The sequence below is a fragment of the Limnobacter sp. genome (genome assembly GCF_036405155.1).
Taxonomy (GTDB): domain Bacteria; phylum Pseudomonadota; class Gammaproteobacteria; order Burkholderiales; family Burkholderiaceae_B; genus Limnobacter.
Genome location: NZ_DASWYD010000003.1, coordinates 115,344 through 169,732, shown reverse-complemented (window position 1 = coordinate 169,732; position 54,389 = coordinate 115,344). Strand labels below are relative to the sequence as shown.

Genomic DNA, 54,389 nt, shown 5'->3' with positions numbered 1-54,389 from the left:
TCGTCTTTCAGGGCTGCAATCAATTCGTCGGTGGCTTGCACCATGCGCATCTTCCCCAAGGTAGCAGCGGCTTCTTCACGCACCATCCAGACCGAGTCACCCAAGGCACGCACCAGTGACGGCACTGCACTCACCTCGGTGCTGTAGGCCAAGGCCCCCACCGCAATCCGCCGCACCTCACCATCGGGGTCGTGCGCAGCCACCTCGGCCAAATGGCCAATCGCATCGGTGCGCTTCAAGTAGCCCAGCACACCCACCGCTTCGCGGCGCACAGCAGGGTCTGGGTCTTTCAACTGGCCCAGTGCGGGTGCATACGCCTCATCCACCCGCAAGGCCCGCACGGCTTTTAGGGCAGCTGCCCGAACACCCGGCTCTGCATGGGTCAAGAAGGGAATCAGTGGCGCGGCCGATGCCGATTCTTTCAATTCAGCCAGCACGGTGGACGTGGCTTCGCGAACCTCTGCATCTGTGTCCAGCAGGCATTGGGCCAGCGCGCTCACCGTGTCCAGGTCTTCAAACCCCTCCAGGGCTTTCACAGCCTCCATGCGCACCGATGCATCCGGGTCTTTCAACAGGGGCTGAAGCAGTTGTTCAATGTCATCTTCATCGCTGTAGGGCAGGTCAATCACCGCCAGCCTGCGCACCGCAGCGTCTGGGCTCATCAAGCGAGCCTGCATATCCAACATGTCTGTGCTCATGGTGGGCCTCAACGCAACAGGAATGGAATATCAACATGGATGGCGCCCGTGGGGCAGTCCGTCTCACACGGCAGGCAATACCAGCATTCATCAAATTTCATGAATGCCTTGCCCGTCACATGGTCAATCGCCAATACATCCAGTGGGCATACGTCCACGCACACCGTGCAGCCTTTCTCGGCAATGCACTTGTCGTTTGCTACTTTGACCGGTACTTGGGTCAGGGTTGTTGCCAATGTCATGGTTCACCTCATCGGTTCAATCGGTTGTACGGCTTGTCGTTCATTCACCAGCGACGCATCAAGCCGCCTCACCCACCACCCGCAAGCGCTGGTAGGCATTCTTTTCCGCTTCATCAATCGGCACGATGTAGGGCTCAATGTCTTTTTTCTTCATCGACATATCGCCTTGCGCATTTTTGTACAGCAGGGTGTGACAGAACCAGTTGGCATCGTCGCGCTCCGGATGGTCCACATTGAAGTGGTACAGGCCCCAACGGCTTTCGGTTCGGTACAGCGACGACACTGCAGCCATTTCCGCGCAATCCAGAATGGAGGTGGCTTCCATGGCCCGCATCAGCTCGTGCGGGTTGGTGGCCACCATCGCTTTCAGGTCTTCGCGTACTTCTTGCAAACGGCGCAGGCCAATTTGGTACTTACGCGTTACCTTGGGCGGCTGCAGGTAGTCATTCACCAAGCGACGTGTCTTGAACTCAATCTGGTAAGGCGTCAGGCCCGAGGTGCGCAACAACGGGGCTTCAATGCGGTCATGCTCGGCCTGAATCTGGCTTTCATCCAGCGGTGTAAAGTCAGTGGCTGCACAATAGTCGGCCGCATTCTGGCCACAAATTTTTCCGTATACAAAGGCACCCAGCATGTAGTTGTGCGGCACACTGGCGCAATCACCGGCCGCATACAAGCCGGGAATGGAGGCTTCGCCACGCGCGTTGATCCAAATGCCCGAGGCACTGTGCCCACTGCAAAAACCAATCTCGGAAATGTGCATTTCAATCATTTCCTTGCGGTAATCGTTGCCCCGCCCTTCATGGAACCGGCCCCGGCTGGGGCGTTCATTGGTGTGCAAAATGGTTTCAATCTCACCAATGGTTTCTTCGGCCAAATGGTCCAGCTTCAGGAACACGGGCCCATTGCCACTCTGCAACTCGCGGTAAAACTCCAGCATCATCTGGCCGCTCCAGTAGTCGCATTCAATGAAGCGCTCGCCAGCCGCGTTGGCCGTGTACCCACCAAAGGGACCTGTCACGTACGCACAGGCTGGGCCGTTGTAGTCCTTAATGAGCGGGTTGATCTGGAAGCATTCCAGGTTGGCCAGCGCTGCACCGGCGTGGTATGCCATGGCATGACCATCGCCGCAGTTGGTGGGGTTTTCATAGGTGCCCATCAGGTAACCAGATGCTGGCAAGCCAATGCGCCCGGCAGCGCCTGTGGATATCACGGCTGCTTTGCAACGGATGACATAAAAGTCGGCTGTGCGGCAGTCAAAGCCCATCACACCCGTTACCTCACCATTTGCCCCGGTAATCAGGCGGGTCACCACCACCCGGTTGGTCACTTCAACCCGGGTTCGCTTCAACTGTCGGTACAACACACGCTTCATGTGGTGACCTTCCGGCATGGGCAACACGTAGCTGCCCAAGTGGTGAACTTTGCGCACCGAGTAGTCCCCGGTTTCGTCCTTTTCGAACTTCACGCCCCACTTGTCGAGCTCCTGAATCATATCGAAGCTGTTGGCGGCATAGGCCATCACCGCTTCCTGGTCTACAACGCCGTCGTTGGCAATCGTGATTTCCTTCACGTACTGCTCGGCTGTGGCGTGCCCCGGAATCACGGCGTTGTTCAAACCATCCATGCCCATGGAAATGGCCCCGCTGCGCTTCACGTTGGCCTTGTCAATCAACAGCACCCTCAGCTTCGGGTTTTTCTCCTTGGCCTTCACAGCGGCCATGGGGCCGCCGGTTCCACCACCAATCACCACCAAGTCGTATTCCAGATCAATCCGCTTCATGTTTCACCTCGCTCAGGACCGGTTGATTCGCAGGCGATACTGGAATGCATCGCCCCTCAGGTACAGGTATTCAAAATCGAGGGGCACATCACCGGCATGGGTCAAACGCTCCATGCGCAGCAAGGCACTGCCCTCATTCACTCGCAATTGATGTGCCAGCGTTTCGTCGGCCGTGATGGCCTCAATCTGCAGGTCAGCATGGGTCAGGTTGTGGCCCAAATCGTTTTCCAGAATGGCAAAAACGTCCCGCACAGCCAGATCTTCCTGAACCAGTCGCTCACCCACCGCTTGCGGGAAATAACTCACATCCAGCGACAAAGGCTCGCGGTTGAGAAACCGCAAACGCTGAATTTCAAAAACGGGCTCACCTGGCTTCAAGTGCAGGCGACTTGCGACGTGCACCGTGGCTGGCACCACTTTGGCGCTCAGCACCCGTGCATGGGTTTCGTAACCCGACTGGCCCATGGCCTCGTTGAAGCCCTGCAATTTGGACAGGCTTTGAAACGCCTTGGGTTTGGACACAAAGCTGCCCTTGCCCATCACCTTGAAAATCAGCCCTTCTTTTTGAAGGTCACCCAAGGCCTGCCGCACAGTGATGCGGCTCACGCCGAACTGCCGAATCATTTGCGCTTCAGACGGCATTTGTGAATGGGGCGGGTAGGTGCCATCCAGAATTTGTTCCCGCAGAGCCTCACGCACCTGCGTGTACAGGGGCATGCTGACCACGGAATCTGTCAGTGAAACCACCTGTGAAGACGCTGTTGAATTCTTCATAACCACCCCGCTGCACCACACTTGTTATGACAGGTTATGACATGCAAATGCCATGCCAATCATGTTGCACTGCACTGGTGCGCCAGCACCAAGCCAAACACCCACAACTGCGCACACAACGCAGCACCCAACACCCACACTTTCCAACCGGCCAATTTCAAATCATCCCACCGCGTCGATAGCCCCAATGCCGCCAAACCCAAAGCCAATGCACACTGCGCAAGCTGATTCAACCAAGGCAAAACCCACGCTGGTACCCATGCCATTGAATTCAGTAGCACCGCCAGCACAAAGCCCCACAAGAAGGCAGGAACACGAACCGGTGCATGTTTTTGACCCTCAAATGGTGCGGCGCGCAACACCAGCACCAAGGTCGGTGCCAACAAAAAAACCCGCATCATTTTGTCCAGCACCGCCACCGGTGCACTGTGCCCGCCCACAAACAGTGCAGCAGCCACCACATGCCCCATTTCGTGAATGGACAAGCCAATCCATGCGCCCGCTTGCGCATCGCTCAAGTGCAGGTTCACAGCCAACCAAGGCAAGGCCACCATGCTGAGCATTCCAAATACCAGGGCGGTGGCCAAGGCGGCGGCGGTCTCGTCACTGCGCCCCTTCCAGCCGGACTCGGTGGCGGCAATGGCTGCTGCACCACAAATGGCACTGCCCATGCCGACCAACAACCGTTGCCGGGGCGACAGGCCCAACCAGCGACCCAGCACCTGTGCGGTGGCCAAGGTGCTCAGCACCATCAACATGGCCGAGGCCATGCCCCACACACCCTGCCCCAGCACCTCTGACAGGCTGATCTGAAACCCAAACAAGGCCAGGCCTGTGCGCAATGCAATGGTTTTGCACCAGCGCAGACCCTGTTCATTCGACGCAGGTACCGGCAAACCGGTGTTGGCCCACACCACCCCCAAGGCCATTACCAAGGGCAACAGGCCCAAACCCAGCGCCTGCGCTTTGAAAGGCACCGCCAATACCCAGGCCACAGCGGTCAGTGCAGCGCACAACAAGGCCCCCATCCACCCCCGCAGGGTGTACCGGTTGTGCAAAGGCTGGGAAATAACGCGCATGGCTGCTGGCTCTTGAAGTGATGCTTAAGCCACATCATGGTGATTTTTTAATCATTCTTATAGATAATGGTTTTTACTGATTCATAACTTTTACTCATGTATGAACCTACACCTGCTGAAATTGTTTGTGATCGCCGTGCGTGAGCAAGGCTTTACCCGAGCTGCCGATGTGCTGCAGCTCACCCAACCCGCCGTGTCCAAAGGGGTGCGTGAACTGGAAGAACAACTGGGAACCACCCTGCTGGAGCGACAGGGCAAGCGCTTTCGCCCCACCGAGGCAGGCCAGGTGCTGTATGACTACGGCCGGGCGTTGATGGCCATTGAACGGGAAGCGTCCGAAGTGTTGCGGGGCTTTCGTAACCTGCAACACGGCACACTGGTGATTGGTGCCAGCACCACAGTGGCCGATTACTGGCTACCGGCCATCATCGGTCAGTTTTTAAACCAACATCCCACCATTGAATTGAAATTGCGCAGTGCCAACACCGACACGGTGCGCAATTGGCTGGTGGATTGTTCAGTGGATGTGGCCCTGGTGGAAGGCGCCATTCACGACCCTGCCGTGGAAAGCCGCCCTTGGCGTACTGAAGACATGGTCTTGATTGCACCAGCACAGTCAGCGCAAACCAGCAAGCGACTGAACCTGGAAGACAGCCTGTGGATGGTTCGCGAGCCCGGTTCTGGAAGTCGCGAGGCTGCTGAACAGGCGCTGCGTGAGTTGGGTATTGAACGCCCCAATCTGGTGGAATTGAACAGCAATGAAGCCATTTTGCACACCGTGGCTGCAGGTTGTGGTGTGGGCGTGGTTCCCAAAATCATGGCCAGAGATGCGTTGGCTTTGAAGCGGGTTCGCCGCCTGCACCCGACCGGCGTGCAATTGAAGCGAACCCTGTACCGCCTGAGATTACCCAACAGGCCACAAAGCAATGCGGCCTTGGCTTTTGAAGCCTTGCTGGGTGAGCCAAGTCGACCTCAAAAAATGTCCTGAACCGCATCCACCACAATGGATGTGCCCACTGCAATCAACAGGAGGTCAGCCCCCAACTGCACATACTTGTGCCCCGCTGGTGGGGCTGGCAGGCGAATGCGCAACTCATTGGGAACGTCGTAATAGCGCAGGTCGCGGGGCAGGGCCTGGCCTTTGTGCCACTTGCGGGCCTGGCCGGGTGGCTGGCAGCCATTGCCTTTTTTGGCCAAGCCGGGTGGGCAGTGGCCTTTGGCAGCCTGGCCACCGTAATAATCGCGAACGGTGCGAATGTCCGCCCCGCCAAAACTGAAGTTAATCGACGCGTTGATGCCACCCGAATCACGGCGCTCGCGGTCACGGTAGCGGTCGCCGTCATCACCGCGTGATTCATATTGATCACCACGGTCCTTGTGCTTACCCGAGTTGCCGCGGCCGTTGCCATGGCCATTGTCACGATCGGGTTTGTCGGCATAGGCAGTGCCTGTCATCAAGCCGAGGCCCAAGATGGCTGCGGCTAGCATTCGCAATGGGCGAGTTGTCATTTGTCATGCTCCTGAAGGTTGTTGTTCTGTGCAAAACCATGATTACGCTGCCTGCTCATTGTATGCCAGCCACTGAAATGAATGCGCCTATAATGTGGTCATCAGCATCGCCTCGATGCAGCATCGCACCCATTTCATGAATGACACAGCTGGCTTGCTGACCTTGTTAAGGTCAAGCCGTGACAACACGTTGGCCCTGATCAACAGCCTCAGCGCTGCGCAACTGCAGGTGCCCTATCACCCCGGCATCAACCCGCCGGTGTGGGAAATGGGCCATGCGGCATTTTTCTTTGAGCGTTTTCTGTTCCAGATTCTGGACAAGGCGCCCTCAGTCAACCCAGCGCTGGACGATATTTGGGACTCCTTTGAGCTGCCCCACGAGGACCGCTGGAATCCGGGTTTGTTTCCCAACAAGGACGACACCGAGGCCTATTTCCGTCTCATCCTGAACCGGGTCGAGGAGCGCATCCAGTCCAAAGCACTGACCCCCGAGGACTTGTACCTTTACAAGTACGCCATTTTCCACCTCAACATGCACATCGAGTCATTGATGTGGTGTCGGCAAACGCTTGCTTACCCACCACCGCCCAGCGCAAAGCCCCCACGAATCGAACCTTCCGCCATACCGGCCGCGTTGGGCGACGCGCAGATTCCATCTGGCCTGTATCGCATTGGCATGCCTGCGCAGGCTGCTGACTATGCGGGTGCAGACTTCTGTTTCGACAACGAGAAGCCTGGCTTTTCCAAACAGGTGGATGGATTTGAGATCTCAAAAACATTGGTGAGCAATGCCGAGTTTTTGGCTTTTGTTGAAGACGGTGGCTATCAACGCGAAGACCTCTGGGGCTTGGGTGGCCGACGCTGGCTTCGTCACCAAGGCCAGCAACACCCGGTGTACTGGAAAAAAGACAACAGTGCATGGCTGGAACGCCATTTCGACCGGTGGCTGCCTTTGCAAACCGATGCACCCGTCAAGCATGTGAGCTATTGGGAAGCACAGGCCTATTGCAACTGGGCAGGTCGCCGCCTGCCCACTGAAGCAGAATGGGAAGTGGCGGCCTTGGGCAATGCCGAAGGTCAACCATTCAACACCTTGCCTTGGGGCAAACACATGGACACCCGAAGAGTGGACATGGATGGCGCCCATTTTGCACGCTTGCCGGTCACCGCCCTGCCCGAAGGCGACAGCCCGTTTGGCTGTCGTCAGATGATCGGCACCGTGTGGGAATGGACATCCGAGCAATTCATGCCCTACGACGGCTTTTCCGTGGACATGTATCCATTCATGTCCACACTGCAGTTTGGTGACCACAAGGTGGTGCGGGGTGGCTCGTGCGCCACCTCATCCATGCTGATTCGTGGCACCTATCGCCAGGCCTACCTGCCCGAACGCAACGACGTTTTTGTGGGGTTCAGAACCTGCGCCCTTCACCCCTCTTTTTAATCCGTGGTCTTTCCGTCAGGACAACCTTATGAAAACCCGCATCACCGAGCTGCTGAAGATTGAACACCCCATTGTGTGCCCCGGCATGACGTATGTGGCCAACTCCACCCTGGTGGCGGCCACCAGCAATGCAGGCGGTTTGGGCATTTTGGCGATTGGTCACCTGACACCCGACGAAACCCGCGAAGAAATTCGGCGGGTGAAAAGCCTGACGACCAAACCCTTTGGCATCGGCTGCGCGCTGATGATGCCCGGTGCCTGGGACAATCTCGAAATTGCGCTGCAAGAGCAGGTGCCGGTGATCAACTTCTCGCTGGGCAATGGTTCGGAGGTGTGCAAACGCGTGCATGCCTACGGCGGCAAGGTGATTGCGACTGTGGTGAACGCCAAACACGCCTTGGGCGCGGAAAAAGCGGGCGTGGACGCCTTGCTGGTGACGGGTCATGAAGCCGCTGCACACGGTGGCTCCGTCACGTCCTTGGTGCTGGTGCCAGCCATTCGCCAAATCACGCAATTGCCGATTATTGCTGCCGGGGGTTTCAGCAGCGGCAGTGCATTGGTCGCAGCCTTGTCACTGGGTGCTGACGCCGTGGCCATGGGCACCCGCTGGGCTGCCACACAGGAAAGCCCGGTGCACGACAACACCAAGCAGGCGATTGTGGCCAAAGATGTGTTTTCGACCATCTACTCCGCCAACTTCGACACCCTGCCCTGCCGTGTCATGGACACCCCCCATGCACGGGCAGTCACCAAAAAACGCCTGTCGTTGGGTCGTGCCTTGGTAAGGGCCCTGAAAGCGGCGCGTGACAACGGCAAGTCGCTGGTCAGCATCGTGCGCATGGCCTTTCAACAGGGCTTGAAGGACACGCTGACCCTCACGTTCTTTGGTGCTGCCGTGGGCTCTATCCGCAGGGCCACCATCGACGGCAACTTGAACAATGGTGTTCAGTTGATTGGTCAGGCTCAGGGCTTGGTGCACGACATTCCCACCGTGCAGGCCCTCACCGACCGCATCATGGAAGAAGCACGGGCCAGCTGCATGAGCCTGGCCCGCTTTGCCGATTGAATATCCAACCGGGATCAGGCCATGCGCGCCTCCTCCCGTGTCTTCCAGAGTGAGAACAACACACCGGCCAATATCAGACCGAGGGTGACCGACAGCGAGAAGGCCGCTGGAATTTTTCCGATGATGTTGACCAGGAAAATCTTGGAACCAATGAACACCAACACCAGGGCCAAGGCGTACTTCAGGTACTTGAAGCGGTGAATCATTTCGGCCAGCGCAAAGTACAAGGCGCGCAGGCCCAAAATCGCGAAGATGTTGCTGGTGTAGACAATGAACGGGTCGGTGGTGATTGCAAAAATGGCCGGCACCGAGTCCACCGCAAACACCAGGTCCACCAATTCAATCAACACCAGGGCCAGCAGCAAGGGCGTCACCCACCGCACGGTTTTTCCGGTGGCCGGGTCGGGCAGCTTTACAAAAAAGGCATTGCCATGCAGCTTGTCGGTCACCTTCAGGTGCTTACGCAAAAACTTCAAGATTGGGTTCTTCGAAATGTCCGGATCATGGTCAGCCATGAACCACATCTTGAAACCGGTGATCACCAGGAATGCACCAAACAGGTAAAGGATCCAGCTGAATTCCTTCACCAAGGTAGAGCCCAAACCGATCATGATGGCGCGCAGCACAATCACGCCCATCACCCCCCAGAACAACACCCGGTGCTGGTACTGGCGCGGTATGGCAAAGAAGCCAAAAATCAGCGCAATCACAAACACATTGTCCATCGAGAGCGATTTCTCGATCATGAAACCGGTCAGGTATTCCATGCCGCTTTGTGGCCCCAGGTACCACCACACCCAGGCACCAAACAACAGGCCAGCGGTGATGTAACCGGCTGACAACAGCAGGCTTTCCTTCACACCAATTTCATGGCTGTCTTTGTGCAACACCCCCAGGTCGAGCGCCAGCAGGGTGAACACCACCCCCATGAACATCAACCACAACCAAACAGCCTGTCCCATGAAGTCTTGGGACAGCACACTCACCACGCTTTCCATGACAACGCTCCCGGTTAAAGAATTCCATGGGCGAAGGTTACGGAGAGCGATGCTTCGAAACCAGCCGCTTTTGCAGAACCATTGCTTCGGTTTTATCGAACAACGGGACGGACAGCCTGCACAACTGCCGCTAAGATAGAGAAAACACAAAACACCCACGAGGACGACATGAGCATTCCGGCACGCCAACCCATTCCACGCCTGGACGACAATTATTCGGAGGAAGCGGCCAGCACCCGCCGCGCATTCCTGAGCGCCCAGACCGGGGCCAGCCTGCTGCACACCGCCCACTATTCGCTGCCGCCCGACAGCCTGCGCAACAACACCGAGAACTTCATCGGGGTGGTGCAAATGCCCGTGGGTGTGGCCGGGCCGGTGCTCATCAACGGTGAACATGCCCAAGGCTGGTTTTATGTGCCCATGGCCACCACGGAAGGCACACTGGTGGCCAGCTACAGCCGGGGCATGCGGATTGTGTCCGAGTCCGGCGGTGTGAAAACAACCGTGGTGGAAGAATTCATGCAGCGGGCACCCTTGTTTGAATTTGAAGACGCCCGTGCAGCCAAGCGCTTTCTGGCTTGGGTGGATGCGCATGAGGCCGACATACGCCAGGCCGCCGAGCGCACCACCCAACACGGCAAGCTGATGCACATCCAGCGCTGGCAAATTGCCCGCATGGTGTACACACGGTTCAACTACACCACAGGCGATGCAGCCGGGCAAAACATGTGCGGCAAGGCGACCCACGCCGCAGCGCAGTGGATGCTCAAAAACAGCCCCGAGACCATCACCCACTTTGCGCTCAGCGGCGCCACGGAAACCGACAAAAAGCATTCGCACATGAACCTGATGCACAGCCGAGGCAAACGCGTGATTGCAGAAGCTGTGATTCAGCGCGAGGTACTTCAACGCCTGGCGCGCACCACACCCGAAATTATTTTCAAACAACGGCAACGCAGCGCGATTGGCAACCAACTGGCGGGCTCGGCTTACAGCGGCCCGCATTCCGCCAATGGGATTGCCGCCCTGTTCATTGCCACCGGGCAAGACGAGGCCAATGTGGTGGAAAGCCATGCCGGGTTTGTGTTCATGGACTTGACTGCAGATGGCAACCTGTATTTTTCGGTCACCCTGCCCTCGGTGATTTGTGCCACGCGGGGTGGTGGAACAGGGTTGTCCACACAGGCCGAATGCCTCGCGCTGCTGGGTTGCCAAGGCGAAGGCAAGGCCAAAAAACTGGCGGAAATTGTGGGGGCTACCGTGCTGGCCGGCGACCTCTCCCTGCTTTCGGCCATCATGGCCGACGAATGGGTGTCCTCACACGACGCCTATGGGCGCAACCGCTGAGCCTGAACCAAAACGGTCAGATGGTGGGTTTACCAATCCTGCGCCAAAAAACCACTGACACTGGCGAGCACAGCGGGGGCTGACAAAATTCGCCGGTGACCCAGGTCGGGAAACGCCATCAAGCTGGAATTTTGCCAAGCCGCGTGACCGAGGTGTGACCAACGGATATCGCACACCCGGTCATTCTCGGCGTGTATGAACAGACCCGCATGCTCAAACGCCTGCACCTGCCGAGGCAGGTTTAACGCGCGCGCGTCTACCCCCCGTTCCACCAGAATTTCGACAATGCGCTCCAAGTCCTCTCCAGCAAAACCGAACTGGGCTGCAATGTGCTCAACAAAATCCAGGTAACGGCCGGGTGGTGAAATCAACACAGAGCGGTCACACCGCAGGCCATCCGACAAGGCCTGCACAGTCACCGCGCTGCCCACCGAATGGGACACCGTGGCATGAATGGGGCCAATGTGATCGACCAAGGCTTGGAGTGCCTGCGCACTGTGCGGGATGCTGGTCCAGGCACCGCTGGAATCACCGTGCGCGGGAAGGTCCCAGAGCACACAGCGGTAACCCGCCTCGACCAGTGTCGCGGCGATGGGCTTCAGGTCACTGGCAGCGCCTTCCCATCCATGGGTCAACACCACCACAGGGCCAAAGCCAAGCACCGCATAGGCCAGCTTGCCACCGGTCCATTCCAGATGTCGTACAGGCACACCCAGGTCACCCAACGTCGCTTTCAATGCACTGGCGCGAGGTGTGAGCATGGCGGTCACAAATTCTTGAAGCTCCGCCTCGCGCAGGGTGTGGGCAATCAGACCATACTCCAGGTCTGCATGGGTATTGTTCAGCGGCGCATTCATGGCACAGGCCCTTCGAAAAATGGAATGGACCTACTCTAAGAAAATTCCCGCTGCTGAAACAGCGGCTGGACTGCACATCACTGTTGCGTGGCTTGCATGAATACGGGGAATTTCAACCTTAAACACCTTCTGCGATGCGTCGGAAATAGGACAGGTGAGCAGCCGATCCAGCAGGCCACCATTGCTCAAACAGGCTCAACCATTGAGCCTGATCATAGGCCACGGGCAGCTGTTCACACCAAACACCATCCCGGCGCACGCGCGCCACCGCTGCCCCTTCAGTCCATGGCTGCAGACCAATCCGGGTAATCATGCCCGCCGTGTTGCCCGCCACACTGGGCATGCCTGCTGCGCCATTGTTGCTAATCAGTCCAGCTGGTTCATTCAAAAAACCAGCCGTGCAGGTGTGGCTGCTGGCAAACACTTGCACGCCAGCCGTCATGAACTGGGCAGCCCGCCACAAGGCCTCGCGCGGGTCATCGAAGTGGCTGGGGTCGAATCGCCAACCCGCCAGCGATTCCGAATCGCCGTGGACCACACCCACCCGCAGCTTTCCCACCTGGTAACGCCGATAAAAAGGCTGTGCGTTCAACTGGGCAATCCAGTCCGGATTGCGCTGCGCCACTCGCTTCAAGGCGGTGTGGATCAGGTTGGAACGGTCCACCACGCCTTGATCCACATGGTCAGGATAGGCACAACCGCAATCGGGTGCATCCAGCGGCTCACCCAGTTCAGCCTCCACATTGCCAAGCACGCAGTCGTGCTGAAGCACCTGGGCATTGATGCCAACAAAAGCCTCATCGGTGGTGTTGAACCAGTTGAAATCGCCATTGAAGCAAAGACGCACTGGCCCAGGTTCAGCGCTGGCCATGCGCAAAACTTCCTGCAAGGCAAACGGGTTGCCGTACAGGCCGCCAATGACATACAGGGTGTTGCACACCGTGACGGGTGACTGCCCCACGGCATGTGCACCATAGCGGTAACGGATGGGACAACTGCGGCCCGCCTGGTTCAGCATGGTGTCTTTTTCAAACATACAGGGTATCCAGTTGGTGTTGCCCCAGTTGACTCACCGGGCAGTCCATCACCAACTGCCCCTGCTGCAAACCCAAAACACGGTCGGCCAACCTGGGCACCAGTTCCACCTGGTGAACCACGGTCAACAAGGTGGTGCCCGTGCTTGCCTTCACCAGCAACTCACACACCTCGTCGGCCGCAGTGGGGTCCAGGGCAGCGGTGGGTTCGTCGGCCAGCACCAGTTGGGGTGCCTGCATCAACAAGCGGGCAATGGCCACTTTCTGCCGCTCACCGCCCGACAAACGGTCTGCACGGGTATTGGCCAGGTGCTGCGCATTCACAGCGGCCAAGGCCGCTTGGGCCTGGGCAATTTCACCAGCGTTGAAAATGCGACACCAACTGCGCACCTTGGGCATGCGGTGCAAACCACCCACCAACACGTTTTCAAGCACGGTGAGGCGCGGCACCAAATGCAAACCCTGCAACACCTGACCAATGTCGGCACGCAAGTGTCGCAGTGCTGGGCTTTTCGGCTGAGGGTATACCGTGTGGCCGTTGACCCGAACAATACCCTCCACTGGTTTTACAAAACCGTTTAACACCCGCAACAAGGTGGACTTGCCTGCACCATTGCGCCCCAGCACCGCCACCCGTTCGCCGGGCGCCACGGTGAGTTGGGGAATGTGCAACAACACTTTGCCCTGCGCCTGCACAGTGACGTTGCTCAGTTCAATCATGGCGGTAACCGAACTCATTTACAGCAAGGCCTGGCGAATGCGGCGACTAAGTGCATCAAACACCGACACCATCACCACCACGACCAGCAAAATAGTGGACAAACGCCCCCACTGAAACAGGGAGACCGATTCGGAAATCAGCAAACCCAAACCACCAGCACCAATCAAACCCAATATCGTCGAGTCGCGAATGTTGTACTCCCAAATGTACAGGTGGCTACTCACCCATTGCGGCAATACATTGGGCCACACCGCCCAAAAAAAAGTTTGTGACCCACTGGCACCCACGCCCCGCACCGCTTCAATGGACGCCATGTCCAGTGTTTCAATCGACTCGGCGAACAACTTGCCGTAGGTGCCCAGGCTATGCAGTGCAATGGCCAAAATGCCCGCAGTGGGACCCAAGCCCACAATGCCCACCAACACCAGCCCAAACACCAGGGTGTGAACAGAGCGCGAAATGGCCAACACAGACCGGCAAAGACTGGCCAACACACGGGGTGCGTGAATGTTGCGCGCACTGATTACGGCAAATGGCAGTGCCAACACCGCTGCCATCAGTGAGCCCAAGGTGGCAATTTTGAAAGTCACCCACGCAGCCACGCCCAGTTGCTTCAGGTACTGGGCTTCAACGTCGCGGCGGTTTTCGACACGCAGCACAGTGCCATCATCGCTTTTGTATTCCAGCTTGGGGTTGCCCAACCACACATCCAAAAAACTGGGCCGTGCAAACTCGCTGGCGGTTTTCACCAGGTTGGCCCAAGGGTTGCGGCCTGTGGTCAAATCACCCGCTGCGCCCAGGCTCCACAGGCAAGCCAACACCACCAGGGCATACACAAACACCAGCCCGAAGAAGCCGGGCCGGCCGCTGAACACACGCAGGGTCATTTGGGTTGCAAGCGCCCTGTTGCCAAGCCCGCATCACGAATCGGCTTGTAATAGCTGTTGTCCTTCTTCACAAAACCGGTGTAACGCGGTGGCAGCAGGTTGGGCTGCTTTTTCAGTTCAGCGCCAATGCCGGTCAAAGCCGACTGCAGTTTTTCAACAAAGGCTTTGTCCTTGTACAGGCTTTCGCTCACCGCAACAGCGTCGTTGGGCAAGGGGTCTGAAGTCCAAATGATTTTAGAATCCTGGGCCTTGATCAAGCCGTCTGCAATCATGGCATCCCGATTGCGGTTGTAGTCCGCACCAGCGTCCAGTGTGCCTTCCACCACCTGGGTTTCTATGGCCTGGTGTTTGGTGTAAATCACCTTGGAAAAATAAGTGTCGGGGTTAATGCCCTGCTTCTGGAAAAAATGGAAGGGGATCAAGTAACCCGACGTGGACCCCTTGTCACCAAATGCGAAGGTTTTGCCTTTCAGGTCTGCCGGGCTGTTGATGCCGCTTTTGGGGTTGGTCACCATGATGGCAAAGTACTCGGGCTTGCCTTCGTACTCGATGGTGGCCACAGCCTGGGCCTTGGACTCATTGTTGGCCAGCACATAGCCCCAAGGGCCCATCAGGGCAATGTCGGTTTCACCGTTGGCCAATGACTTCGCCAAACCTTCCCAACTGTCCACAGTGCGCAGTTTCACGGGCTTGCCCAGTTTTTTTTCCAGGTACTGGGCCAGTGGTGTGTAAGTGGCGTCGTTTTTGTCCTTGTCTGGCTGGTACAAACCCACACCGAAATTGATCACATCCTGCGCCTGAGCCGGCGTTGTGATCATTGTCAAACCACTGACCAGTAACGCTGCCGCAGTCAGACCCTGAAAAAACTTTTGCATGAAATCTCCCTTGTTGTTGTCAACAGTGCCGTGTGTACAACGGCTCGGTCTGCATTCTGGATGCATCCCCCACAGTTCGCTTCAAGCCAAGTGGAAGTTACACGGATTTTTTCTGAAGATGCGCAGACCACGCACCATACCCACCCTCCAGGGTTTTGGCATTCAGAAAGCCAGCTTCCTGCAAAGTGCTGGCCACATGATTGGCTGTGACATCGCCAGGGCATGCGCACATGGTGACAATCACGTCTCCCGCGCCCCACTGGCTGGCCTGCGCCAACACCGTGTCCGGATTGGCATCCAGCCAACCCGCCAAGGGCTCGGCTTGCTTGATCGGTTCAGGCCGCAAATCCAGTAGACGAACAGGCTCATTGACTGAGCCCAAAAACTGTTGGAGGTCTGCTGGAGAAATGCGGGGCGATTTCATCTTGGCGGCATAAGCCAAACGGCGAGAAATCTTCCACAACAACCACACGGACACGATGAGGCCAACCACCAGCAACATGGCCATCCAGTTGCTTCGGAAGACATCGAACAGGGCTGAAACCTGGTCCTGAAAAAGCCAGCCGGCCAGCATGGCCGCAAAAGCCCACAAAAATGCCCCCAAGGCGGAGGCCAGCGTAAAGTTCAGCACCGGCATTTTGACTGCACCAGCAATCGGTGGTGCCACTGTTGAGAAGCCTGGAATGAATTTGGCCAGCACCAAGGACCATGGCCCCCAATTGCGAAAACGCAGCTCGGTGGTGGACACACAAGACTCCGGATTGATCGACAGACGACAGAGACCCGACAAGACCCGATAGCCGTAGTACCGGCCCGCTGCGTACCAAACCCAGTCGGCCAACAACGAAGCCAGGGTGGCAACCATGGCCAAGACCACCACATTGGCCCATGACGTGCTCAAACCTGCCGTCACAACCATGGTAGGTACAGCCGGTACCGGGGCACCCAATTGCTGAAGCAGAACATTCACGAACACCAACAACTCCCGTGTGTCTGACACGCCCATACCACCACCCATGACATTCATGTAGAGAACTCACTCGAGATTGTGCAGCAGAAATTGTCATCTGTATGGCTCAAGGTGACGTTCTCTCATGACCACGTTTAACAGGAGTACTGAACATGGCCGATCTCGACTACTACAAAGCCAAAATGAATGCCCAACTGGCTGAATGGAAAGCCGACCTCGACAAGCTGAAAGCCAAAGCCGACAGCGCGCATGCCGATGCCAAAAAAGACCTGAATGAATCGATCGACGCCCTGGAGGCCAAGTTGGAGCAAGGTCGCCAGAAGCTGGATGAGGTTCGGGAATCTGCTGGCGATGCGGTGGAATCCCTGAAAGACGGTGCCAACAAGGCCTGGGAAAACCTGAAAGAGGCTTTTGACCAAGCCAAATCAAAGTTCTAAGCAACATTTCGCTCACCCTCTCACCCGCTTCAAGTTACAAGGTTGTAAAGTTGAATGCGGGGAGAGAAAAGGTCTGCGATGGTGCAGAACGGAACAGAACACAGCGCAATGCACAAAAAAACGCAGACCCGGATGAAGCCGGAAGCCCGGGAAAAACAGCTGCTGGACATCGCACAAGTCATCTTTATTGAAACCGGCTACCAAGGCACCACGGTGGAGGACATTGCGCAGGCAGCAGGCGTGACTCGCCCGGTGATTTACAATATTTTCGGCAGCAAAGACGCCATCTATCTGGCTTGCCTGAAGCGGGCCCGAGAACTGCTGGACGATTACATTCGACAGGAAATCTTGAAGTCGACCGACCTGGAAAGCCGCATTCGATCAGGCTTTGAAGGCTATTTCCACTTTGTAGAGCGCGAACCTGCTGCGTGGCGATTTCTCTACGCGGGTGGGTCTGCTGTGGCTGGTCCGGTCGCTCAAGCCGCGTTGGACATGCGGTTTAACACCGTGAACAGGATCACGGTTCTGTTCAATGAACTCCGGGGCACAGTCACAGAGGACCAGATTCTGATGATTGCTCACAGTTTGTCCGGTGCAGGCGAGCAATTGGCCAAGTGGTGGGTTACCCGGCCAGACGTTCCTCGTCAACAAGTGGTCAACACGCTGATGAACACGATTTGGAATGGCATATCCAGCCACCTGAACAAACAAAAAACCTAAAATCAGCCACTTGCGATTGATAGATATAATTTATTCCTAAAATTAGATCATTAAATTTTGCAATCGCAGCATTTTTCGCTACACTGCAGGTTCTCTGAAATTTCACTGGTTTTTAACCCAATCAAGAGGACCTGAACATGTCTTTGATCAATACTGAAATCAAGCCCTTCAAAGCAACTGCATACTGCAATGGCAAAGAAATCCAGCTGACCGAAGCCGACGTGAAAGGCAAGTGGTCCGTGTTCTTCTTCTACCCCGCCGACTTCACTTTCGTGTGCCCCACAGAACTGGGCGACCTGGCTGACCAGTACGAAGAACTGAAATCCATGGGTGTGGAAGTGTTCTCCGTGTCCACCGACACCCACTTCGTCCACAAAGCCTGGGCCGACGCATCGGAAACCATCGCCAAAATCAAGTTCCCAATGATTGGCGACCCCACAGGCCAAATCACCCGCAACTTTGGTGTGATGATCGAAGAAGAAGGCCTGGCACTGCGCGGCACCTTCGTGATGGACCCACAGGGCAAGATCAAGGTTGCTGAAATTCACGACCTGGGCATTGGCCGTGATGCTTCCGAACTGAAGCGCAAAATCCAGGCTGCCCAGTACGTGGCCGCCAACCCCAACCAGGCTTGCCCAGCCAAGTGGAAAGCAGGCGACGCAGCCTTGACCCCCTCGTTGGACCTGGTCGGCAAGATCTAATCCAGCCGCCCCGCTTCAACTGAAACACCCCGAGTAGTACCCGCAAACCCGCCCCCACAAGGGGCGGGAATGCCCTCGATTTGCCTGGAGAAAAAGCATGCTTGACGCCAACATCAAACAGCAATTGAAAACTTACCTGCAAATGCTGCGCCACCCCATTGAACTGGTGGGCTCGCTGGACAACAGCGACAACGCGCACAAAATGGAAGAGCTGCTGCTTGAGATCAAGGAGTGCTCCGACAAAGTGTCGGTTCGCTTGGACGGCGACCATGCCTTGCGCCCCTCCTTCTCCATTGCCAAGGCTGGTGAAACAGGCCGTGTGCGGTTCGCCGGTTTGCCCATGGGGCACGAATTCACTTCCCTGTTGCTGGGCCTGTTGCATGTGGGTGGCCATCCACCCAAGCTGGACGCCGATGTGGTCGAACGCATCAAAGGTTTGCAGGCACCCGAGGGCGGTCTTGAGTTTCAGACCTTCATTTCATTGTCCTGCCACAACTGCCCCGATGTGGTTCAGGCCTTCAACACCATCTCCGCATTGAACCCGGGTTTCTCCCACACCATGGTCGATGGCGCTTTGTTCCAGCCACTGGTTGAACAGCGCAAGATCATGGCTGTTCCCGCTGTGTTCAAAGGCGAACAGAATTTTGGCAACGGTCGCATGGCGCTGGAGGAAATCCTGGCCAAGCTGGACACCGGTGCCGCTGAAAAAGAGGCTCAAAAGTTGAGCCAGAAAGGCGAATTTGATGTGCTGATTGTGGGTGGTGGCCCTGCCGGCGCCGCCGCAGCCATTTACGCCGCTCGCAAAGGCATTAAAACCGGTGTGCTGGCCGAACGTTTTGGTGGCCAGGTGCTCGACACGCTGGGCATTGAGAACTTTATCTCGGTGAAAGAAACCGAAGGCCCCAAAATGGTGGCCCAACTGGAACAACACGTCAAAGCGTATGACGTGGATGTGATGAACCTGCAACGCGCCAAGGCCTTGCAAAAGGTGGGCGACAAGCTGGAAATTGAACTGGACAACGGCGCCAAACTGAACGCCAAAACAGTCATCGTTTCAACCGGCGCACGCTGGCGCGAAATGAACGTGCCCGGCGAACAGGAATACCGAAACAAAGGCGTGGCGTACTGCCCGCACTGTGACGGCCCCCTGTTCAAAGGCAAGCGCGTGGCCGTGATTGGTGGTGGCAACAGCGGCGTGGAGGCTGCCATTGATTTGGCTGGCATTGTGAAACACGTCACGCTGTTTGAATTTGACACCAAACTGCGGGCCGATGCCGTGTTGCAGAAAAAGCTGCACAGCTTGCCCAACGTGACGGTTATTCTGAATGCGCTCACCACCGAAGTGAAGGGCGATGGCACCAAGGTCAATGGATTGGTGTACACCGACCGCGCAACAGGCGAGAGCAAACAGGTCGAGCTGGAAGGCATTTTTGTTCAGATCGGTTTGCTGCCCAACACCGAATGGCTGAAAGGCACACTGGAATTGTCCAATCGTGGCGAAATAGTGGTGGATGCCAAGGGTCAAACCAGCCTGGAGGGCGTGTTTGCTGCCGGGGACTGCACCACAGCGCCCTACAAACAAATCATCATCGCCATGGGTGAAGGGTCCAAAGCAGCCCTGTCTGCCTTCGACCACCTCATTCGTCAGTAAACACCGCTGTTCCTCGAGTACCATCGCATACAATAGGGCCTGTGATTGACACAGGCTCTATTTTTCATGTTTTCCCGTGCTCGCATTCTGTTCGCTTTCCCCTTGGCAATCGCTGCAACATGGGCATCGCCCGTTCACCCTCAGGACACCGAAAAGCCAGTGAGCGAGACTGAATTAAGCACCTGCCTGACCCAGGAAAAAGAGGCCATGAAGCGGTTTTCTGCCTTGGAGGTGCGTGCCGAGGTGTTGCGCAACCGGGAACAGGAACTGAAAACCACGCGCGAGGGATTGGAGTCTGAAAAGGCCGTGATGGCCAAGCGAAAATCCAGCGCAGACGACATCAGCAAATACAACGCTCGCATCGAAAAATTCAACACCGACAGCGATCAATTCAACCAAATCAAAGACAGCTTTGACAAAGAACGACTGGCTTACGAGTCCTGGATTACCCAGACACTGAAGCCCGCCTGCGGCAAGGTTCAAAACCGAGCCATCCCAACCTTGGTGATTTTTTACGCCTGCAAATTCGACCAAGCCAACAGCCCGTTTGAGCAGGTGCCCTTTTGCCAAAGTCTGGACAATCGGGCCGAGCTGACCAAATGCGTCAAGTCAGCCGGTTCAAAGGCCAAGGCGATTGACCAATGCGGGCTCAAGCCCTGAGCCTCACAGCATGAGTCGCGCCAGCACTTTTCGACTGTTGCTGCTGGCCATGATTTGGGGTTGTTCATTCATCTTCTTCAAGATTGCCGCAGCAGAAATCCCGGCCCCCGCTTTGGCGTGGATGCGCGTGTTGTGCGGTGCTGTCTTTCTCGGTCTTCTGTTTGTAGCGCAAGGCAAGCAAACCCGTCTGCGGCAAGAATGGAAACCCATGGTATTGATTGCAGCGTTTGCAGCTGCCTTGCCCTTCTGGCTGTTCGCCTACGCAGCGCAAACCATCAGCGCGTCCCTGCTGGTCATCATCAATGCCACAGCCCCCATTTGGTCAGCCATTATTTACGCAACCTGGACCCGCAGCACACCCAAAGCCACCGTGGTATTTGGCCTGTTATTGGGTGTGGCGGGTGTGTCAGTGATCGTGGGCGGCGGGTTGCAACATTTGCAAGGCGCCCACCTGGCCTGGCATTTGCTGGCCGCTTTTGGTGCTGCGGCCTGCTACGGCATTTCCACCAACATGGCCTTGGGCTTTGGCCAACACATTGACGCCAAAACCAACGCCCTGGGCTGCCTGGTGTATGCAGGTGTTTTGCTCAGCCCAGTGGCACCTTTTTACTGGCCTGCCCACATGCCCAGCAACGCAGCCATTGCTTCAACCGTGGCTGTGGGGGTGTTGTGCAGTGGGGTTGCTTATTTGCTGTATTTTCGCTTGGTCGATGAAGTGGGACCCACATCAGCCCTCACCGTTACCTTCCTGATCCCGGTGTTTGGGATTCTCTGGAGTGTGTTGTTGCTGGGCGAAACCGTGGGCTGGAATACGCTGGCTGGCGGTTTGCTCGTGGTGGCGGGCACGGCCTTGGTCACACGGGACAAAACCGGCCGAGCTGCCCCCCCTATCGACTGAGAATCACGCTCTGGCAATCCATTGAATTGACATTGACAGTCACCTGATTCAGGCTGATGCCCAACACTTGCAGCAGGGTATCCAAAATGCCACCCACCGTCGCCAGCACAGGACTGAGTGCAACCTTTAGCGCGGGCTGAAGAACTGCCAACAAACCATTGACGGTTGCAGTCAACAGGGGGCCCACAATGGGTGCCACAATTTGTGGGTTAAGGTTCAAATTGCCCAGCAAATTGCCCAGCGACTGGCCTGCACTCAGGTTAACGGTGCGGGTAAATGGGGGCACACCATCAAAATCCGCCTCGGTGGCATTGGGGCGCAAGCTGGCCGAGGCACCCAGGTTGACCCCGGTGGTGATCAGGCCCAACAGCGTGACCGACAAAATTTGCGCCGGTGCCCCACAGGTTAAGGCACTGGAGGTGGTGTACAAATTGGATGCCGCACTGCCCACACAGAGATCCAGTGCAGACGGCAGGATGGTCATCTGCATGCTGTTCTCGGCCCGAGGATAACGGCACTGCAAATCATTCACTTCGGCGATGCCACCGGCCACACGCAACTGGGTTCGCATGTCGAGCGCGCTCACCGACACCAAACCAATGTTGATGTTCAAAGGTTGGCGTATGCGAACATCCAGTGCCACCTGGGCGGTACGGGCCTCGGCGATCGGGTTTTTGTTGGGCAATTTACGCCCCACAAACACCTGCGGGGACTCCAAAACGCGCACCCCCACATCGAGATTCAACAAACCAGAGGTGATGAGCAAGGTGTAGCCCACACCCTTGACCGAACGCAACAATGCCACTTGAGCCAACTCGCCCAAGTTGACATTCAATGGGGTATTGGTGCGGCCTGACAGGTCAACCGCCAACAAGTCTCCCACTTTCATGTTCACTGAATTTAAAGGCCCGCTGAGCAAACCCAATATACCTTGTGCCTGCGTTTTGTCGGCAGCACTGCCATTGCCAACACTGAGGCCTTCTTGAAGAATATTGAGTGCACTCAACTGCAGGTTGAGCAAATCATTCAAGGTGGCCACACCCAGCTTGGCTTGCAGGTCGAGCAAGTTGATGGCAATGTCGCTGCCCAGCAGGGCGCCCCACTGCGCCACGCTCAAGTTGATATTGCCCTTGCCGAGGGCGGTCAACAGACCATTCAACAATGCGGACTGCTGCGTGTTCAAGTTCAACAGACTGGAACCCACCGCCCCCACCACTGTGGGCGCAGCAGTCGCCTCGGCCACCACCTGCAAACCCTGGCCTGCGAAGAACGGCAATATCGACGCCGTCGTTCTCTGCAAAGTCACCCTTGCGGTAATGGCATTCTCGCAATTGGCCGTCACCGCATTGTTGACAATGCACTGAACTGTCAACACATCGGTGGGCTTCACGCCATTTTGGCTGGCCACCGCTTTGGCATCCGGAAATGCCGGGCCATCGGCCATTTGACGGGCGGCTGTTAAGGCAGTGAGGTCGGCAATGCCTTGCAACTGGTTCTTTTCCCACACGTTGTACCCCACCGCCAGTACACCCAATGCCCCCAACGACATGGTCAGCACAAGCGCAGTCAGCATGGTGTAAATGCCCGCTTGCCGGCCTTTCAGCACCGCTTGACTAGCCATCATTTGGCTCGACACGTGTGGTGGCTTGGGCCGTCAGGCTGGCCGGCAATGGCAGAAATGCGTAATTGGCCACCAAGGGATTGGTTTTGTAATTGGGGTAGGTCAACGTCAGTCGAAGGCACACTGAGTCGCCGCAGGCAAAGGGAGTGACCGTCTTCTGAACGCGATTTTTAAAATCGCCGACATAGCTGGGCAATGCCGAGTTCAGAGACTGCATGGCCGCGGTCTCGTAATCGCTTTGGCTGTATCCGCTGCGGTAAACCGTGACTTGCCGGGCGGCTTCGGTGGCTGCGTTGCTCATCACAATCATGGCGCCAAACATGATGGTGTATTCAACAATGCCAAACACCACCAACAACAGAATGGGCAGTGTGAGTGCCATTTCAACCAGCAAAGCACCTGCCTGCCGAGCCGACAGCTTGTGGGTACAGCCTTGAAACCGCTGAATGTGGGTAAACATGCGAGCCCCGCGACCTGTGTTGTAGTCTGCAAACCATGGTAATGGCGACAGCGACAAACCATGCCCCGAACTGCGTGGAAAAAACAGGGCAATTGGATTGAAACGCTGACAACATGTTCTGCAAACGTTTGTTTTTATGATTGATTTTTAAAGAAATTGGAATTTCTTTAAATTAACAATTTAATTTCATTGCGCATTGAATTGTAATGACTATTTGTATTTTTGTCAGTTTTTTTACTGACAACACGGACATAAAAAAACCCGTAGACATAAAAAAACCCCGGGCTTGGCGCACCCGGGGTTTTTTAGAGGAGCCAGCGCTCAGCCAGCCCAAAAGCATTTAATCGTCGTCTCGTCCACCGCGGCCATGTCCACGGCCATGACCATGGCCATCATGCTTGTCGCCCTTCCAACCACCACCGCGACGATCATCCCAATCATGGCGTCCGTCCCAGCGGTCTTCACGGCGATCGTCGCGGCGTCCATCCCGATAGCCATCGCGGTAGGCTTCACGGCGTTCGTAACGAACTGGCTCGCGGTACACCCAGCGGTTGTTGATATAACCGTTGTTCCAACCGTCGTAGTCGTGGGAACGAACAAAGTACACCGGCCGCGCACAGGCGCCGTAGCGGCGACATTCTTTGTCCCAATGCTTCAGATGCCCCGGTGGCACATGCAAGTACAGTGGTTGTACGTACCCAACGGGCTGCGCGATGACCAAGGGCTGCGCATACACCAACTCGGGATAACGCTGGTTGGTGATGTTGACGCGACCATACACACCTGGTGCAACAATGCCATCAATGCCAATGGAAATGCCCAAGTCACCTGCTTGTGCCGGGGCCACCGCGAAACCGGCAGCGCCCAGGGCGGCTGCAAAAACCCATTTCACGATTCGCAAATTCATGTTCAACTCCTGTGACGAGATGTCAACAAAAACGCATGGCATGGCGTTTGGTTGACTCCGTAACAACCCGACCTCGCGTCAACAAGGAGATAACAATGAAAAAGGCAATCCGCGCCACATCCCTGGCTGTTCTGCTCAGTTTCGGCACCACTTTTGTTGCAGGACCAGCCATGGCGGCCATGGTGGGTACAGAAGAAGCGGTGGTGGCTCATCAAAACCGTGATGAACTGAAAAAGTTTTTCGACCGTGAAGACATTGCCAAAGCGCTGCAGGCCCATGGTGTCTCCGCCGACATGGCTAAAGCCCGAGTGGACGCCATGACCGACGAAGAAGCCCAGAAGCTGGCTGCACACATCGACAACGCGCCAGCGGGTGCAGGTATTGTTGGTACACTGTTCGCCGTGTTCATTATTTTGTTGGTGACCGACATCCTGGGCTTGACCAAGGTATTCCCGTTCACCCGCTCTGTTCGATGAAATTGCATCAATTTGATCGACTGACAAACCCTTCGGGGTTTGTCAGCCACTGCCGCACACTCTTGCTCGCCAGTTCATTGGCCCTTGGCGCCTGCTCCATACTGCCCACCGTGCCCGACGATGTGAAAGCCGTCACGGCCCAACAGCAGCCCGTTGAACTCAAAGAGGTGCCCTTCTTTTCCCAGGAAGATTACTTTTGTGGTCCATCGGCCTTGGCCATGGTGTTGAACCATCAAGGCGCCAAAACCACACCAGACCAACAAGCCAAGCTGGTGTACGTACCAGACCGCAAAGGCAGTCTGCAGGTCGAAATGCTGGCCGCACCAAGAACCCAAGGCTACTTGGGTTATGAGGTGGACCCCAATGCGCAAGCGCTGTTCAAGGCGCTGAATGACAATTATCCGGTGGTTGTGTTGCTGAACCTGTCGCTGCAGTTTGCACCGATGTGGCACTACGCGGTGGTGGTGGGTTACGACCCCAAAACCGATGTTGTTCTGCTTCGCTCGGGAAAGAAGGAGCGGGATGAAATTCCCTTGGCCACCTTCCTGAAACTTTGGGAGCGCAGCAAGAATTGGGGGTTTGTGGTGTTGAAGCCCACCGACAAAATTCCCGAATTTGCCACCGCACAGGGGTATTTGAACGCTGCGGTTGCACTTGAACGGTCGGACTCCAAGGGCGCGTTGAAAGCCTACCAGCAAGGCATGGAGCGTTGGCCCAATGAGCCGTGGTTTTATTTTGCAACCGGCAATATTCAAGCGGGCAACAAGCAGTTCAAAGAAGCTGAAACCAATTACAGCAAAGCGGTGTCTCTGTACCCGGACATGGCCGATGCCTGGAACAACCTGGCTGAGGTTTTGATTGAATTGGGCAAGAAGAGCGAAGCGCGTGCGGCCATCAACAAGGCCATATCGCTGGGTGGGCCTCGCTTGGCCGCCTACCGGGACACCGCACGGAAGCTGGATTGACATGCCGGTTTGGCTGGAAGCGGCGGTGGGTTACCTGGCCGCCTGCCTCACAACCGGCGCGTTTGTGCCGCAGGTTTGGTATTGCTGGAAAACGCGAGACACCCGAAGCATATCCCTGGGCATGTACTGCCTGTTTTGCACAGGCGTGCTGCTTTGGTTGGTGTATGGCGTGATGGTTGAGCAGTGGCCTGTGGTGGCTGCCAATGCGGTCACCTTGGCGTTGGCCAGCTCTATTTTGTGGCTGAAAATTCGCGACAGGCAGGTGAAGCCATGAAAGCCATCGTGACCGGCCACAGCCGAGGGTTGGGCAAAGCCATTGCCCTTGAATTGCTGGGTCGGAATGTGCCGGTGTTGGGCGTGTCGCGGACGATTGCGAGCCTGTCGGCTCACCCGCTGTTGACCGAGGTTGCACTGGACCTGTCCAACACGGAAGCGCTGCTGCGCTGGACGGATGGCCCAGATTTAAAACTGTTCATGGCGGGTGCGGATGAGGTTGTGCTCATCAACAACGCTGGCGTGGTCGAGCCCATTGGCCCATTGCAGCGACAAAACCTGGCCTCTATTGCAAAGGCTGTCCAAGTGAACATCACCGCCGTTCTAACCCTCAGTGCCGCAGTTGTTCAACACTGTCAAGGTGATCAACCCCTGCGCATTGTGCATGTGTCCAGTGGTGCAGCACGCAGCCCCTACCCGGGCTGGAGTGTGTATTGCGCCACCAAAGCCGCCCTGGACATGCACGCGCAGGCCGTGGCTGCAGACCACACCAAAGGCCTGCGCATCTGCAGCCTGGCACCCGGCGTGATTGACACCGACATGCAAGGTGACATTCGCGCCAGCAACATGGCAGACTTCCCCAACTTGGCGCGCTTTCAGGCCTTGAAAGCCCAAAATCAGTTGCAAACGCCTGAAGCGTGCGCCCATGCCTTGGTCAACTACACCTTGGGGCCTACTTTTGGCCAGTCTGCCGTGGCTGACCTCCGCCAGGTCGGTTAGTGCTGTATCCGTGATTACCCGAATTTGACTGATGCAGCGCATCATGAAAGAATGAACGTTCATTCAGTTTTTCAAATTCACCGAGGTAGTACCCATGTTGACCGCGTCCAGAACTGCAACAGCCATGGCTGTGTTGGCAACTGTCAGTGCTTTGGCCCTGTCGGGTTGCGGCAAAAAAGAGGTGGCCAATGCGGCCACAGCCCCTTCGCTACCCAAAGTTGCGGTGGTGAAAGTAGAGGCAGCACCCACATCCCTGTTCACTGAACTGCCTGGACGCACCAGCCCCTATTTGATTGCAGAGGTTCGCCCACAGGTCACCGGCATCCTGAAAACACGCCAATTCACCGAGGGTGCAGACGTCAAGGCTGGCACCTCGCTCTACCAAATCGACGCCTCCACCTACCAGGCCGCATACAACAGCGCCAAGGCCGCCTTGGCCAAAGCGGAAGCAAACCTGGTGACTGCGGATGTGCGCAACACCCGTTTTCAGGACCTGGCCAAGCAAAATGCGGTGAGTCAGCAAGAGCGGGATGACGCCTACGCAGCCCTTAAACAGGCCCAGGCCGATGTTCAGGCCGCCAAAGCGGCTTTACAGGCTGCCGAGATTAACCTCGGGTACACGCAAGTGCGTGCGCCCATTTCCGGGCGGATAGGTCGATCCAACGTCACGGCGGGTGCCTTGGTTCAACAGGGTCAGGCACAAGCCTTGTCCACCATTCAACAGCTCGACCCCATTTATGTGGACCTCACCCAGTCCACCACCGAATTGCTGCAATTGAAACGGGACTTGGCCAGCGGTGTACTGAAAACCGCCGGGAAGGACGCCGCCAAAGTGAAACTGCTGCTGGAAGACGGCTCCGAGTACCCGCAGGAAGGCAAGTTGCAATTCTCGGAAGCCACGGTAGATCCCAACACCGGCACGGTCACCTTGCGGGCAGTGTTCCCCAACCCAAGCAAGCAATTGTTGCCCGGCATGTACGTGCGCGCTGTACTGCAGGAAGGCGTTCGTCAGAATGCGATTCTGGTGCCTCAGAAGGGAATTGCGCGTGACAACACCGGCGCAGCGGTGGCCTATGTGCTGGGTCAGGGCGATGTGGTTGAAAAGCGCAAGGTGGTGACCGAACGCGCCATTGGCGACAAATGGCTGGTGTCCGAAGGCCTGAAAGACGGCGACCGGCTGGTGGTGGAAGGCATTCAGAAAATCAAGCCAGGCAAGCCTGCCGAAGTGCTGAACACCGATGCCAGCGCACCAGCCAAACCGGAAGCCGCGTCACCCGCACAGCCTTCCGGCAAATAAAACCGCCTTCAGACCATGCCGACAGGCTCACCCGGTGAGCCTGTTAAAAAATCAGCAGGAGCAGTTCCATGTCACGGTTTTTTATTGATCGCCCTATTTTTGCCTGGGTGATCTCCATTGTCATCATGCTGGCGGGTGTGCTGGCGATTTTCAAATTGCCGATTGCGCAGTATCCGTCGATTGCGCCACCCGCTGTGACCATTCAGGCCACGTATCCCGGCGCCTCTGCCAAAACGCTGCAAGACTCGGTCACACAGGTGATTGAGCAGCGCATGACCGGCCTGGATGGCTTGCGCTACATGAAGTCCACCAGCGATTCCACCGGCAGCATGCGTTTGGAACTTACCTTCGACGCAGGCACCAACCCGGACATTGCCCAAGTGCAGGTTCAAAACAAGTTGGCACTGGCCATTCCGGTGTTGCCACAAGATGTTCAGCGACAAGGCGTGCGCGTGACCAAAAGTGCAGCGGGCTACCTGCTGGTGATTTCGTTCACCTCCACCGATCCGAAACTGGACTCCACCGACATCGCCGACTTCATTTCCTCGAACATCCAGGATGCCATGTCGCGCGTGACCGGTGTGGGTGAAACCCAAGTGTTTGGCGGTTCATACGCCATGCGCATTTGGCTCGACCCCAACAAGATGAACCAGTTCAAGCTCACCACCAGCGACATTAAAAACGCTATCCGGGCCCAAAACGCCCAGGTGTCTGCCGGTGAACTGGGCGCATTGCCTGCCGTGAAGGGCTCATCACTCAATGCCACCATCACCGCGCAAAGCCTGCTGCAAAGCCCGGAGGAGTTCGAGAATATCGTGCTGAAATCCGCCGACGATGGTGGCGTGGTGCGTGTGAAAGATGTGGCACGGGTCAGCATTGGTAGCGACAACTATGGCTTTTCTCCACGCTACAACGGCAAGCCCGCCTCGGGCATTGGTATCCGTTTGGCTTCGGGTGCCAACGCACTGGACACCGCCGATGCCGTGCAGCGCGAAATGGAACGCCTCACGCCCCTGCTGCCCGAGGGCATGAGCTGGACGGTGGCTTACGACACCACACCATTCGTGAAGCTGTCGATTGAGGGCGTGATTCACACCCTGGTTGAAGCGATTGTGCTGGTGTTCTTCGTGATGCTGCTGTTCCTGCAAAACTTCCGCGCCACACTGATCCCCACCATTGCAGTGCCCATCGTGCTGCTGGGCACATTCGCGGTGCTGGCAGCCTTTGGGTTTTCCATCAACACCCTGACCATGTTTGCCATGGTGCTGGCCATTGGTCTGCTGGTGGACGATGCCATCGTGGTGGTGGAAAACGTGGAACGGGTGATGGCTGAAGAACACCTGTCGCCCCTGGAAGCCACGCGCAAGTCGATGGATCAAATTACACCCGCGCTGGTGGGCATTGGCCTGGTGCTGTCGGCGGTGTTTATTCCCATGGCCTTTTTTCCTGGGTCTGCCGGTGTCATTTACAAGCAGTTCTCCATCACGATTGTGGCGGCCATGGCCCTGTCGGTGATTGTCGCTTTGGTGTTGACCCCCGCGCTGTGCGCCACCTTGTTGAAACCCCATGACCCCAACCACAAGCCCAAAGGCTTTTTTGGCTGGTTTAACCGCACCTTCGACCGTGGCAATGAAAAGTATCAAGGTGTGGTGGCCCGCATCCTGAAACGCTCAGGCCGGTTCATGGCCATCTACGGTGCTTTGGTGCTGGTCATGGTGTTCATGTTCACCAAGCTGCCCACCTCCTTCCTGCCGGACGAAGACCAAGGTGTGTTCTTTACCCAGGTGCAGTTGCCTTCCGGCGCCACGCAGGAGCAAACCCTGAATGTGCTGCGCAAAATGGAAAAGCATTTTCTGGAAACCGAAAAAGATGCGGTGAAATCGCTGTTCACCGTGGCGGGTTTCAGTTTCTCCGGCACCGGTCAAAACTCGGGCTTGGGCTTTGTACGACTCAAGCCGTGGGACGAACGCCCGGGCGAACAAAGCGAAGCCAAAACCGTGGTGGCGCGTGCCATGAAAACCTTCTCGCAGTGGCCTGAAGCGGTTGCGCTGGCTTTTGCACCGCCCCCCATTCGCGAATTGGGCAATGCCACCGGTTTTGATGTGTTTATTCAAGACCGGGGCGGCGTGGGCCGGGAAACCCTGCTGGCTGCACGTGACCAATTGCTGGCAGCGGCATCCAAAAACCCTGTGCTGGTGGCGGTGCGCCCCAACGCACCCGCCGATACCTCGCAATATGAACTCGACATTGACATTGCCAAGGCTGGTGCACTGGGTGTGAACATGGCCGAAGTGAACGACACACTGAGCACGGCTTGGGGTGGCACGTATGTGAACGACTTCCTGGACCGTGGACGCGTGAAGAAAGTGTATGTGCAAGGCGATGCGCCCTTCCGCATGCTGCCCGAAGATTTGAACAAGTGGTATGTGCGCAATGTGCGGGGCGAGATGGTGCCGTTTGCCAACTTTGCCAGTGCGAAGTGGACCACCGGCGCACCGCGCCTGGAACGCTACAACGGCCTGCCCGCCGTGGAAGTGCTGGGGCAAGCCGCACCCGGCCGCAGCACCGGCGATGCGTTGAAAGCCATTGAAGACATTGCCCAAGAACTGCCACCCGGTGTTGGCATTGAATGGACTGGTTTGTCCTACGAAGAAAAACGGTCTGGCTCGCAAGCACCGTTGCTGTATGCGCTGTCGCTGCTGGTGGTGTTCCTGTGTTTGGCTGCGCTGTATGAAAGCTGGTCCATTCCGTTTGCGGTCATGCTGGTGGTACCACTGGGTGTGGTGGGTGCCCTGCTGGCTGCTGGTGGCCGTGGTTTGGCCAACGATGTGTACTTCCAGGTGGCCTTGCTGACCACCGTCGGCTTGTCTGCGAAAAACGCGATTTTGATTGTGGAATTTGCCAAAGAGTTGGTGGAAGGTGGCAAAGAACTGTATGAGGCCACGCTGGAAGCCGTGCGCATGCGCCTGCGGCCTATTCTGATGACGTCGCTGGCTTTTGGCCTCGGTGTTGTACCACTGGCGGTGTCCACCGGTGCAGGCTCAGGCAGTCAACACGCCATCGGCACCGGCGTGTTGGGTGGCACCATTTCTGCCACTGCATTGGGTATTTTCTTTGTGCCCATGTTTTTTGTACTGGTGCGCAGCAAGTTCAGCAAGCCCAAGGAGGTTGCACAGCCATGAGTGCACAGTTGGATCGCAAAACCTCGGACAAAGCCGAACTGCGTCGGCAACAAATTCTGGATGCAGCTGCCGAGTGCTTCAAGAAACGCGGCTTTCATGGCGCCAGCATGGCCGATATTTCAAAGTCATTCGGGATGAGCTGCGGGCACATCTACAACTACTTTGAAAGCAAGGAAGCCATTATTGAAGCCATGGTGGCTCGTGACTTGGAACACACACTGGGCAGGCTGGCCACGCTGAGCGAGGAAAAAGACCTGCTGAAGGCCCTGCTGCTTCGCACCGACGAGGGTGTACAGCGCCGGATGGTCAACAGCGGCATGGATGCCGAAATACTGGCAGAAGCCGGACGCAACCCCAAAGTGGCCAAGACGGTGCAAGACACCGACCGTGAAATTCGCGAGCGCTTGGCAGCGTTGGTGGAGCACATTCACCACACGGCGGGCTCACAGCCTGATCCTGACACCGTGCGCGCCAAGACCACACTGCTGATGGCGATTTTTGATGGTTTGATGATTCGCGCCATTCGCGACCCTGAGGTGGTGAAACAAAACCTGGGGCCAACGGTTCGCTTGATGATTCAGAATTTGTTGGCGGGGTGAGCAGCGATCACACTGTATTGATCAATTTTACGAACGGTACCTACTACCGCTTACGAAATGGTCGCTCGCGCTCTTTGTCATACTTACCCATGGAAATGGTCACCAAATAACGCTGTTCATTCGGGTGACGTTCATCCTCAAAGCAGCTTGCAACAATCATTAGCTGATACTTTTCCCCAGCGTCCCAATGCGTGGTTCTGGCCCGGCAATCTTTTAGCGCTTGAATCCAAAATGGACTAGCTTCATAGGCTGGAAAATTTTCTGGATCATCCAAATCCCATCCTGACTTTCTCAACTGGTCCTGAAGATTCAAAATGATGCCGAGAGTATCTTTCAGAGGTAGAGGTTCAACTTGGGGGGACATCCGGATAAATTCAACAAGCCCCTTGTCGTCAAAAGACACCGTGAAAAATTTTGCTGGTGGGGTTACAAAACTGTACTGCTCATCTGCAAACCGCAAATACGAGAGTTGCTCGGGTTGCCTATACCAGTTGTGTCCGGGAATCTCATCACCAATCGTCGCTGTTGAACGGGCCTGCATGTCTTTCCAAGGCTCGCCAATAATCCGGGCGATTTCCTTTGCAGGCATCAGATGGTCAATCGCTTTGCATGCGCCGATGTAAAAGACGGCCAAAATTGCCGCAGAGACGAACCAGTGTTTTCTAATCCAGCGCAGGGCTACCGAGGCATAGTTCATTGAATTGGATGACCTTGTGCAATATCGCAAATGGCGTGTTTTATCGCTTCCGAAACGGTCGCTCCATTTCCTTGTCAAATGCTCCAAGGGAGATCGTTACCAAATAGCGCTGTTCATTGGGATGACGTTCGTCCTTATAGCAGCTAGCAACCACCATCAATTCATATCTTTCCCCGGCGTCCCAATAGGTGCTATTCGCAGCGCAGTTTTTAAGCGCATCAATCCAGAATGAATTGTTTTCATAAGCGGGGAAACCAATCGGATCATCCAAATCCCATCCTGACTTACGCCATTGCTCCTGCAGATTCAAAATGATATTGAGCGCATCTTGGAGTGGTAAAGGTTCTATTTGGGGAGACATGCGAATGCTGTCAATCTTTCCTCGATTAAAGCCAATCGCAAAGAATTTTGCAGGAGGTGTTCTGAACTCATATTGGGGATCGGCAAAACGAAGGTAGGCAAGATCTTTCGGTTCTCGAAACCAAATTTCATCGGGAATGTCATCGCCGATTCTTGCCGTTGAGCGTGCCTGCATGTCTTTCCAAGGCTCGCCGATAATCAGAGCAATTTCTTTGGCAGGCGTCAGATACTCAATAGCTTTGCACGCACCGATATAACCGAACACCAGTATGCTCGCAGATAAGAACCAGTGTTTTCTAATCCAGCGCAGGGCTAGCGAGGCATAGTTCATTGAATGGGGCGACCTTGTGCAATATCGCGAATAGCGCTCTCCACTTGTTGACGGCTTGGGCTGTTCAGGAGTGAATGAAACTGACGAGCTGCGCGCAGTACAAACGGCATTCGCTCATCAAAATTGGCGAGGTTAGCTACGGGGCTATTGCTGAACTCAATACTGCGGCCATCCGGTAACGGTCTACATTGATTGGCCAGTGTTAACTGCACCTTCTCTTCAAAACTGGTTGATATACCGGTGACGTAAGCAAATGAACTGAACGCTTGGTTGGTTCTGAGAAGTGCAGTCATCGCACTGTCGTCATAAATCGTAGGCTGCAAAATATTGAGTTGTTCATGCCGAGCTAGAAGACGAACGCTTTCAGCAATGTCACCACTCTCAATCGCTTCAAAGGCAGGAACAATTTCCTTGAAGTTTAGGCCAAATTGAAGTTTTTCCCTCACTGGCCACAGCACTTGGAATCTCGGATTTGTTGTGATTTGCTGACGTACCCGCAAACACTTCCTCATCTCCTTCAACCCCCGCTTTGCATAAAACATGTGCAAAGGGTAGATATCCAAAAACAGGGTGGTGTTGCCCAATGCCAGCGTGTCATAAATGTATTTACTGGAAATATCGATAGCTGCCATGCCCCCAATTACCGCCGCCATACCCATCTGCTCGTTGGGTGACATTCCCACTGGCCCAGCTTGTTTGATGCGATGTCGAGCTTCGTCAATGGTATTCCGATTGTCCACCGCATGCAGCAACCCACACCCCACCTGCTTCGAAGCAAACGCGGCCAGCCCGGCCCACTCAAACCGTGGGTCGCTAAGCCAAAGGGCGGCATAAGCCGCATTGATTCGCCGGTTTCTCGCGATGGGGTCGGCAATCAGCACACCACCGGGCGCCACAATGTGTTCGGCCTCCCGCTGGTAAATGCGCCACAGGCAGTCACAGGTCAGCACGGGTATGTCGGCCACCCAGCGGTCTTTGCCATCGTAGGCCAACGTGTTGTGGCAACTGCAATCGTCCAGGTCACGGGTGCCTTGGTGCAGGGCCATCTTGTCGCTGGTCAGGTTTTTGAAGGCTTGGCTCATGGGACAGACTGAACAATCAATTTGGCTTCAACGGTTTTTTTCACCACCAAGGGGGCAGTCATGCCCTCGCCATCGGAAACGCCGGTTTCTCGCCCTCCGTTGGACAGCTCAATGGCATACGGAACACCCACCAGGGGCTCCCGCGTCTCATGGTGGCGTAATTTGAATTGCACCACCCGTTCATCGGGCTGATGTTTAACCGGGGTGGGTGGCAACTGGGCAGGTGGCAATGCTGGGCTTTGACCCGTGATGTTGGCGTGTTGCGTACTGCCTTGCGAGGGCACCAGGCTTGCGCCACAGGCTGTTTTCATGCCGGCATACGCCAGCGGAATGTCGTTAAAACGGTGGGTGGGGTTGCCCTCCACAATTGGAAACACCCCTTTGCACAAAGGGCAAGCCACCTTGTGACCCAGGCCCGCCACGGGCCTGCCCTCCACCACATACACGGGGAAGCCTTCCAGCACGGTGCCACCATGGGTGGTGGTGTCGCCTTGGCGTATCATCAATGGCATCGCGAGTTTGCAGTACACACATAAACTACGCACGCTAACACGGGGCCCATTGGCATCAAAAAGTGGTCACCCACAGTGATTGCAAAGGGTTGGTTCTGCCCATGGCTCCACGCTGCCCAGCCAAGCGGGCCGGGGTATACTCGCTGCTGCACATCACTTCCATACCTGCCGCTTGAACACCTTTGCTACCCACACTGCTGGCCAACACCGCTTCCGCACAGGCTTGTGGTTGCTTGGCTTGTTTGCATTGCTGGGCGTGGTAGCCTGGGCCCTGTGCGCTGGCGACTACCCACTGACTGTTCACCAAGCACTGAACGCCCTGTTGCACAAAGGCGACCCCACCGCCATTGCGGTGGTGAACGATTTGCGCCTGCCCCGTTTATTGGGTGCCTTGCTGGTGGGGGCAGCGCTGGCGGGTGCTGGGGCGGCTTATCAAATGTTGTTTCGCAACCCCTTGGTGTCGCCCGACATTTTGGGAGTGAGCACCGGTGCTGGCCTGGGCGCTGTGTTGGGTATTTTTTTGAACTTGCCGCAGGCCGGCGTGCAGGGTTTTGCATTTGCAGGGGGCCTGCTCACCGTGGCGGGCGTGGTGCTGTGTGCTCGCGGGGTGAAGCGGGGCGACCCGCTGCTAAGCCTGGTGTTGATTGGCTTGGTGATGGCCTCACTAACGGGTGCTGTCACCGCCCTGCTCAAAGTGCTGGCCGACCCATACAACCAACTGCCCGCCATGACCTTCTGGCTGCTGGGCAGCCTGGCCAATGCGAACATGAATCAACTGTTGTGGATACTGCCAGCGGTGGTGCTGGGCGTCATCGGCCTAACCCTGCGCCGCTGGGGCCTGAACGCATTGGCATGGGGTGAAGACGAGGCACGCGCGCTGGGCTTGCCTGTAGCCCGCATACGGCTTGAGGTGATTGTGTACTCCACCCTCATCAGCAGCGCGGTGGTGTCCGCCGTGGGTGTGGTGGGCTGGGTGGGCCTCATCATCCCCCATGCAGCCCGCTTGCTGGTCGGCCCCAATTTTCCGCGTTTGTTCCCCGTTTCGCTGTTGTTGGGTGCGCTGTTTCTGGCGTTGGTGGACACCGCATCGCGCGCCTTTACAGCCTTTGAAGTGCCGCTGGGCGTGATCACGGCATTGTTGGGCGGCCCTGTGTTTTTGGCACTGCTGATGCGGCGCGGTGGGGTATCGGCATGAGCCTGAAGGCGAACCATTTGGCCGTTGGCCATGGCCCCTGCGCTGTGGTCGAACAGGTGACTTTCGAATTAAAGCCAGGACACGCCTTGTGCTTGCTCGGGCCCAACGGCAGCGGAAAATCCACCTTGCTGAAAACCTTGCTGGGTATTCTGCAACCCTTGCAGGGTGAACTGCAGGTGGATGGCAAAGACTATGGCCAATTGCCGGGCAGCGCTTTGGCCCGCCAACTGGCCTATGTACCCCAGCACAAAGACGACCCTTTCGCCTTTGCCTGTGAAGACGTGGTACTCATGGCCCGCAGCCACCAATGGCGGGGCCTGGGCGGGGCGCTGATGGGGCCGCGCAACGCGGATCGCGAAGCCGCCCACGCTGCACTCGCAAGGCTGGGCATTGCAAGCCTGGCACAACGCGCATTCAATCAATTGTCGGGTGGGCAAAAACAACTGGTGCTGTTGGCGCGGGCCCTGTGCCAAAACAGCCGCTACATTCTGCTGGACGAACCCACTGCCAGCCTTGACTTTGCCAACGCAGCCCTCGTGATGAAGCAACTGGAACAATTGCTGGCGGATGGGGACCATGCCGTGCTGTGGACCAGCCATGACCCCCAACAGGCCTTGCACCTGCAAGCCGATGTCATGATGTTGCACAAGGGCCGCGTGCTGGCGCAGGGGCCAGCCAGTGAAGTGGTTCAGGCTCAACACTTGAGCCTGCTTTACAACCTGCCGATTGAGGTGGTGCCTACCGCCTCGGGCCCCTGGATTAAAGCACAGCGCAACTAGGCCTCCTCAACCCCTGTAAGCCTGGCCCCAGTAGTTGTAGGTGAATATTTTGGGGCCTGGCACATAGCCTGTGTTCAATTCATCCAGCTTGAAACCGGCTTCACGCAGCAGCGCTGGAATATCCCGGTTCAGGTGGCAGCCACCGGCCAGTGGGCCCCACATGGGTTGAATGCGGTTTTGCCAGCGGTGAATGTGGGCATCCGGCGCAATGCCATGCTCACAAAACAGCAACACGCCATCGGGCTTGAGCACCCGGCGCATTTCACGCAGTGCTGGCAAGGGGTCGGGAATGGTGCACAGGGTGAATGTCATCACCAGCGTGTCGATGCTGGCATCGGCCAATGGGATGGTGTTGGCGGGCAAACCCAACAGCTCCACGCTCAGGCCAGCCTCTTTCATGCGTTTGCGGGCCAAGGTATGCATTTGCATGGCTGGGTCCAGGCCCAACAGCTCGGTCACCTTGCTCGTATCGTAATGGCACAGGTTCAAGCCAGTGCCAATGCCAATTTCCAATACTCGCCCACGGGCACGCGGCACCACCTTGGCCCGCTGCTTGCCAATCGCTTTCATGCCGCAGGCCATGTCAATGAGGTGGGGCAGTACGGCTTTGTCGTACCAATTGGCGATCATTCCCATGCGTATTGTCCTGCTGTGCAGCCTGTAAAAATTGCGTTAGTCTCCTCCACAGAATACAAAAAAACAGACGGAGACAAACCCATGAAAGCCCATTTGCGCCCGGTGGCCTCACCGATTGGCCGATTTGCACAGCACGCGCTGCCCATTTGTTTGGCACTGGCCTTGGTGGCGTGCTCAAAAACCCCCAGCACTGCGGTGGATGCCAACAGTGCAGCATCGGCCACCGTGCAAAGTTTCAATGCCGATGTCGCCAAACTGCCCTTCATGGGCCAAACCCAGTCACTGGAAGATGCCCAGCGCGGGCTGATTGCCAAGCCCACTGGGCAAATCAAGAATGCAGCCGGAAAGGTAATTTGGGACTTTGATGCCTTCAATTTTTTGCAAGGCCCTGCCCCCAGCACCGTGAACCCCAGCCTGTGGAAGCAGGCCATCCAGAACAACCAGGTGGGTTTGTTCAAGGTGGTGGACGGCATATACCAACTGCGCGGTTTCGACCTGGCCAACATGACCCTGATTGAGGGCAAGACAGGCTGGATTGTGGTGGACACCCTGACCTCGGAAGAAACTGCCCGCTTTGCCATTGAATTTGCCCGACAGCATTTGGGCAACAAGCCGATCACCGGCATTGTGTTTACCCACAGCCACATTGACCACTTTGGTGGTGTGCTGGGCTTGGTGAGCGCCAAGGAAGTAAAAGAGAAAAATATTCCAGTGGTTGCACCCGAGGGCTTTATGGAAGAAGCCACCAGCGAGAACGTGTTGGTGGGGCCAGCCATGGGGCGCCGCTCCATTTACATGTACGGCAACACCCTGCCCCGCAATGCGGAAGGCCTTGTGGACAACGGCTTGGGCAAGGCGGTGGCCTATGGCACCGTGGGCATTTTACCTCCCACTGTGCTGGTGAAGGGCAAGGCTCAAACCGTGAGCCTGGATGGTCTTGATTTTGAATTTCACAACGTGCCAGGCAGTGAAGCACCCGCCGAATTTGTGTTCTACCTGCCCCAGTACAAGGCCTTTGGCGCAGCCGAACTGTTTGGGCATACCCTGCACAACCTGTACACACTGCGGGGTGCCAAGGTTCGGGATGCCCTGAAGTGGTCCAACTACATGAACGACGCCATGCAGTATGCCGCCGATGCCGAGGTGAGTTTTCACCAGCACAACTGGCCGGTGTGGGGCAAAGCCAATATTGCCAACTTCATGGAAAAGCAGCGGGACACCTACAAGTTTTTACATGACCAAACCGTGCATGATCTGAACCAGGGCCAAACTGCCTCGGAAATTGCCGACAGCCTGAAGCTGCCCAAATCGCTGAATGAATTCATGAGCACGCGAGGGTACTACGGCACGGTGAGCCACAACGTAAAAGCCATTTATCAGTTCTACATGGGCTGGTACGACGCCAACCCGGCCAACCTGAACCCCCTGCCCCCGGTGGAGCAAGCCAAGCGCTATGTGGAGCTGGCCGGTGGCGAAAGCAACTTGCTGAAAGCAGCACAGGTCGCCTATGACAAGGGTGAATACCGTTGGTCAGCCGAGTTGTTGAAGCATGCGGTGTACGCCAACCCAGACAGCAAACCGGCACGAGAACTGCAGGCCAAGTGTTTTGAACAGATGGGCTACATGGCCGAGTCTGGACCGTGGCGCAATGTTTACCTGACGGGCGCCAGGGAGCTTCGACAAGGAGCCCCCAAGGACGCCATCAAACGCAGCCAATTACTCAACATGCTGGAGCAAACACCGGTGGAGCGGTTTCTGGAAGCCATGTCTGCTGCGGTGAATGCAGACAAAGCAGAAGGCGAGGACCTGACCATCAACCTGAGTTTTTCAGACACGGGTGAGAACTATGTACTGCACATCAAAAACAGCGTGCTGCACCACACGCTGGCCCCACGCAGCAAGGACGCAGCAGGCACGCTGGTGTTGACCAAACCCTTCTTTCTGCAAATGATGATTGGCGAGGCGGGTGCGAAAGACTTGCTGCTGTCCGATCAAACCAAGATTGAAGGCAGCACGCTGAAAGTGGGCAAGTTTTTTGGCATGCTGGACAAAGCCGAGGGCAACTTCAACATCGTCACCCCCTGATCGCCAATAAGAAGGTCAACCGCGACGCCCGCGGTTGACCAACACCCCAAACACGGCCGCGGTAAAAAACACCAAGCCCCCATACACGGCCGCTGGCAAAGCCATTTGCGGGTTGTTGAGTAATGTGGGGCTCATGGCCATGGCGATGGCCAGCGTGCCATTGTGTATGCCGATTTCCATGCCAATCGCAATCGACTGACGCTGGTCAATGCCGGTGAAGCGCGGTACCCAATACCCCACCGCCAGGCTTAATACGTTGAAGGTCAGCACCACGCCGCCAATGATGGCAATGCTGGCGTACAACACGCCCCATTGGGTCACGGTGACCAACACCACCACAGCAATCAGAAAGAATAGTGAGAAAGCCCGCACGGGCTTGTCCATGCGTGCTGAAAAGCCAGATGCCTTGTGACGGATGAACATGCCGATCATGACGGGAATCATGACAATCGCAAACACCTGCAACACTTTGTCGAATTGCAACGGCAACACCGCACCGTGCGCATAAAAGTACATCAGCGCCAGGTTCACGATGAAAGGCATGGTGACAATCGCAATCACGGAATTGATGGCGGTCAGGGTGATGTTCAGGGCCACATCCCCATGCGCCAGGTGGCTGTACAGGTTGGCCGAGGTTCCGCCGGGTGACGCCGCCAGCAACATCATACCCACAGCCAACTCAGGCGGCAGCTTGAACAACAGGCACAGCGCAAAACACACCGCAGGCAACAACACCCCTTGGCACAGCAAGGCCACCACCACCGCCTTTGGGTACACCAGCACGCGCTTGAAGTCATTGAGGGTGAGGCTTAAACCCAGCCCCAGCATGATGATGGCCAGGGCCACAGGCAGCCCCACCGTCAGGAAAACGCTTTGATTCAATCCCTGTCTCCGGAATGTTTTTGTTGTTTTGAATAATGTCCCGTGAGTGTCCCCGAAAGGCCTGCCACCGCGCAAGCCGGTAATGTTGCAGGCCCAGTCACCCAAAACAGTGATTTTTTCGAGTCCATCCTCCACGCCACATGTTGACAACTGTTTACCTGCGTCTGCACACTAAGCGCCAAACTGACAATAATCATTTTCACATTGACGGAGACCTTTGTCATGAATCTGGCCGACTCCAAAGCCCTGGCGCAAACCGTGGGCACCAACCCCGCCACAGGCCAAGCACTGGGCGCACTCGTGAACACCCCGATTGAACAGATGCCCGCGATTTTTGAATCGGCCCGGCAGGCGCAAGCCCTGTGGGGTGAGTTGAGCTTCCGCCAGCGTGCGCGGCACATTCGCAAAATGCGCGAATACATTGTGAACAACGCGGACCGCCTGGCTGGCATTGTGAGCCAGAGCAGCGGCAAAACATTCATGGACGCACTCACCACCGAGGTGCTGCCCTGCACCCTGGCTTGCAACTGGTACAGCAAGAATGCCGCCAAGGTGTTGAAGCCCCAACGGCGCGAGGCCTCCAGCATCATCTGGATCGGCAAACGCTCCTTGGTGACGCACGAACCCCTGGGCGTGGTGGCCATCATCAGCCCTTGGAACTACCCCTTGTCCATTCCCTTTGGCGAAATCGTGATGGGCTTGATGGCCGGCAACGCCATCCTGCTGAAAGTGGCTGCCGCCACGCCGATGGTGGGCAAGGCCATTGAAGAGATTGTGGCCGCTGGCGAACTGCCCCAAGGCCTGTTCCACCACATTGTTGGCCCCGGTGCCGACATTTCCACGGCATTTTTTAACCATGGTGTGGACAAGATTTTCTTCACTGGTTCGGTGCCGGCCGGCAAAGACCTCATGGCGCAAGCCGCCAAAACACTGACACCGTTGTCGCTGGAGCTGGGCGGGAAAGACCCGATGATTGTGCTGGAAGACGCCGACCTGGAAAGGGCGGCAGCCGGTGCAGCTTGGGCCGGTTTCCAAAACAGCGGGCAGTCCTGTGCCGGTGTGGAACGCATTTACGTGCACGCGTCTGTGTACGATCGCTTCGTGGCCTTGCTGTCTGAGAAAACACGTGCGCTGCGCCAAGGTGTACCCAACGCGCAATGCACAGTCGACGTGGGCGCCATGACCACCGCCAAACAACGCCGCCTGGTCGAACGCCATGTGGAAGAAGCGGTGGCTGCTGGAGCGAAGATTGAAGCCCAGGCTCAATTGCAAGCGGGGCTGCAGGGTGAGTTTTTCCCGGCCACCGTGCTCACGAATGTGAACCACAACATGGCGGTGATGCGCGAGGAAACCTTCGGCCCCGTGTTGCCGGTCATGAAGTTCAACACGCTGGATGAAGCCGTGGCGCTGGCCAACGATTGCACCATGGCGCTGTCAGCATCCATTTGGACCCGCGACACAGCCAAGGGCAAGGCACTGGCCAAACGGGTGCGTGGCGGTGTGGTGGTGATCAACGACCACCTGTACACCCACGGCATGTCGGACCTGCCTTGGGGTGGCCCCGGCGAGTCGGGCATTGGCCGCACACACGGCCCGGAAGGCCTCATCGAAATGAGCCGTCTGAAAGCCATCAATTGGGACTTGTTGCGCGCGCGCCGCAACCTGTGGTGGTACCCGCAGGACCGCGCCACCTACAACGTGCTGAAGCACGCCATTCGACTGGGCTCGCCCCGCAGCATTGGCGAGTTCCTGCTGTCCGCTGCGCGCGTGGTACCTTACATGATTAAACGCATGTACTTCTAACAAGGGCTGAATGGACGCACTGACCACCGACGAACTGGATACCGCTTCAGGCCTGAAGTGGTCAGTGCCCAATCCCTTTGTGGCCAAGGTGCAGGTTCAAGACGTGCACATGGACGAATACCGCCACACCAACAATGTGGTGTACCTCAGCTGGATTCAGGACATTGCACGGCTGCATTCAGCCACCCAAGGCCTGACCTTTGATGACTATGTTCAACTGGGTATGGGCTGCGTGGCCCGCAAGCACGACATTCACTACGTGCAGCCCAGCTACGCTGGCGACACCTTGTACGTGGCCACCTGGGTACAACGCAACGAGGGCCGCAGCGACATGTGGCGGGCCACTGAGTTCATCCGTGAACGCGATGGCGCGTTGATTGCCAAAGGCCTGACCCAGTGGGTGTGTGTGGACATGGCCACCGGGCGGCCCAAGCGCCAGCCGGCCGTGTTTTTATCCGCCTACGCCACGCACCCGGCCCCAGCAACCCTCTAAACCGTATTGGATGTTCGCCATGTTGACTTTGAATGTGTCGTTGTTGGCCCGCGCCTTCGTGGTGTTGTGGTTTGTGATCGGTGGTGTAGGCCATTTCGTGGCCACACACTTTTTTGTCAGCATCACACCACCTTGGGTGCCTTATCCCACCGAGGTGATTTGGGTCAGTGGCGTGCTGGAGTTGCTGGGTGCGACCGGCTTACTGATTGCGACCACCCGTCGGCTGGCCTCGGCCGGGCTGTTCCTGCTGACCTTGGCTGTCACGCCGGCCAATATTCACATGGTGATGCACCCCGACCTGTTTCCCCAATTTCCGCTGGCTCTGCTGTATGCACGCCTCTTGGTTCAGGTGTTTTTGCTAGTGTGCATTGTCAAGGCAGGTGGGCTAGACTGTACACACAGCAGTACAGCAGGAGACAGCTCACCATGCCCATCACCAAAGGCGTACAAGCCCTGATCGCGGAAGCCCGCGCAAAAATAAAAACCTTGAGCCTGGACGAAGCCAAAGCCAAGCTCAACAACCCCGATGTGGTGTTTGTGGACATTCGTGACCCTCGCGAACTGGAGCGGGAAGGCATGATTCCCGGCGCTTTTCACGCCCCCCGCGGCATGCTGGAATTTTGGGTGGACCCAGCCAGCCCCTACTACAAAGAGATTTTCGGCAGCGGCAAGGAATTTGTGCTGTATTGCCAGTCGGCCTGGCGTTCCAGCCTGGCCACGGCAGCCTTGCAGGACATGGGTCTAACCCCTGTTACCCATGTTGAAGGGGGCTTTCGCGCCTGGAAGGAAGCCGGCTTACCCGTGGCTGAAAAGCCCACCAAACCACAGTAGGCCTGCCGCATGAACACGCCCACCGAAACACCGACGCAAGCGCTGCCCCTGTTCCCATTGGGTACGGTTCTGTTCCCGGGCGGCATTTTGCCCCTTCAAATTTTTGAGGTGCGTTACCTCGATTTGGTGCGGCGCTGCCTGCGTGAACATTCTCCATTTGGCATCATCAGCCTGCTGGAAGGCCATGAAGTGCGCAAACCGGCTGAACAACTCAGCTTGGCGCGCTTTGGCACCCTGGTGCATGTGGAAGAGTGTGAAGCGCTGAGCCCTGCCCTACTGCGCATTCGCTGCAAGGGCAGCCAACGCTTTGAGCTGGTGGATGCCAGCCAGGAAAAAAGCGGTCTTTGGATGGGGCGTGTGCGGGTGCTGGAACCCGAACCAGAGGTACCCGTACCCGATGACCTCAAGGCCAGCGCACGTCGATTGAGCGAGCTACTGGATAACCTGGAAGAACAAGGTGTGGCGGCCGAACAATGGCCGTTCGAGAAGCCCTACAGGCTCACCGATTGCGCCTGGGTGGCCAACCGTTGGTGCGAAATTTTGCCGTTGGAGAAAGACACCAAACTGCAGTTGCTGGCGCTGGACAATCCTTTGCTGCGACTGGAGTTGGTCAATGATGTGCTGGTGGAGCAAGGCTTGGTGTAAGCACACCAGCCTGTCCACGCATGCTTGTCAATAACGGCGCTTTGCGGGGGCTGGCCCCGTGCCACGGTTATCAATGTGCCGGAAAGTGATGCGCCCTTTGCTCAAGTCATAAGGCGACATTTCAAGCGATACACGGTCACCCGCAATAATGCGGATGTGATTCTTGCGCATTTTCCCTGCGCTGTACGCAATCAGTTTGTGACCGTTTTCAAGGGTCACCAAGTAGCGGGAATCCGGCAGAATTTCATCCACCATGCCATTCATTTCAAGCAGTTCTTCTTTGGCCATGCCAAATCCTTCTTAAGCGGCGCGAATATTGGACGCCTGAGGACCTTTGGCGCCTTGTGTCACGTCAAACGTCACACTTTGCCCTTCAGACAAGCTCTTGAATTCCGAGCTCTGGATTGCGGAATAATGGGCGAAAAGGTCTTTGCCACCATCGGATGGGGCGATAAAGCCAAAACCCTTGGCATCGTTGAACCACTTGACTGTACCTGTAGCCATTCTTGAAACTCCTGAAAAAACAATGAGGGGTGTTGCCCCGATGGGACGACAGTCAAGAAGGCAAACGGATGAAAGGCAGAATACCGCGCATGGCGGATAAAAAACCCAGCAGCAAAAGCTGGTCTTGAAGATCGCGTGGTTGCACTATCCTCTCGTTCTGCAACAATTGCAAACATTATCGACATTTAATTTCCCGAAGGATTCCAATGGCCGGTCAAACCGAAATCACCAACATGGCACTGTTTTGCGACTTCGAAAACGTGGCCTTGGGCGTGCGCGACGCCAAATATGCCCAATTCGACATCCGCAAAGTGCTGGAGCGCCTGCTGCTCAAGGGCAGTATTGTGGTGAAAAAGGCCTATTGCGACTGGGAGCGTTACAAAGAATTCAAGTCAACGATGCACGAAGCCGCATTTGAACTGATTGAAATTCCCCATGTGCGGCAATCTGGAAAAAATTCGGCTGATATTCGCATGGTGGTGGATGCCTTGGACTTGTGCTACACCAAAGCGCATGTGGACACCTTCGTCATCATCAGTGGGGATTCCGACTTTTCCCCCTTGGTGTCCAAGCTCCGAGAGAACAACAAGCACGTGATCGGCATCGGCGTGAAAGACTCCACCTCCGATTTGCTGAGCGCCAATTGCGACGAATTTATTTTTTACGACGACCTGGTGCGCAAGCAAGAAACCAAAAAGAAAGCAGCCGCAAAAAAAGCCCCTGCCAAAACCACCACGGACAACACCAAACCAGCGGAGCCCAAAACCGATGACGACAAGCGCCAAGAGGCCATGGACTTCCTGGTGGAAACGGTGGAGGGACTGATTTCCGAACGTGGGTCGGATGAAAAAATTTGGGGCTCTATGGTGAAGACCACCATGCAACGCCGCCGCCCGGGCTTTACCGAGTCCAGCTATGGCTACCGCTCATTTCGCGAAATGGTGCTGGATGCACAAAAGCACAAGCTGCTGGTGCTGGTCCGGGACGACAAATCGGGGCAATACATGGTTCGATTGGTGTCGGACGAATGAGCAACTTTCAAATTTGGGTGGATGCCGATGCCTGCCCAGTGGCCATTAAAGAAATTCTTTTCCGCGTTGCAGACCGAACACAGACGCCCGTCACCTTGATCGCCAACCAAATGCTGCGCACGCCCCCTTCACGGTGGATTAAAGCCATTCAGGTGCCGCGCGGTTTCGATGTGGCCGACAAACGAATCGCTGAAGAAGCCCAAGCCGGCGACTTGGTGATTACCGCCGACATTCCATTGGCCGCGGATGTCATTGCCAAGGGGGCCTTTGTGATTGACCCCCGTGGTGAAATGCTGAGCAAAGCCAATATTGAAGAGCGCCTGACCATGCGCAACTTCATGGACAGCCTGCGCAGCAGCGGTGTGGACACGGGCGGCCCTCCGGCACTGTCCAATTCAGACCGACAGGCTTTTGCCAACCAACTCGACAGGTTTTTGGCCAAGCTCAAATAGCAACTGTTTCTTGAAACGAGTGATGCAAGCGGCCATGCGCTTGTAACCCTGTCAGTGAATCACTCAATATCGTGTGTTGTCCGGCTTGATTTTTTCAATCGTTACAAAGCCTCCGATTGACAACCGTAACGCTACACGATACATTTTGAATGATTAAAACTTTCGCACACAAAGGACTAGAAAAGTTTTACCTAACAGGTTCGAAAGCTGGTATTCGCCCAGACCATGCCAATAAACTACGGCGCCAGTTGGCACGCCTTGATGAAGCGCACTCACCACAAGACATGGACATTCCAGGCTGGAATCTACATTCACTCGACGGTGTTTTAAAAGGCCACTGGTCAGTTTGGGTGAGCGGGAACTGGCGCATGACATTTCGTTTTGTCGGGGACGATGTCGAGATTGTTAACTACCTTGACTACCACTAAGCATTTCACATGAGCAAATTATTCAATCCGCCCCACCCTGGCGAAAAACTGAAAGAGGATGTGTTGCCGGCACTCGGACTAACCGTCACCAGTGCAGCCAATGAATTGGGTGTATCTCGCGTTGCACTGTCGCGGGTATTAAACGGGAAAGCCGGAATCAGTGCTGAAATGGCACTCCGATTGGCGCAGTGGCTTGGTGGAGACGCGGAAATCTGGCTAAGGGAGCAGCTTCAATACGATCTCTGGCATGCCAAAAAAAAGGGACGCATTCGGGTCAAGCCCCACAAACAAGCGGTGAGCTAAGCCCACCGCATGAGCGTTTCAACAGTTGGCTCTCGAGGCTTACTGACCCAAGGAACCAACCCACCGCCGATACTGGCGCGTTCTGAACACCGTTTCCAACTGTTGCTTGAGCAATGCCTTCAAGGGAGACACCTGTCCGTTGGGCTGCCGCCCCTTCCCCATTCGGTGAAGCTGGTATTTCACCATGGCCATGTAAGCCAGCGATGCCAACACCTTGTTCTTCCAGGTGATGGGGCGCAGTTCGGGTGCGGCCTGTTGACCCGCTTTCCATTCGGCGGGCAGCATGGGGTTAAGCGCCAGCGCGGTGGCAATGCCCACCATGTCGATGCCGCTGTCCAGCACTTGTTCTGCTATCGGTAATCTGCGAATACCGCCCGTCACCATGATGGGCACCTTGGCCACTTGGGCGATGTCTTTTGCAAATTCCAAAAAGTAGGCTTCACGCGCCAGTGTGCGCCCGTCGCGCGACTGGCCTTGCATGGCGGGTGCCTCGTAGCTGCCGCCCGACAATTCAATCAGGTCCAGACCCAAGGGGTTCAACAACTCGATCACGCGCTTGGCATCGTCTTCGCTAAACCCACCGCGTTGGAAGTCGGCGGAATTGATTTTCACTGAAACGGAGAATTGCTTCCCAACCTGGCTGCGTACCCCTTTCACCACCTCGGTGAGCAAGCGTGCCCGGTTTTCAATGGAGCCGCCCCACTGGTCGGCGCGCTTGTTCGTGATGGGCGACAAGAACTGGCTCAACAGGTAACCATGTGCGGCGTGAATTTGCACACCATCAAACCCGTATTGCTCGGCCAACACAGCGGTGCGAATGTACCGGTTGCGAAGGTCTGCAATGTCGGCCTCAGTCAGTTCTCGCGGCACAGCAAACTGCTTGGAGAAACTGCCCATGTCCAACGCAACGGGCGATGGGGCCACCGTGGGCTGGCCCAGGTTGGCCTGCATTTGCCGCCCCGGGTGGTTGATCTGCATCCACACCTGCGCGCCTTTGGCTTTGGCGGCTTTCGCCCAGCGCTTGAACAACTCGGCATGCAAATCCGACTCCAGCACCACACCGCCGGGGCCTGTCATGGCCCGGTGATCAATCATCACGTTGCCCGTGATCATGAGGCCCACCTCACCCGCAGCCCATTCGCCATACAGGCGAATCAGCGCTTCGGACGGCGCATGGTCTGCATTGGCCATGTTCTCTTCCATGGCAGCCTTGGCCAAGCGGTTGGGCAGCTGCGTGCCGTTTGGCAATGTCAGGGGTGTAAAGGTTTTCACGGGCGTCTCCGGTTTGGCAAATGTCGTTGCAATGGCGAAACTTTAAGCTTAAAGTTAACTTTAATGTCAATACCCTTTGCTCAAACAATGAAAATCGGTGAACTCTCCAAACTCAGCGGCCTGTCGGCAGCGACCATTCGTTTTTACGAATCCAAAGGCTTGATTACCGCGGTGAGTCGCCAGTCCAATGGGTATCGGGAATATCCGCCCGAGGCGGCTTCCATCCTTTCCATCATCAGCAGTGCCCAACAAACAGGCTTCACACTGGATGAAATTCGACAGGTGTTGCCCGGCGACCTCAGCCACTGGAAACACGATGAATTGCTCAGCATGCTGAAAAAGAAGGTGGCCGACATTGAAACCCTGGAAGCCAAACTGGCCCAGGGCAAAGCGCAACTGAACAACATGATTGCGCTCATTGAAGACAAACCTGCCGACATGGATTGTGATGACAATGCCAAGCGCATTTTGGGCAACATGGGTTTGCTGAAGGCACCGCGGCCTGCTGGCTAAGCCGAGGGTTTGCCCACCATCACCAACCCCAAGGCGGGCAGTCGACACTCCACGGCCTGCATTGCAGTGAACTCAATCACCAACTCTGGCTGTGGTGCCGCGTGCACCCGAACCAACCCGGCCTGCACAGCGGCAAACAACGGTGGGGACAGCGATGAAGCATCCACAAGCCCAACGGACACCGTCTGCATACCCTGAAATGCCAGCGCGTGGGTTGTGGGCTGCAAGGCGTTGGCTGAGGCAATTTGTGGCCAGCTCAGAGCAAACAACAGCGGCTCGTGCAGTGGATTGTCCTGCGCAAAATAGATCGATTTTTCCGTCGGTAAATAATCCGGCTGATAAAGGCAATATTCAAACGGCAAACCATCAGGGGCCGACGAGGCCGGTGCAAAACACAAACCAAATGGATTGGCCCCGCTCTTGCGTCCAGCCCAGCGCTCCCACAGCTGCGTGCGCTGAGTTTTCGGTGATGTGGCCTCATTCACACTGTGAACCCACAAACACTCCAGAAACCCATGCTCAAAAAATACACGGCGGTTGGCCGTTCCCTGCCCCGGGTGCACATTGCTGCTGCCCTCTCTAAAGCCAGCTTCCAACAAGGCATTCAACTCGGGCGCACCCGCATCGGTACACACCATCACATGGTCGAGAACAAACGGCATACCAAGCACCTACCCATCAATCCACTGAACTGCACAACGAAATTCAATGCTTTGCCGCAAAGGCTCCAGCGTATCCGCACTGTTCCAGAAAGCACTGTGGGGTGTGCTCACCCACTCATCCACCAACGGGGCCGAGTCGTATGTTTTAAACACCAGTGCCTCGTCCACATTCAAACCTTTCACGTAGCACCATTTCAGGCTGGACGAGTCCTTCACCAAATTCATCGAACCCGTACGGTCGGTATACACCAGTTGGCAGGGCCCGGTAAACAGCTGGCCATGCCCAGGGATGCCGATGGCCAATGGCGGGTTGGTCACCGCTGCGTTCAGGGGTACCCACACATTCACAATCCAGACTCGCCCACAATGCATGTCCCACGTTGTGTTTCTTTGAATGCAGGCACGGCCAGAATCGGGGGTGTAATCGCAGTGGGCCAATTGCACCGATTGCGGTGTTGACATGCGGCTGTCGCGGCCAACACCCGGGGATGAGTCCACTGTTTGCACACGTCGCACTGCCGCGTCAAACACCTGAACCCGCTGCCCACCAGTCAAGCGCAGCACCACATTCTCCACCGCTTCAACACTGCTGCGATGTGGCAAATCCACGTCATCCAATCGCATCGGTTCAATGGGTGTCCAGGTCCAACCCTGCGTGTGCAACTGGGGCCTTTGCGTGGCTGGCCGACAATCGGTTATCCATTCCAGACGTGAACGAAACGGATTGCGATTGTCGCCAATGACCTCACCAGTGAGCATGGACACTGCAGCGCCCTGGGCATGGGCACTCAAATAATGCATGGGTGCCTGCGTGTCGTGGGGAGTCAAACAAGGCATGATTTAACTCCGAGGGCTGGATTGTTGAACCAAGTCGATCAAGGCTGCATTAAAAGCCGCAGCCTCGGTCGCAAACGGCGCATGAAAGGATTGATGAAACACCGTGAGTCGTGCCATCGGCGTGCTGTCCACCAGATCTTGCACCAGCCCCAACGGCACCAAGGGGTCTTGCTGCCCCTGTGCAAACAACAGGGGCACGCGCAGCGCCTGAAGGGTCGCGCGGTGATCCACCTGCCGACCCAATACATACCGACGCAACGGCACAGGTGTCAGCATGGCATTGGCCACCCATCGGCCATACACCGTGCGGTCCACGGTGTTGCCCAGGTTGTCTTGCGCCCAGGCCAACACGCCAGAAACCTGCGCTGGCTGAGTCTTGGCAACCAAACCTTGAAAGTGGGTGTCCGGTTTTCCAGAAGGCTCGCTGTGCGTGATTGCATCAACCAGCATGACCGAGCGAGTGCGCTGCTCACCATACAGTGCGAGGTAATCCAGCGCCACAGCTGCACCATGACCATGGGCCACCAGCGTGACGTTTCTCAAACCCAAATGGTGAATGACGGCAAACACGTCATCGGCCCACACATTGGCCGACAGATAACCCGAAGGCTCCATGGGTTTGGACGACTGGCCATGCCCCCGCAAGTCCATGGTGATCAATCGGTATTCCTGCAATGCCGGTGCGTGTGTCTGGGCCTGCCAAACATCACCGCTTTCAGCCAAACCATGGATAAACAAGACAGGCGGCCCGTTCGGATTGCCGTATTCAGCAATCGACAAACGCACACCATTGCCCGAATAAATGGAATCGGACGGCAAGGCATCAACCTTGCAAGCGCCCAACAGCAATACCCCCAGCATGGCCAGCAGCCAGCCTGTGACGGTGTAACGCTGCACCACGCAGCGCAGCGATAAAGAAATGGAATGCATGGTTGTTACCTGGGTGGATGGAGTGGATGACCCACCCACGGTAAACCGGTGGTTGCAAACGCAGCTTGAAAGAAATGAATGGCCCCATCAAAACAATTTGACCTGCGCTGGCTGCACACAGTGAACACTGAAGGCCTCAACCACACTGGAGCAACATGCATGCACACCACCGCCACGCCGCACATTGATTTGTACTTCGACTTCTCAAGCCCTTACTCTTACTTGGCGGTTGCGCGAGTACACCGCATCACAAAACCACTGAACATTCAGGTTCGGCTGTTGCCCATTGCCTTGGGTGCCATTTTTCAAAAGCTGGGCTGGCAATCCAGCCCATTTTTGGCACAACCCCGAAAGCTGGACTACATGTGGCTGGATGTGGCACGACAAGCACGCAAACACCAGATTGAGTTTCGTCAACCGACTCAGTTTCCCGTTGGCAGCATACGGGCTGCCCGCATCGCCAGTGCTTATGCGGACGCCCACTGGCACGACACATTCTGCCAACGGGTGCTGCAAGCCTATTTTGTTCACAACCAAGACATTGCGCAGCCCGAGGTGATTTCCCGAATTTTGCAGCAATTGAACTTAAACCCGGATGACATCATGGCCCATGCTGGCTCGGATGAGGCCAAGGGCCTGTTGCGTGAGCGCACGGAACTGGCAGACCGCCTGCAATTGTTTGGCGCCCCCAGCATGGTCGTGGGTACCGAACTGTTTTGGGGAGATGATCGACTGGAAGACGCCGTGGCATGTTGCCTCAGCAATCACCCGGTCGGGCTCACGGCATGAGCCTGACCCCAGTTTTTACCCCAGATTGGACATTGCTGGACTCTACAGTCAGCCCCGTGATGGCATTGTTTTCGCCCATGCAACACCGGCATCACCGGGGTAGCGACTGGTATACCTGCACAGTACAGGCAACCCATTTGAATGCAGCTGGGCAGTTGCATGGCGGCTTTTTTTGCACCCTACTGGACCTGACCATGGGCCATGCGGCCTGGCATGCAATCCAGGCCCGTGGCAGCATTCGCACCATGGCCACTGTTGCGCTGAATGCCACACTGACCAGCCCGGCCCACGAGAACGACATCCTCACGGTGCAAGTCAAGGTGCTTCGCATTACCCAGACCTTGGTGTTTGTAACAGCCCTAATGCGCTGCAAGCAAAGGCCATTGGCGCAAGGCACTGCAACCATCCATTACAGGCTGGCCACCTGAGCAGCCAGCCAGTCATACAGGCGGCGAACCTGAGCCTGTTCCAATGCCTGCGGTGAGGCGCACACATAAAATTGCTTTCCTGTGTTCCAACCAAAATCTGTCACCTGCACAAGCTTGCCGTCGTCCAGTTTTTGCTCCACCAATGCCCTGGGCACCAAGGCGATGCCTTGGGCCAGCTCACAGGCCTGCAACAGCAAATACACATCGCTGTAAAACGGACCACGCTGGGGCTCCTCACAGACCACGCCCTGCGCAGCAAACCAGTCGCACCATTTGTAAATGGCCTGGCGCAACAGGGTGGCTTTCAGCATCTCGGCGGGCTCGGCAACCCATGGGTTGGCTTTCAAATAGGCCGGGCTACACACCGCCACCAGGCAGACCCCCATGAACCTGGATTTGACCAAGCCGGGCCAATCGTCTGCCGTGCCCATGCGCACCCCCACATCGGCCTCGCCGCCTTTCAGGTTTACATAGGTTCCAGTGATGGAAATTTCCAGATCAATCTTGGGGTTCTCGCGTTGAAAGGCCGTGAGGAAGTGACTCACCAAATGGGAACCCATCATGGGTGGCAAGCTGAGCCGCACCCGCTGAACCGCATTTGACTGCACAGTGTTTACCACCTGTTGCATACCCACCAGCACAGACTGCACGCCCGGAAGCAGCATCAATCCAGCCGCTGTTAACTCGGTTTGAGTAGACTGCCGTTGGAACAGGATGGCACCGAGTCGACTTTCCAATTGCTGAATGCGATGGCTGATTGCACTTTGCGTGATCGACAACTCATCGGCTGCCTTGGAAAAACTCTTGTGGCGGGCGATGGCCTCGAATGCAATCAGCTCCGGCACGCTGGGCAGCTTGCTGGCTGAATATTTGGGCAAACGACTGGGCATTGAACATCCTTCTCAAGCAGGGCCAGGCCTCTTCGGAAGGTCCGGGTTCATCACACACCAGGGCGCCGCACTGGTCACGAAAAAGTCTAGCATGGGCCTGTATTGACGGGGCTCATTCAAAGTTCCCGCCTTGATGCCCAACATACCCGGCATGCGTTCAAACCGGGCAAACAACTGCGAGCCACAGTGTGGACAAAACCCCCGGCTGTGCTGGCTTGCCTTGTCCGATGGTGAGCTGTAAAAGCGCGGCTCACCTTCAACCTGCACCGCATCGTCCCGAAAGAGCATGGCCGGTACAAAAGCACCACCCGAGGAGCGCTGACAATCCCGGCAATGGCAGTTGCCCATGAACATGGGCTGGCCAACCGCCTCATAGCGAATTGCCCCGCAAAGGCACTGGCCGGTGTATGGTTTGTCCATGGTGTCGTCCTTTTAGAACGGCGTGCCGTCTTTGCGGCTAAACACCCAGGCACCATTCACAAATTGCGCAGCCAAATCATCATCGGGGTAACTCACCGAATCACCATCGCTGCGGTCCCCCACTTCCAGATAGACAACATCCTCGGTACCCTCATTCAACAGGGTGTGTGCATCGCCCGTGCCTGCGGGAAAGCCGGCACACATGCCAGGGCTCAACACTTGCCGTCCCGCATTGGTGTGCAAAACCGGGTTGCCCTGCAGCACATAAATAAATTCATCCTGCCGCGAGTGGGCATGCCGAAAGGAAGATGCAGCCCCCGGCGGCAAACGGGTCAGGTTCACACCAAAATTTTTCAAACCAAAAAAATCGCCCAAAGCGCGCTTTTCCCGGCCGCGTATGCGCGCATGCAAATTGGGCGGATACACCGATGGCCTGGCGCGCAACGGCACATCAGTTGCCAACACAGCAGCAGGTTTCAACGATTGCATCAGGTGGCCCTCAACACGGTTAAACACTGGGCCAGTGTACTGTCCACAACCGCAGGCTGGGTGCATTGCAGCATGAATGATTTCGATGGGGGTATGAACACAATCCATGCTATTGCTGCAGAACCAAAGCCTTGCAATACTGGCAACCGAGGCGTTACCCCACCAACCCATTCAGCTGTAGCATCGCCATGTACAACCCCACACAATTTCAGGAAGACCGAGCGCCCGCCCTGCTGGCGCTGATGCGCGACTACCCCTT

64 protein-coding genes (2 of these 64 cut by a window edge) are annotated in these 54,389 nt (G+C 56.5%); 33 read left to right on the top strand and 31 right to left on the bottom strand.

All coding sequences use genetic code 11. From position 1 onward, the window contains the following. The 5 genes in view from VGE55_RS03335 to VGE55_RS03315 are tightly spaced (at most 59 nt apart) and all read right to left on the bottom strand, a layout consistent with a single transcriptional unit that may run on beyond the window. Positions 1-698: the 5' portion of a HEAT repeat domain-containing protein gene (locus tag VGE55_RS03335; protein ID WP_331130302.1), read on the bottom strand. 265 nt of this gene lie to the left of the window's left edge; the window shows 698 of its 963 coding nt (coding positions 1-698); its start codon is at positions 696-698; its stop codon lies beyond the left edge, outside the window. Positions 699-706: 8 nt separating this feature from the next. Continuing rightward, on the bottom strand, positions 707-940 hold the full coding sequence (locus VGE55_RS03330; RefSeq protein ID WP_331130301.1) for a ferredoxin family protein: 234 nt from the start codon (positions 938-940) through the stop codon (positions 707-709). A 58-nt stretch (positions 941-998) separates the two neighbouring features. Continuing rightward, the gene (locus tag VGE55_RS03325; protein WP_331130300.1) at positions 999-2,723 is read right to left on the bottom strand and encodes a fumarate reductase/succinate dehydrogenase flavoprotein subunit; all 1,725 of its coding nucleotides are present in this window, start codon (positions 2,721-2,723) and stop codon (positions 999-1,001) included. A 12-nt stretch (positions 2,724-2,735) separates the two neighbouring features. Beyond that, positions 2,736-3,497 carry a GntR family transcriptional regulator gene (locus VGE55_RS03320; protein ID WP_331130299.1) on the bottom strand — a complete coding sequence of 254 codons (762 nt, stop codon included), beginning with the start codon at positions 3,495-3,497 and terminating at the stop codon, positions 2,736-2,738. Positions 3,498-3,556: 59 nt separating this feature from the next. Beyond that, positions 3,557-4,576 (bottom strand): YeiH family protein, encoded by a 1,020-nt coding sequence (locus tag VGE55_RS03315; protein WP_331130298.1) that lies wholly within the window; start codon positions 4,574-4,576, stop codon positions 3,557-3,559. 100 nt (positions 4,577-4,676) lie between these two features. Between VGE55_RS03315 and VGE55_RS03310 the strand changes: the two genes are divergently transcribed. After that, positions 4,677-5,564: a LysR family transcriptional regulator gene (locus VGE55_RS03310; protein WP_331130297.1), complete on the top strand. Its 888-nt coding sequence runs from the start codon at positions 4,677-4,679 to the stop codon at positions 5,562-5,564. Here VGE55_RS03310 and VGE55_RS03305 read toward each other — a convergent pair. Further along, positions 5,549-6,085 carry an RcnB family protein gene (locus tag VGE55_RS03305; protein WP_331130296.1) on the bottom strand — a complete coding sequence of 179 codons (537 nt, stop codon included), beginning with the start codon at positions 6,083-6,085 and terminating at the stop codon, positions 5,549-5,551. The two genes, VGE55_RS03310 and VGE55_RS03305, sit on opposite strands and share 16 nt — an antisense overlap. A 136-nt stretch (positions 6,086-6,221) precedes the next feature. Here VGE55_RS03305 and senA point away from each other — a divergent pair, with 136 nt between their 5' ends. Continuing rightward, complete coding sequence (gene senA, locus VGE55_RS03300) at positions 6,222-7,529, top strand: selenoneine synthase SenA (protein ID WP_331130295.1); 1,308 nt, start codon at positions 6,222-6,224, stop codon at positions 7,527-7,529. Between the two features lie 28 nt (positions 7,530-7,557). After that, on the top strand, positions 7,558-8,595 hold the full coding sequence (locus tag VGE55_RS03295) for a nitronate monooxygenase (protein WP_331130294.1): 1,038 nt from the start codon (positions 7,558-7,560) through the stop codon (positions 8,593-8,595). 14 nt (positions 8,596-8,609) lie between these two features. On the opposite strand, the gene VGE55_RS03290 is transcribed toward VGE55_RS03295, so the two are convergent. Next, positions 8,610-9,593: a TerC family protein gene (locus tag VGE55_RS03290; protein WP_331130293.1), complete on the bottom strand. Its 984-nt coding sequence runs from the start codon at positions 9,591-9,593 to the stop codon at positions 8,610-8,612. A gap of 168 nt (positions 9,594-9,761) precedes the next feature. Here VGE55_RS03290 and VGE55_RS03285 point away from each other — a divergent pair, with 168 nt between their 5' ends. After that, on the top strand, positions 9,762-10,940 hold the full coding sequence (locus tag VGE55_RS03285; RefSeq protein ID WP_331130292.1) for a hydroxymethylglutaryl-CoA reductase: 1,179 nt from the start codon (positions 9,762-9,764) through the stop codon (positions 10,938-10,940). Positions 10,941-10,969: 29 nt separating this feature from the next. On the opposite strand, the gene VGE55_RS03280 is transcribed toward VGE55_RS03285, so the two are convergent. The 6 genes from VGE55_RS03280 to VGE55_RS03255 form a co-directional block, all read right to left on the bottom strand. Further along, positions 10,970-11,797 (bottom strand): alpha/beta hydrolase, encoded by an 828-nt coding sequence (locus VGE55_RS03280; RefSeq protein ID WP_331130291.1) that lies wholly within the window; start codon positions 11,795-11,797, stop codon positions 10,970-10,972. Between the two features lie 118 nt (positions 11,798-11,915). Then, a complete protein-coding gene (locus VGE55_RS03275) occupies positions 11,916-12,833 on the bottom strand; it encodes a hypothetical protein (protein ID WP_331130290.1) in 918 nt (305 codons plus the stop codon). Beyond that, positions 12,826-13,569, bottom strand: a complete 744-nt coding sequence (locus VGE55_RS03270) for a phosphonate ABC transporter ATP-binding protein (RefSeq protein ID WP_331130289.1) — start codon at positions 13,567-13,569, stop codon at positions 12,826-12,828. Before VGE55_RS03270 ends, VGE55_RS03275 begins: the two co-directional genes overlap by 8 nt. After that, positions 13,570-14,439 (bottom strand): phosphonate ABC transporter, permease protein PhnE, encoded by an 870-nt coding sequence (phnE, locus tag VGE55_RS03265; RefSeq protein WP_331130288.1) that lies wholly within the window; start codon positions 14,437-14,439, stop codon positions 13,570-13,572. Beyond that, positions 14,436-15,314 (bottom strand): phosphate/phosphite/phosphonate ABC transporter substrate-binding protein, encoded by an 879-nt coding sequence (locus VGE55_RS03260; RefSeq protein ID WP_331130287.1) that lies wholly within the window; start codon positions 15,312-15,314, stop codon positions 14,436-14,438. Before VGE55_RS03260 ends, phnE begins: the two co-directional genes overlap by 4 nt. Before the next feature lie 97 nt (positions 15,315-15,411). Further along, the gene (locus VGE55_RS03255; RefSeq protein ID WP_331130286.1) at positions 15,412-16,341 is read right to left on the bottom strand and encodes a VTT domain-containing protein; all 930 of its coding nucleotides are present in this window, start codon (positions 16,339-16,341) and stop codon (positions 15,412-15,414) included. A 95-nt stretch (positions 16,342-16,436) separates the two neighbouring features. Here VGE55_RS03255 and VGE55_RS03250 point away from each other — a divergent pair, with 95 nt between their 5' ends. The 6 genes from VGE55_RS03250 to VGE55_RS03225 all read left to right on the top strand — a co-directional run bounded on the left by VGE55_RS03250 (position 16,437) and on the right by VGE55_RS03225 (position 21,351). Beyond that, on the top strand, positions 16,437-16,721 hold the full coding sequence (locus VGE55_RS03250; protein ID WP_331130285.1) for a coiled coil domain-containing protein: 285 nt from the start codon (positions 16,437-16,439) through the stop codon (positions 16,719-16,721). Positions 16,722-16,829: 108 nt separating this feature from the next. After that, complete coding sequence (locus tag VGE55_RS03245; protein WP_331130284.1) at positions 16,830-17,441, top strand: TetR/AcrR family transcriptional regulator; 612 nt, start codon at positions 16,830-16,832, stop codon at positions 17,439-17,441. A gap of 137 nt (positions 17,442-17,578) precedes the next feature. Further along, entirely contained in the window at positions 17,579-18,142 is a 564-nt protein-coding gene (gene ahpC / locus VGE55_RS03240; protein ID WP_331130283.1) for an alkyl hydroperoxide reductase subunit C, read from the top strand. 97 nt (positions 18,143-18,239) lie between these two features. Continuing rightward, complete coding sequence (gene ahpF, locus VGE55_RS03235; RefSeq protein ID WP_331130282.1) at positions 18,240-19,793, top strand: alkyl hydroperoxide reductase subunit F; 1,554 nt, start codon at positions 18,240-18,242, stop codon at positions 19,791-19,793. 66 nt (positions 19,794-19,859) lie between these two features. Next, the gene (locus tag VGE55_RS03230; protein WP_331130281.1) at positions 19,860-20,453 is read left to right on the top strand and encodes a hypothetical protein; all 594 of its coding nucleotides are present in this window, start codon (positions 19,860-19,862) and stop codon (positions 20,451-20,453) included. A 10-nt stretch (positions 20,454-20,463) separates the two neighbouring features. Further along, complete coding sequence (locus VGE55_RS03225) at positions 20,464-21,351, top strand: DMT family transporter (RefSeq protein ID WP_331130280.1); 888 nt, start codon at positions 20,464-20,466, stop codon at positions 21,349-21,351. On the opposite strand, the gene VGE55_RS03220 is transcribed toward VGE55_RS03225, so the two are convergent. The 3 genes from VGE55_RS03220 to VGE55_RS03210 form a co-directional block, all read right to left on the bottom strand. Beyond that, positions 21,341-22,975, bottom strand: a complete 1,635-nt coding sequence (locus VGE55_RS03220) for a pilus assembly protein TadG-related protein (protein WP_331130279.1) — start codon at positions 22,973-22,975, stop codon at positions 21,341-21,343. The two genes, VGE55_RS03225 and VGE55_RS03220, sit on opposite strands and share 11 nt — an antisense overlap. Beyond that, the gene (locus tag VGE55_RS03215; RefSeq protein WP_331130278.1) at positions 22,965-23,432 is read right to left on the bottom strand and encodes a TadE family protein; all 468 of its coding nucleotides are present in this window, start codon (positions 23,430-23,432) and stop codon (positions 22,965-22,967) included. The genes VGE55_RS03220 and VGE55_RS03215 overlap by 11 nt, the downstream gene beginning before the upstream one ends. Before the next feature lie 340 nt (positions 23,433-23,772). Continuing rightward, positions 23,773-24,339 carry a hypothetical protein gene (locus VGE55_RS03210; RefSeq protein ID WP_331130277.1) on the bottom strand — a complete coding sequence of 189 codons (567 nt, stop codon included), beginning with the start codon at positions 24,337-24,339 and terminating at the stop codon, positions 23,773-23,775. A gap of 95 nt (positions 24,340-24,434) precedes the next feature. Between VGE55_RS03210 and VGE55_RS03205 the strand changes: the two genes are divergently transcribed. The 7 genes from VGE55_RS03205 to VGE55_RS03175 all read left to right on the top strand — a co-directional run bounded on the left by VGE55_RS03205 (position 24,435) and on the right by VGE55_RS03175 (position 31,851). Continuing rightward, on the top strand, positions 24,435-24,815 hold the full coding sequence (locus tag VGE55_RS03205) for a PA2779 family protein (protein WP_331130276.1): 381 nt from the start codon (positions 24,435-24,437) through the stop codon (positions 24,813-24,815). Then, positions 24,812-25,780, top strand: a complete 969-nt coding sequence (locus VGE55_RS03200) for a PA2778 family cysteine peptidase (protein ID WP_331130275.1) — start codon at positions 24,812-24,814, stop codon at positions 25,778-25,780. Before VGE55_RS03205 ends, VGE55_RS03200 begins: the two co-directional genes overlap by 4 nt. Position 25,781: 1 nt before the next feature. Continuing rightward, positions 25,782-26,054, top strand: coding sequence for a SemiSWEET transporter (locus VGE55_RS03195; protein WP_331130274.1), 273 nt, complete (start codon positions 25,782-25,784; stop codon positions 26,052-26,054). Further along, positions 26,051-26,773: an SDR family oxidoreductase gene (locus VGE55_RS03190; protein ID WP_331130273.1), complete on the top strand. Its 723-nt coding sequence runs from the start codon at positions 26,051-26,053 to the stop codon at positions 26,771-26,773. The genes VGE55_RS03195 and VGE55_RS03190 overlap by 4 nt, the downstream gene beginning before the upstream one ends. 94 nt (positions 26,774-26,867) lie before the next feature. Continuing rightward, positions 26,868-28,070: an efflux RND transporter periplasmic adaptor subunit gene (locus VGE55_RS03185; RefSeq protein ID WP_331130272.1), complete on the top strand. Its 1,203-nt coding sequence runs from the start codon at positions 26,868-26,870 to the stop codon at positions 28,068-28,070. A gap of 68 nt (positions 28,071-28,138) precedes the next feature. Continuing rightward, positions 28,139-31,252, top strand: a complete 3,114-nt coding sequence (locus tag VGE55_RS03180; protein WP_331130271.1) for an efflux RND transporter permease subunit — start codon at positions 28,139-28,141, stop codon at positions 31,250-31,252. Next, positions 31,249-31,851 (top strand): TetR/AcrR family transcriptional regulator, encoded by a 603-nt coding sequence (locus tag VGE55_RS03175; protein WP_331130270.1) that lies wholly within the window; start codon positions 31,249-31,251, stop codon positions 31,849-31,851. Before VGE55_RS03180 ends, VGE55_RS03175 begins: the two co-directional genes overlap by 4 nt. A gap of 43 nt (positions 31,852-31,894) precedes the next feature. Here the strand turns inward: VGE55_RS03175 and VGE55_RS03170 are convergent, their stop codons facing one another. The 4 genes from VGE55_RS03170 to VGE55_RS03155 all read right to left on the bottom strand — a co-directional run bounded on the left by VGE55_RS03170 (position 31,895) and on the right by VGE55_RS03155 (position 34,833). After that, positions 31,895-32,548 (bottom strand): hypothetical protein, encoded by a 654-nt coding sequence (locus VGE55_RS03170; RefSeq protein ID WP_331130269.1) that lies wholly within the window; start codon positions 32,546-32,548, stop codon positions 31,895-31,897. A 40-nt stretch (positions 32,549-32,588) separates the two neighbouring features. Next, a complete protein-coding gene (locus VGE55_RS03165) occupies positions 32,589-33,239 on the bottom strand; it encodes a hypothetical protein (RefSeq protein WP_331130268.1) in 651 nt (216 codons plus the stop codon). Continuing rightward, complete coding sequence (locus tag VGE55_RS03160) at positions 33,236-34,204, bottom strand: DUF2515 family protein (RefSeq protein WP_331130267.1); 969 nt, start codon at positions 34,202-34,204, stop codon at positions 33,236-33,238. Before VGE55_RS03160 ends, VGE55_RS03165 begins: the two co-directional genes overlap by 4 nt. A 113-nt stretch (positions 34,205-34,317) precedes the next feature. Next, positions 34,318-34,833 (bottom strand): PAAR domain-containing protein, encoded by a 516-nt coding sequence (locus tag VGE55_RS03155; RefSeq protein ID WP_331130266.1) that lies wholly within the window; start codon positions 34,831-34,833, stop codon positions 34,318-34,320. Positions 34,834-35,005: 172 nt separating this feature from the next. Here VGE55_RS03155 and VGE55_RS03150 point away from each other — a divergent pair, with 172 nt between their 5' ends. Continuing rightward, positions 35,006-36,028: an iron ABC transporter permease gene (locus tag VGE55_RS03150; RefSeq protein ID WP_331130265.1), complete on the top strand. Its 1,023-nt coding sequence runs from the start codon at positions 35,006-35,008 to the stop codon at positions 36,026-36,028. Next, positions 36,025-36,807 carry an ABC transporter ATP-binding protein gene (locus tag VGE55_RS03145; RefSeq protein WP_331130264.1) on the top strand — a complete coding sequence of 261 codons (783 nt, stop codon included), beginning with the start codon at positions 36,025-36,027 and terminating at the stop codon, positions 36,805-36,807. The genes VGE55_RS03150 and VGE55_RS03145 overlap by 4 nt, the downstream gene beginning before the upstream one ends. Positions 36,808-36,813: 6 nt before the next feature. Here VGE55_RS03145 and VGE55_RS03140 read toward each other — a convergent pair whose 3' ends face one another. Further along, positions 36,814-37,443: a class I SAM-dependent methyltransferase gene (locus VGE55_RS03140; RefSeq protein WP_331130263.1), complete on the bottom strand. Its 630-nt coding sequence runs from the start codon at positions 37,441-37,443 to the stop codon at positions 36,814-36,816. Between the two features lie 81 nt (positions 37,444-37,524). Here VGE55_RS03140 and VGE55_RS03135 point away from each other — a divergent pair, with 81 nt between their 5' ends. Then, entirely contained in the window at positions 37,525-39,528 is a 2,004-nt protein-coding gene (locus tag VGE55_RS03135; protein ID WP_331130262.1) for an alkyl/aryl-sulfatase, read from the top strand. 15 nt (positions 39,529-39,543) lie between these two features. Here the strand turns inward: VGE55_RS03135 and VGE55_RS03130 are convergent, their stop codons facing one another. Continuing rightward, entirely contained in the window at positions 39,544-40,410 is an 867-nt protein-coding gene (locus VGE55_RS03130) for a bile acid:sodium symporter family protein (protein ID WP_331130261.1), read from the bottom strand. A gap of 222 nt (positions 40,411-40,632) precedes the next feature. Here VGE55_RS03130 and VGE55_RS03125 point away from each other — a divergent pair, with 222 nt between their 5' ends. Genes VGE55_RS03125 through VGE55_RS03105 form a run of 5 tightly spaced genes read left to right on the top strand, consistent with a single transcriptional unit; the run spans position 40,633 to position 44,182 of the window. Then, the gene (locus tag VGE55_RS03125; protein ID WP_331130260.1) at positions 40,633-42,213 is read left to right on the top strand and encodes an aldehyde dehydrogenase family protein; all 1,581 of its coding nucleotides are present in this window, start codon (positions 40,633-40,635) and stop codon (positions 42,211-42,213) included. Between the two features lie 10 nt (positions 42,214-42,223). Beyond that, entirely contained in the window at positions 42,224-42,706 is a 483-nt protein-coding gene (locus tag VGE55_RS03120; RefSeq protein WP_331130259.1) for an acyl-CoA thioesterase, read from the top strand. A gap of 19 nt (positions 42,707-42,725) precedes the next feature. Beyond that, positions 42,726-43,163 (top strand): DoxX family protein, encoded by a 438-nt coding sequence (locus VGE55_RS03115; protein ID WP_331130258.1) that lies wholly within the window; start codon positions 42,726-42,728, stop codon positions 43,161-43,163. Then, positions 43,133-43,537, top strand: coding sequence for a rhodanese-like domain-containing protein (locus VGE55_RS03110; protein WP_331130257.1), 405 nt, complete (start codon positions 43,133-43,135; stop codon positions 43,535-43,537). Before VGE55_RS03115 ends, VGE55_RS03110 begins: the two co-directional genes overlap by 31 nt. A 9-nt stretch (positions 43,538-43,546) precedes the next feature. Further along, positions 43,547-44,182: an LON peptidase substrate-binding domain-containing protein gene (locus VGE55_RS03105; protein ID WP_331130256.1), complete on the top strand. Its 636-nt coding sequence runs from the start codon at positions 43,547-43,549 to the stop codon at positions 44,180-44,182. A 27-nt stretch (positions 44,183-44,209) separates the two neighbouring features. On the opposite strand, the gene infA is transcribed toward VGE55_RS03105, so the two are convergent. After that, entirely contained in the window at positions 44,210-44,470 is a 261-nt protein-coding gene (gene infA / locus VGE55_RS03100) for a translation initiation factor IF-1 (protein ID WP_331130255.1), read from the bottom strand. 12 nt (positions 44,471-44,482) lie between these two features. Continuing rightward, a complete protein-coding gene (locus tag VGE55_RS03095) occupies positions 44,483-44,686 on the bottom strand; it encodes a cold-shock protein (protein WP_331130254.1) in 204 nt (67 codons plus the stop codon). A 206-nt stretch (positions 44,687-44,892) separates the two neighbouring features. On the opposite strand from VGE55_RS03095, the gene VGE55_RS03090 reads away from it, so the two are divergent. From VGE55_RS03090 to VGE55_RS03075, 4 genes are all read left to right on the top strand, one after another. Beyond that, positions 44,893-45,717, top strand: coding sequence for an NYN domain-containing protein (locus VGE55_RS03090; protein ID WP_331130253.1), 825 nt, complete (start codon positions 44,893-44,895; stop codon positions 45,715-45,717). Next, on the top strand, positions 45,714-46,169 hold the full coding sequence (locus VGE55_RS03085; protein WP_331130252.1) for a YaiI/YqxD family protein: 456 nt from the start codon (positions 45,714-45,716) through the stop codon (positions 46,167-46,169). The genes VGE55_RS03090 and VGE55_RS03085 overlap by 4 nt, the downstream gene beginning before the upstream one ends. 149 nt (positions 46,170-46,318) lie before the next feature. Continuing rightward, positions 46,319-46,597 (top strand): type II toxin-antitoxin system RelE/ParE family toxin, encoded by a 279-nt coding sequence (locus tag VGE55_RS03080; protein ID WP_331130251.1) that lies wholly within the window; start codon positions 46,319-46,321, stop codon positions 46,595-46,597. Between the two features lie 9 nt (positions 46,598-46,606). After that, on the top strand, positions 46,607-46,900 hold the full coding sequence (locus VGE55_RS03075) for a HigA family addiction module antitoxin (protein WP_331130250.1): 294 nt from the start codon (positions 46,607-46,609) through the stop codon (positions 46,898-46,900). A gap of 39 nt (positions 46,901-46,939) precedes the next feature. On the opposite strand, the gene VGE55_RS03070 is transcribed toward VGE55_RS03075, so the two are convergent. Further along, entirely contained in the window at positions 46,940-48,172 is a 1,233-nt protein-coding gene (locus VGE55_RS03070) for an NADH:flavin oxidoreductase/NADH oxidase family protein (protein WP_331130249.1), read from the bottom strand. 87 nt (positions 48,173-48,259) lie between these two features. Between VGE55_RS03070 and VGE55_RS03065 the strand changes: the two genes are divergently transcribed. Next, positions 48,260-48,685 carry a MerR family transcriptional regulator gene (locus tag VGE55_RS03065; protein WP_331130248.1) on the top strand — a complete coding sequence of 142 codons (426 nt, stop codon included), beginning with the start codon at positions 48,260-48,262 and terminating at the stop codon, positions 48,683-48,685. Here VGE55_RS03065 and VGE55_RS03060 read toward each other — a convergent pair. From VGE55_RS03060 to VGE55_RS03050, 3 genes are read right to left on the bottom strand one after another with little or no spacing between them, the layout of a single operon-like run. After that, entirely contained in the window at positions 48,682-49,347 is a 666-nt protein-coding gene (locus VGE55_RS03060) for a VOC family protein (protein ID WP_331130247.1), read from the bottom strand. The two genes, VGE55_RS03065 and VGE55_RS03060, sit on opposite strands and share 4 nt — an antisense overlap. Positions 49,348-49,356: 9 nt before the next feature. Next, the gene (locus VGE55_RS03055; protein WP_331130246.1) at positions 49,357-50,184 is read right to left on the bottom strand and encodes a CmcJ/NvfI family oxidoreductase; all 828 of its coding nucleotides are present in this window, start codon (positions 50,182-50,184) and stop codon (positions 49,357-49,359) included. 3 nt (positions 50,185-50,187) lie between these two features. Then, positions 50,188-51,114, bottom strand: coding sequence for an alpha/beta hydrolase (locus tag VGE55_RS03050; protein WP_331130245.1), 927 nt, complete (start codon positions 51,112-51,114; stop codon positions 50,188-50,190). A 159-nt stretch (positions 51,115-51,273) separates the two neighbouring features. Here VGE55_RS03050 and VGE55_RS03045 point away from each other — a divergent pair, with 159 nt between their 5' ends. Together VGE55_RS03045 and VGE55_RS03040 are read left to right on the top strand one after the other, a co-directional pair. After that, positions 51,274-51,903 (top strand): 2-hydroxychromene-2-carboxylate isomerase, encoded by a 630-nt coding sequence (locus VGE55_RS03045; RefSeq protein WP_331130244.1) that lies wholly within the window; start codon positions 51,274-51,276, stop codon positions 51,901-51,903. Beyond that, complete coding sequence (locus VGE55_RS03040; RefSeq protein WP_331130243.1) at positions 51,900-52,331, top strand: PaaI family thioesterase; 432 nt, start codon at positions 51,900-51,902, stop codon at positions 52,329-52,331. Before VGE55_RS03045 ends, VGE55_RS03040 begins: the two co-directional genes overlap by 4 nt. On the opposite strand, the gene VGE55_RS03035 is transcribed toward VGE55_RS03040, so the two are convergent. From VGE55_RS03035 to VGE55_RS03025, 3 genes are read right to left on the bottom strand one after another with little or no spacing between them, the layout of a single operon-like run. Beyond that, the gene (locus VGE55_RS03035; protein WP_331130242.1) at positions 52,313-53,221 is read right to left on the bottom strand and encodes a LysR substrate-binding domain-containing protein; all 909 of its coding nucleotides are present in this window, start codon (positions 53,219-53,221) and stop codon (positions 52,313-52,315) included. The genes VGE55_RS03040 and VGE55_RS03035 overlap by 19 nt on opposite strands. A gap of 12 nt (positions 53,222-53,233) precedes the next feature. Then, positions 53,234-53,641: a GFA family protein gene (locus tag VGE55_RS03030; RefSeq protein ID WP_331130241.1), complete on the bottom strand. Its 408-nt coding sequence runs from the start codon at positions 53,639-53,641 to the stop codon at positions 53,234-53,236. A gap of 12 nt (positions 53,642-53,653) precedes the next feature. Beyond that, positions 53,654-54,238: a cupin domain-containing protein gene (locus tag VGE55_RS03025; protein ID WP_331130240.1), complete on the bottom strand. Its 585-nt coding sequence runs from the start codon at positions 54,236-54,238 to the stop codon at positions 53,654-53,656. Between the two features lie 80 nt (positions 54,239-54,318). Between VGE55_RS03025 and VGE55_RS03020 the strand changes: the two genes are divergently transcribed. Further along, positions 54,319-54,389: the 5' portion of an FMN-binding negative transcriptional regulator gene (locus tag VGE55_RS03020; protein ID WP_331130239.1), read on the top strand. Its footprint extends 571 nt past the window's final position; only the first 71 of its 642 coding nucleotides appear in the window; the start codon lies at positions 54,319-54,321; its stop codon lies beyond the right edge, outside the window.

Bases quoted from the DNA above. Each gene is read 5' to 3' on its own strand.
- VGE55_RS03330 (WP_331130301.1), bottom strand. From the start codon at position 940: ATGACATTGGCAACAACCCTGACCCAAGTACCGGTCAAAGTAGCAAAC.
- VGE55_RS03325 (WP_331130300.1), bottom strand. From the start codon at position 2,723: ATGAAGCGGATTGATCTGGAATACGACTTGGTGGTGATTGGTGGTGGA.
- VGE55_RS03320 (WP_331130299.1), bottom strand. From the start codon at position 3,497: ATGAAGAATTCAACAGCGTCTTCACAGGTGGTTTCACTGACAGATTCC.
- VGE55_RS03315 (WP_331130298.1), bottom strand. From the start codon at position 4,576: ATGCGCGTTATTTCCCAGCCTTTGCACAACCGGTACACCCTGCGGGGG.
- VGE55_RS03310 (WP_331130297.1), top strand. From the start codon at position 4,677: ATGAACCTACACCTGCTGAAATTGTTTGTGATCGCCGTGCGTGAGCAA.
- VGE55_RS03305 (WP_331130296.1), bottom strand. From the start codon at position 6,085: ATGACAACTCGCCCATTGCGAATGCTAGCCGCAGCCATCTTGGGCCTC.
- senA (WP_331130295.1), top strand. From the start codon at position 6,222: ATGAATGACACAGCTGGCTTGCTGACCTTGTTAAGGTCAAGCCGTGAC.
- VGE55_RS03295 (WP_331130294.1), top strand. From the start codon at position 7,558: ATGAAAACCCGCATCACCGAGCTGCTGAAGATTGAACACCCCATTGTG.
- VGE55_RS03290 (WP_331130293.1), bottom strand. From the start codon at position 9,593: ATGGAAAGCGTGGTGAGTGTGCTGTCCCAAGACTTCATGGGACAGGCT.
- VGE55_RS03285 (WP_331130292.1), top strand. From the start codon at position 9,762: ATGAGCATTCCGGCACGCCAACCCATTCCACGCCTGGACGACAATTAT.
- VGE55_RS03280 (WP_331130291.1), bottom strand. From the start codon at position 11,797: ATGAATGCGCCGCTGAACAATACCCATGCAGACCTGGAGTATGGTCTG.
- VGE55_RS03275 (WP_331130290.1), bottom strand. From the start codon at position 12,833: ATGTTTGAAAAAGACACCATGCTGAACCAGGCGGGCCGCAGTTGTCCC.
- VGE55_RS03270 (WP_331130289.1), bottom strand. From the start codon at position 13,569: ATGAGTTCGGTTACCGCCATGATTGAACTGAGCAACGTCACTGTGCAG.
- phnE (WP_331130288.1), bottom strand. From the start codon at position 14,439: ATGACCCTGCGTGTGTTCAGCGGCCGGCCCGGCTTCTTCGGGCTGGTG.
- VGE55_RS03260 (WP_331130287.1), bottom strand. From the start codon at position 15,314: ATGCAAAAGTTTTTTCAGGGTCTGACTGCGGCAGCGTTACTGGTCAGT.
- VGE55_RS03255 (WP_331130286.1), bottom strand. From the start codon at position 16,341: ATGAATGTCATGGGTGGTGGTATGGGCGTGTCAGACACACGGGAGTTG.
- VGE55_RS03250 (WP_331130285.1), top strand. From the start codon at position 16,437: ATGGCCGATCTCGACTACTACAAAGCCAAAATGAATGCCCAACTGGCT.
- VGE55_RS03245 (WP_331130284.1), top strand. From the start codon at position 16,830: ATGCACAAAAAAACGCAGACCCGGATGAAGCCGGAAGCCCGGGAAAAA.
- ahpC (WP_331130283.1), top strand. From the start codon at position 17,579: ATGTCTTTGATCAATACTGAAATCAAGCCCTTCAAAGCAACTGCATAC.
- ahpF (WP_331130282.1), top strand. From the start codon at position 18,240: ATGCTTGACGCCAACATCAAACAGCAATTGAAAACTTACCTGCAAATG.
- VGE55_RS03230 (WP_331130281.1), top strand. From the start codon at position 19,860: ATGTTTTCCCGTGCTCGCATTCTGTTCGCTTTCCCCTTGGCAATCGCT.
- VGE55_RS03225 (WP_331130280.1), top strand. From the start codon at position 20,464: ATGAGTCGCGCCAGCACTTTTCGACTGTTGCTGCTGGCCATGATTTGG.
- VGE55_RS03220 (WP_331130279.1), bottom strand. From the start codon at position 22,975: ATGATGGCTAGTCAAGCGGTGCTGAAAGGCCGGCAAGCGGGCATTTAC.
- VGE55_RS03215 (WP_331130278.1), bottom strand. From the start codon at position 23,432: ATGTTTACCCACATTCAGCGGTTTCAAGGCTGTACCCACAAGCTGTCG.
- VGE55_RS03210 (WP_331130277.1), bottom strand. From the start codon at position 24,339: ATGAATTTGCGAATCGTGAAATGGGTTTTTGCAGCCGCCCTGGGCGCT.
- VGE55_RS03205 (WP_331130276.1), top strand. From the start codon at position 24,435: ATGAAAAAGGCAATCCGCGCCACATCCCTGGCTGTTCTGCTCAGTTTC.
- VGE55_RS03200 (WP_331130275.1), top strand. From the start codon at position 24,812: ATGAAATTGCATCAATTTGATCGACTGACAAACCCTTCGGGGTTTGTC.
- VGE55_RS03195 (WP_331130274.1), top strand. From the start codon at position 25,782: ATGCCGGTTTGGCTGGAAGCGGCGGTGGGTTACCTGGCCGCCTGCCTC.
- VGE55_RS03190 (WP_331130273.1), top strand. From the start codon at position 26,051: ATGAAAGCCATCGTGACCGGCCACAGCCGAGGGTTGGGCAAAGCCATT.
- VGE55_RS03185 (WP_331130272.1), top strand. From the start codon at position 26,868: ATGTTGACCGCGTCCAGAACTGCAACAGCCATGGCTGTGTTGGCAACT.
- VGE55_RS03180 (WP_331130271.1), top strand. From the start codon at position 28,139: ATGTCACGGTTTTTTATTGATCGCCCTATTTTTGCCTGGGTGATCTCC.
- VGE55_RS03175 (WP_331130270.1), top strand. From the start codon at position 31,249: ATGAGTGCACAGTTGGATCGCAAAACCTCGGACAAAGCCGAACTGCGT.
- VGE55_RS03170 (WP_331130269.1), bottom strand. From the start codon at position 32,548: ATGAACTATGCCTCGGTAGCCCTGCGCTGGATTAGAAAACACTGGTTC.
- VGE55_RS03165 (WP_331130268.1), bottom strand. From the start codon at position 33,239: ATGAACTATGCCTCGCTAGCCCTGCGCTGGATTAGAAAACACTGGTTC.
- VGE55_RS03155 (WP_331130266.1), bottom strand. From the start codon at position 34,833: ATGCCATTGATGATACGCCAAGGCGACACCACCACCCATGGTGGCACC.
- VGE55_RS03145 (WP_331130264.1), top strand. From the start codon at position 36,025: ATGAGCCTGAAGGCGAACCATTTGGCCGTTGGCCATGGCCCCTGCGCT.
- VGE55_RS03140 (WP_331130263.1), bottom strand. From the start codon at position 37,443: ATGGGAATGATCGCCAATTGGTACGACAAAGCCGTACTGCCCCACCTC.
- VGE55_RS03135 (WP_331130262.1), top strand. From the start codon at position 37,525: ATGAAAGCCCATTTGCGCCCGGTGGCCTCACCGATTGGCCGATTTGCA.
- VGE55_RS03125 (WP_331130260.1), top strand. From the start codon at position 40,633: ATGAATCTGGCCGACTCCAAAGCCCTGGCGCAAACCGTGGGCACCAAC.
- VGE55_RS03120 (WP_331130259.1), top strand. From the start codon at position 42,224: ATGGACGCACTGACCACCGACGAACTGGATACCGCTTCAGGCCTGAAG.
- VGE55_RS03115 (WP_331130258.1), top strand. From the start codon at position 42,726: ATGTTGACTTTGAATGTGTCGTTGTTGGCCCGCGCCTTCGTGGTGTTG.
- VGE55_RS03110 (WP_331130257.1), top strand. From the start codon at position 43,133: ATGCCCATCACCAAAGGCGTACAAGCCCTGATCGCGGAAGCCCGCGCA.
- VGE55_RS03105 (WP_331130256.1), top strand. From the start codon at position 43,547: ATGAACACGCCCACCGAAACACCGACGCAAGCGCTGCCCCTGTTCCCA.
- infA (WP_331130255.1), bottom strand. From the start codon at position 44,470: ATGGCCAAAGAAGAACTGCTTGAAATGAATGGCATGGTGGATGAAATT.
- VGE55_RS03095 (WP_331130254.1), bottom strand. From the start codon at position 44,686: ATGGCTACAGGTACAGTCAAGTGGTTCAACGATGCCAAGGGTTTTGGC.
- VGE55_RS03090 (WP_331130253.1), top strand. From the start codon at position 44,893: ATGGCCGGTCAAACCGAAATCACCAACATGGCACTGTTTTGCGACTTC.
- VGE55_RS03085 (WP_331130252.1), top strand. From the start codon at position 45,714: ATGAGCAACTTTCAAATTTGGGTGGATGCCGATGCCTGCCCAGTGGCC.
- VGE55_RS03080 (WP_331130251.1), top strand. From the start codon at position 46,319: ATGATTAAAACTTTCGCACACAAAGGACTAGAAAAGTTTTACCTAACA.
- VGE55_RS03075 (WP_331130250.1), top strand. From the start codon at position 46,607: ATGAGCAAATTATTCAATCCGCCCCACCCTGGCGAAAAACTGAAAGAG.
- VGE55_RS03065 (WP_331130248.1), top strand. From the start codon at position 48,260: ATGAAAATCGGTGAACTCTCCAAACTCAGCGGCCTGTCGGCAGCGACC.
- VGE55_RS03060 (WP_331130247.1), bottom strand. From the start codon at position 49,347: ATGCCGTTTGTTCTCGACCATGTGATGGTGTGTACCGATGCGGGTGCG.
- VGE55_RS03055 (WP_331130246.1), bottom strand. From the start codon at position 50,184: ATGCCTTGTTTGACTCCCCACGACACGCAGGCACCCATGCATTATTTG.
- VGE55_RS03050 (WP_331130245.1), bottom strand. From the start codon at position 51,114: ATGCATTCCATTTCTTTATCGCTGCGCTGCGTGGTGCAGCGTTACACC.
- VGE55_RS03045 (WP_331130244.1), top strand. From the start codon at position 51,274: ATGCACACCACCGCCACGCCGCACATTGATTTGTACTTCGACTTCTCA.
- VGE55_RS03040 (WP_331130243.1), top strand. From the start codon at position 51,900: ATGAGCCTGACCCCAGTTTTTACCCCAGATTGGACATTGCTGGACTCT.
- VGE55_RS03035 (WP_331130242.1), bottom strand. From the start codon at position 53,221: ATGCCCAGTCGTTTGCCCAAATATTCAGCCAGCAAGCTGCCCAGCGTG.
- VGE55_RS03030 (WP_331130241.1), bottom strand. From the start codon at position 53,641: ATGGACAAACCATACACCGGCCAGTGCCTTTGCGGGGCAATTCGCTAT.
- VGE55_RS03025 (WP_331130240.1), bottom strand. From the start codon at position 54,238: ATGGATTGTGTTCATACCCCCATCGAAATCATTCATGCTGCAATGCAC.